Below are 50143 nucleotides of genomic sequence, written 5' to 3' on the forward strand. Positions count from 1 at the left end.
GTTGCCCATCACGAGCGGCTGCAGGATGTGGCCCTCGATCTGCTGCACGAGCAGGACGACACCGAGCACCAGGAGCGCGGCCAGCGGGCCGTTGAAGATCAGAGCGACGAAGACGGCGAGGAAGCCGGTGACGATCGCACCGACGACGGGGATGAAGGCGCCGAGGAACACGATCGCGGCGATCGGGATGACCAGGGGCATTCCGCCGAAGAACAGGCCGACGATGAACGCACCCAGGCCGATGCCGACCGCGTCGACGAAGGCGACGAAGATCTGCACCCGGATGAAGCTCGTCAGGGTGATCCAGCCGGCGACGCCCGCACCGTCGACGGTCGCCCGGGCCTTGCGCGGGAACAGCCGGACCGTCCAACGCCAGACGTTCTTGCCGTCGATGAGCAGGAAGATCGTGGTGAACAGGATGATGAACAGCGCCTCGAACACGTGCGTGGCGCTCGAGCCGGCGCTCGCGACGCCCGACAGGATCGTGCCGGAGTTGTCCTGCACCCACTTGGTGGCCTCGTCGAGCCAGGTGTTGACGTCTTTCTGTGAGATCCCGAATCCGGAGTTGAGCACGAACGACCGGACGTTGCCGTACTGGGACACCGTCCGGTCCCGCAGCGACGGGTACGAGGCGACGATCTGGTCGATCACGAGCCACACGAGGGCGGCCACCGCGGCGAGCCCGCCGAGCAGGCTGATGATGACAGCGAGCGACTTCGGGACGTGCCAGCGCTGCAGCCGGTTCGAGAGCGGCACGAGCAGGGCGGAGATCACGACGCCGATCAGGAAGGGGATCAGGATCTCGCTGAAGATCGTCATCAGCCAGATGAAGAGGGCGATGACGCCCGCGATGACGAGCACGCGCCACGAGAACGCCCCCGCGATGCGCATGCCGAGTGGTACCGAATCCTCGACCACGGGGTCGGGATGAGTCTTCTTGCCCCATGCCATTCCGCCACTGTAGCCACGCGGAACCGGGCAGGTGCCGGTCCGGGCGTCGGCGGGGATCGGTAGCGTTCCCGTCATGGTCAGGACGACGCTCTCCGCTGCCGAGGCCCGCCGCGTCGCCCTCGCCGCGCAGGGGTTCGGCCGGACACCCTCGGCGGCGGTCCCGTCGCCTTCGACGGCGGTCCCGTCGCCTTCGGGCTCGCCGGCGGTGCTCGTCCCGAACCGGGCGGTGTCGGCCGGCCTCGCCCGACTCGGTGTGCTGCAGATCGACTCCGTCAACGTCTTCGAGCGCAGCCACTACCTGCCGCTCTTCGCCCGGCTGGGTCCGTACGACAAGGGCGCCCTCGACCGGCTGACGCTGACGCAGCGCAGCCCCTGGATCGAGTACTGGGCTCACGAGGCGGCGTTCGTCCCGCGTGATGACCTCCGGCTGTTCCGGTGGCGGATGGACGCCTACCGGCAGCGTGACACGACCAACCCGCTCCGGATCCCCGGCGTGGAACGCACTGCCCGGGTGCGCGACGAGCTCCTGGCCCTGCTCGCCACCGAGGGACCGATGCCCGCGAGTGCGGTCGAACACGAGTCCAACGTCCGACGGGGCCCCTGGTGGGGCTGGAGCGACGTGAAGCACGCGCTCGAGCAGCTCTTCCGCTGGGGTGACGTCGTCAGCGCGGGACGGTCCGGGTTCGAGCGGGTCTACGCCCTGCCGCAGCAGGTGCTGCCGTCGGGGTACTTCGCGACCGCACCCAGCCGGGCCGACGCCGTCCGGGAGCTGGTCCGCCGCTCGGCCCGGGCCGTGGGCGTGGGCACCCGCGCCGACCTCGCCGACCACCACCGACTGCGTGCGGACGACACCGCTGCCGCGATCGCCGACCTGCAGGACGCCGGCGAGCTGGTCCCGGTCACGGTCGAGGGCTGGCGGGACCGGGCGTGGATGCACGTCGACGCCCGGGTGCCGCGTCGGGTCGAGGTCGACGCCGTCCTCAGCCCCTTCGACCCGGTGGTGTGGTTCCGTCCGCGGGCCGAGCGGCTGTTCGGCTTCCACTACCGGATCGAGATCTACACGCCCGCGCCGAAACGGGTGTTCGGGTACTACGTGCTCCCGGTGCTGCAGGACGACGCCCTGGTCGGGCGGGTGGACCTGAAGAGCGATCGGCAGCGCGGCGTCCTGCACGTCCGGACGGCGTGGCACGAGCCCGGAGCCGTGATCGACGTCGAGCGGCTCGCAGCACTGCTCCGGCGGACGGCGGCGTGGCAGGGGCTCGACGGGGTCGAGGTCACCGACCGCGGAACTGCGGCACGCGCACTCGCCGCAGCGCTCGGAGTCACTCCCCGGCCCTGACGGCGCGTGCCGGGGACTCGACGGCGCGTGCCGGGGACTCGACGGCCGGGACCGCTAGAACTGCACCCGCGGCGGCTCGGCGATGGCGGCCGGCTCGGCGGTCTCGAAGAACGGCGCCGGCCCGACGCCCCGACGCTTCGCGATGCTCGAAGCCGGGAACGACTTGACCTTGGTGTTGAGTTCGCGCACGCCACCGTTGTAGTGCCGGCGGGCGGACTGGATCTTGTCCTCGGTGGACACGAGCCGCGACTGCAACTCGAGGAAGGACTGGCTGGACTGCAGCTGCGGGTACCCCTCGGCCACGCGGAACACGCTCTTCAGCGCCTTCTGCATGTGCCCCTCGGCAGTGGAGGCGGCGACGGCGTCGTGCGCAGCGAGTGTCTCGGCCCGGGCGTCGGTGACGGCGGTCAGGACGGACTTCTCGTGCGCCGCATGACCCTGCACGGTGTCGACGATGGTGGGGAGGAGCTCGGCGCGTTCGTGGAGCTGCGCGGCGATCTCGGCCCAGGCCGTGTCGACGCGCTGCTGCAACGCGACGAGGGACTTCTGGCTGGACCAGAACCAGATGCCGATCACCACGAGGACGACGACCACAACGCCGATCACGATGAGCGTCGTGACGAGTCCGGTGTCCATTCGGGCGTACTCCTTTGCGCGTCGGGCCGCAGTTGCGTGCGGACCTCCGCAGCCCGCTGTCGGACCTCAGCGGTCCGGATCGATCTTACCGAGCGCCTCGGAGCGACCTCGCCGCTCGCCGATCTTCACGGCCGATTCCCGAGTGACGCACACCGGGCTCGCGGACCGCGTCCGGAGGGGGCCCCGATCGACGCACGGAAGGGCACGGATGATGCGGAACCGGGGTGTTCCGCCGCGCGGGGTGTTGACCGGAGGGCCCGGATCGCATGGGATGGACAGGATGGACACGGGCGGGGACAACGTGCAGCACCAGGACGTCGGGGGCAACGTCCGTCGTCGACGATCCCGGAGGACTGCCGCCCGGTCGCTCGTCACCATCGTCGGGCTGGTGCTCCTGCCCCTGGTGTCCGTTCCCGCCCTCGCGACGACCACCACGCTCCCCGGCGCCGGGACCGGAGCCGGCATTGGAACGGTGGACGCGCCGCAGCCGTCCCCGACGCAGCCTCCCGTCTACTCCAACCCGGTGCCCGCGCCGGCGCCCGGCCCGGGGGACGCCTCGAGCCCGGTCCCGACGAACACCCCCATCCCACCGTCCGGCGGTACCCCGACCGCGCCGACGATCGTCGACCCGGGGGACATCACGACCGCCCTCGCGCGGTTCGCCGGTCGTGCGACACCGGGCCACCAGGTCCGCGTGGCCGAGCCCGCCGTCCCCTCGGCGTCGGTCTGCCGCGCCACCGCGACGCCCGGCGGGACCTGGTCCTGCGTCGGGACGGTGCGCTCCGGCCCGGCCCAGGTCTTCACCGTCCTGGACATGACGGCGTCCGCGCTGCCGAACGCCGATGCGGCACCGTCGGACGTCATCGTGCCGCCGACCATCGACGCCCGGCGCCCGACCACGGGGACCGTCACCGGCACGGGCCTCCCGGGTGCCACCGTGACCGTCGGCCGGGCCGGCTCCTCCGCCGCGCTCACCGCGGTCGTCACCGCGGCCGGCACCTGGGCGGCTCGATGGGGCACCGGCCCGGGCGCACCGGCCGAGGGCAGCGTCAGTGTCAGTGCCACGCAGACCGCGAGCACCGCGACCGGGTACCGATCGGACCTCCGGAGTGCCGCCTCGGCCGCTCGGACCCTCGTCGTCGACCGGACCGCCCCGGCCGCGCCGCGGATCACCGCGCCGGCCGGATCGGCCCCGGGCAGCACGCAGGGGGTCCGGATCACCGGGACGGCCGAGCCGCGCACCGTCGTCACCGCCTACGTCGACTCGACCGCGGTCTGCCGGGCGTCCGTCGCCGCGGACGGATCGTGGTCCTGCCGCGCAGCCGACAGCCTCCGCGCCGGGTCCCACATGGCCCGTGCGGTGGCCCAGGACGAAGCGGGCAACACCTCGTCCGCGGCGACCGCCGTCGCGTTCCGCGTCTCCCGCGGCGCCTCCGTCGACGCCGCCAGCTCCCCCGGCACCACCCCCGGCAGCGGCGCCGGAGGTGGCGGCGCGCACGGCAGCGGCACCGCCCCGGCCCACGGATCGGGCTCCGACACGGCCGACGGGTCCGGCATCGGCAGGGCCGGAACCGGGTCGAGCGACGACGGTACGTCCGGCAGCGCGCTGCCCGGCGGTGGCGCCGGCGGTTCCGGCAGCCACGGCGGCCGCCCCGACTGGACGGGTCCCGCCGGCGACTGGACCGTCGCCACCGGGTACGACCACGCCGTGCCCACCATCCAGTCCGCGTCCTCGTGGCGCACCCTCGCCGTCGCGGCCGGCGTCGCCGCCGTGTTCCTCCTGCTCGTCGCCGGCCCGGTCCGCGTCCTCGCTGGCGCCCTCCGCGAACGGGCACCCCTGCGGGCCGCCCGGTTCACCGGCCGCAACCGCACCCGCTCCGAACGTCGCCACGGCGACGACGCCGTGGCGAGCTGGGTCACGGTCACCCTCGGGATCGCCGTCGCCGGGGTGCTCACGCTCCTCGGGACCGGCATCGCGCTGGAGGCACGCTACGTCCGTCTCGCGATCGGCGTCGTCGCCGGCGTCGCCGTGCTCAGCGCCGGGGTCGTCCTCGCCACCCGCTGGACCGCGGGCGAAGACCGACACACCGTCACGTACCAGCTGTCCCCCGGCCTGCTCCTCGCAGCGGTCCTGGCGAGCGGACTGACCCGCGCCGCCGACCTCTCCCCCGCCCTCGTCGTCGGGGTCCTCCTCGTCCCGGTCGCCCGCACCGACGTGGGCACCGCCGCCATGCACCTCGGACGGGGCCTCGCCGCGTGTGCGCGGAGTGCCTTCTGGCGCTCGGTGGCACTGCTCGTCCTCGCGGTCGTCGGATGGGTGCTGCACAGCCTCACCCCGGCCTCCGGGTTCGCAGGGTCGCTCGTCTCCGAGTTCGCCAGCACCCTCTGCGTCGGTGGGCTCGGTGCTCTCGTCGTCACGCTGCTGCCGCTCCGGGGGACCGCGGGTGCCGCGCTCGCCTCGGTCTCGCGACCGAGCTACGCGGCCCTCACGGCGGTCGGCGTCGGCCTGGCCGCAGCGGTCTACTCCGGCACGGCCGGCACCCACGTCCCGGTCGCCGCCATGGCCACCGGGGTCGGCGTGGTGCTCGTGGCGGCCGCGGCCGCCTGGGCGTGGCTCCGGTTCGACGGGGCCGGTATCCGGTCTTGAGGCGCCCGGCAACAGTTGCCGGTCACTTTGCCTGTCTGCCTGTCGGTCTGTCGGTCTGTCGGTCTGTCGGTCTGTCTGCCTGACTGGCTGACTGCCGGGAGGCTCGGCACGAGCCCGCCACGGGCCTCCCGTCCCGCCATCGGCGGTGTCCCGGGACCGGGCTCAGTGCGTGGGGGCCGAGCGGGCGAACAGGCCGGGCAGGAGGCCACCGATCTTCGTGCCGACGCAGAGGCTGACGAACGTCGCGAGCGGCGTCGCGAGCGCTCCGGCGTCGAAGGTCGCCACCGCGACCAGGCCGACCGTGCCCGGGACGAGCAACAGGAACGCGGGTCGGAACGACACCGTCGCCGGGATGACCGGCACCATCCGCTCCAGCACGCGCGTCGCGACGAAGAGCAGTGCCGCGGCCAGGCCGGTCGCGACGACGCTGCCGCTGAACGGGGTCAGCCACGAGACGACCGCGTAGGCGGTGACCATCACGACGACCGAGGCCGCGGTGAGGCGCCACCCCGAGCCGAAGACCAGGCTGATGCCGGTCGCCAGGACCACGACGGCGACCCACGACACCCAGAGGGCCGGGACCGCCTCCCAGCCCGCGCGGTCCGTGCCGATGCCGGCGACCTCGCCGACGAGCGCCGCGGACGTCGGGTCGACGCGCAGCCCGGTGACGGCGCTACCGGCCGCGATGCCCGCCGCCATGAAGCCGAGCATGATGAGGCCCTGCATCAGCCGCGCCGAACCGGTGACGATGTCGGCTGCCGTGAGTTCGAGCAGCGCGTTGGTGATGAGCGCTCCCGGCACGAACACCGCGACCGGCGCGCAGACGGCGTAGAGGGGGACGTGGTCGAACCCGGTGCTCGCAGCGACGAGCCCGACGACCGCGGTCGAACAGAAGGCCGCCAGGAACGGGACGACGGCGACGGCCTCCCGGAAGCGCCGGAGCAGCAGCCCGATCACCCCGACCAGCGCCCCGACGACGAGGGCCACGAGCACCGCCCACCACGGGACCCGGAACACGACGGCGAGCCCGGCCGACGTCAGCGCGTTGCCGAGCACCCACGGCAGCGGTGCCGGTGGACGGGTGCCCTGCCGGATGCTGCGGACACGGGCCGGGATCTCGGCCAGCGCGATCGCGCCGCGTTCCAGGCCGAGGACCAGACGGTTCGCGCGGGCCGACTGGCGGAACGACAGTTCGATGCCCTCGGCGTTGACGATGGTGGCGGCGCCGGTCGCGGTCTCGCTGACGATCACGAGCGCCGGCAGCACGCCGATCACCAGACCGTCGCCGACACCGGCGGCGTCGCGGGTCTTCTCGAGCGCGGACCGGACGTCGGTGACGGAGCTGCCGGCGTCCAGCAGCAGGGTGCCGAGCGTGCCGAGGAGCATGCCGATCGGGACGGTCTCGCCGTCGATGACCTCGACGTGGGCCTCGGGGCGCCGGAGGGCGTCCCGGAGGTTCGTCAGCGCACTCCCGATCCCGACCACAGGGTCAGCGTAACGAGTGGTGGCGTTCCGACGGCGCTGCCCGCCCGGTCCTCGTACCCCCGGTGGGACTCGAACCCACAACTCGGCGATGTTGAGTCCCCTACCCGTCCGTGCTCGTACCCCCGGTGGGACTCGAACCCACAACTCGGCGATGTTGAGTCGCCTACCCGTCCGTGCTCGTACCCCCGGTGGGACTCGAACCCACAACTCGGCGATTTTAAGTCGCATGCCTCTACCGATTGGGCCACGGGGGCGCACGACCGTGACGGTCGGGCCGGGACAGCCTACCGACGCCAGAGGGCGGCCACCCATCGGGTGACCGCCCTCTCGACTGCGTGCGTGCGGTCTCTACTCGGTCTTCGCCGACTCGCCGGCAGCGACGGGCTCGGCTTCCTTCGAGACGTCCTCGGCCGGCGTCGCGTACGCGGGACCGGCAGCACCGGCGGGCTGGCCGGCGGCCGGCGACTCCGCTTCCGGAGCGGCCTCGACGGCCGGCTTCGGGCGGGAGGCCCAGGCCTCGAAGGCGGCGCGGGGGGTCTCGCGGTCGTCGAGGGACGCGATGTCGCGGCCCAGGAAGAAGTTGCCGACCCAGTCGCCGACGACACGGATCTTGCGCTCCCACGACGGCATGGCCAGGCCGTGGTAACCACGGTGGGCGCCCCAGGCGAGGAAGCCCTTCATCGCGAACTTGCCGGACTGGAACACGCCGATGCCGAGACCGAGGCCCGCGACTGCGCCGAGGTTCTCGTGCTTGTAGTCGACCGTCGCCTCGCCGCGGATCGTGGCGACGAGGTTCTTGGCCAGCTGCTTGGCCTGACGGACGGCGTGCTGGGCGTTCGGGACGCACATGCCGCCGACGCCACCACCGGTGAGGTCCGGGACGGCTGCGACGTCGCCGCAGGCCCAGGCGTCGGCGATGACGGTGCCCTCGTCGACGATGCGGAGGTCGGGCTGCACGGTGATGCGACCGCGGGGCTCGAGCGGGAAGTCGGTGCCCTTGACCATGGGGTTCGCCATCACGCCGGCGGTCCAGATGATCAGGTCGGACTCGATGACCTCGATCGACTCGTCCTTGGCCTTGAGCTGGCAGACACCGCCCACGGCCGAGGCCAGCTGGGTCTCGAGGTGCACCGTGGCACCGCGTTCGGCGAGGTTCTTGAGGACCCAGTGCGAGGTCTCGAGCGAGACCTCGGGCATGATGCGGCCCATCGCCTCGACCAGGTGGAAGTGCGTGTCCTCGAAGGCGATCTGCGGGTAGCTGCTGAGCAGGTCCGACACGAAGGAGCGGAGCTCGGCGAACACCTCGATGCCGGCGAAGCCACCGCCGACGACGACGACCGTGAGCAGACGCTGACGCTCGGGGCCGGCCGGCAGGTTCGCCGCCTTGGCGAAGTTGGTGAGGATCTTGTCGCGGATCGCGGCGGCCTCTTCGATGGTCTTCAGGCCGATGGCCTCGTCCGCGACACCCGGGATCGGGAACGTGCGGGACACGGCGCCGGCCGTCATGACGATCTGGTCGTAGGACTCTTCCCAGGGCTCGCCGAGCTCGGGGGTGATCGTCGCGGTCTTGTTCGCGTGGTCGACCGCGGTGACCTTCGCGGTGACGACGCGCGTGGACTTGAGGTGGCGGCGGTGCGACACCACGGCGTGACGCGGCTCGATGGAGCCGGCGGCGACCTCGGGCAGGAACGGCTGGTACGTCATGTACGGCAGCGGGTCCACCATGACGACGTCGGCTTCGCCCTTGCGAAGGTGCTTCTCGAGCTTCCAGGCGGTGTAGAAGCCGGCGTAACCGCCGCCGACGACGAGGATCTTGGGCACGGTTCGTGTTCTCCTTGGGGTGGGGTGAGCTGCTGGGAGGCTGGTCAGTTCTCGCCGCCACCCGCCCCGACTCCGGCGTCTGCATCCTCATCATATGCCCGGCACACACACCGGGAGGGCGACCAGTCCGCGCGCTCGAGCGCGAGGTCGCCGATGGGGTTGACGCCGGGGCCGGCGGCGAGGGCGTGACCGACGAGCGCGTGCAGGCACTTGACACGGGTGGGCATGCCGCCCGCGCTGATGCCCGCGATCTCCTCGACGTGCTCGATCGACTCGCGGTCGTCGAGGTACGCCTGGTGTGCGCGGCGGTACTGCTCAGCGGTGTCGGGGTCCTCGAGGAGCGCGGCCAGTTCGGGCATGACCTGGTTCGCCTCGAGGGTGCTCACCGCCGCGGTGGCGGCGGGGTGGCACAGGTAGTACAGCGTCGGGAACGGGGTGCCGTTGCCGAGACGCGGCTTCGTGGACACGACCGTCGGGTTGCCGCAGACGCAGCGCGCCGCGATGCCGATGACGTCACGAGCGGGACGTCCGAGCTGAGCGGACACCACCGCGACGTCGTGGGCGGTCGGCGGGTCGAACGGAGGGGTCGTCACGGGGACGTGAGCCTACCGGACTCCGCGCGCGGCCCCTACTTCGGTGACGAGTCGCTGTCGGTGCTGCCGGTGCGCTCGAGTTCGCTGCGGGTCTCGTCGGACAGACCGGCCTGCATGACGGAGGACAGCAGCGACTGCACCCAGTCCACCTTCGGGGTCTGCACGGTGGAGCTGACCGGGGTGCCGGATTCAGTGGTGGGCGGCGGCGTCGCCGTGGTGCCCTTCTCGGCACCCATCACCAGGTAGCTCTCCTCGCCCGGGTACACGTAGAGCAGACGGTCGCGAGCCTGCGCCTCGATGTACGCCGGGTCGTCCCAGCGGGCCAGGTCGTGCTTCTTCTGCGCCACGTCGGCCTTCTGCGCCGCCACCTGCCGCTGCATGCCGGCGATCTGCTCCTGCTGCTGCACGAGGGTCCGGAGCGACGGCGCCAGGACGACGACGAACAGCACGATGATCGCGAGCATCAGCAGGCTGAAGCCGGAGAAGTGCAGCGAGCGGTACCAGGGCTGCGCGGAGGCGGCTCCCTCGGGCATCGCCACGGGGACGCGGCGGACTCGGGGCTTCTGGCTGGGCACCCGTCGACGATAACGCGGTGCCGGCGGTGCGCCACTCCGGCACGCGCGTGTGCCGGACCCTCTCAGGGACGGCAGCCGGCCGGGAGGCGCGCCCCGGGCCTCCCGTCCGCTCGCCTCCCGTCGGCTCGCCTCCCCGGGCTCCCGCGCCGAGACACCGGCCGTGCCCCTGAGACGCCGCGGAGGCCGCGAGACGCCGCCGGGGTCCGCGGCGTCTCGGGCACGAGGCGGCGTCTCGGGCAGACGGAGGCGTCTCGGCCGGGAGGCGCGACCCGCCTCCCGGGATCGCATCGGCCCGACACGGCGGAACGCCGCCCTCCCGGCGGGAGGACGGCGTTCCGGAGGTGCTGGTTACAGCGAAGCCGAGCGCGGGAACGCCGAGCGGCCGGCGTAGACCGCGGCGTCGCCGAGCTCTTCCTCGATACGGAGGAGCTGGTTGTACTTCGCGACACGGTCCGAACGAGCCGGCGCACCGGTCTTGATCTGGCCGCCGTCGACCGCGACCGCGATGTCCGCGATGGTGGTGTCCTCGGTCTCACCGGAGCGGTGGGACAGGATCGCCGTCATGCCGTGGCGCTGCGCGAGCGAGACCGCGTCGAGGGTCTCGGTCAGCGTGCCGATCTGGTTCACCTTCACCAGGATCGAGTTGCCGGCCTTCTCGTCGATGCCACGCTGCAGGCGCTTCGGGTTCGTGACGTACAGGTCGTCGCCGACGATCTGCAGCTTCGAGCCGAGCTCGGCGGTCAGGTGGGTCCAGCCCTCCCAGTCGTCCTCGGCCAGCGGGTCCTCGATCGTGGCGAGCGGGTAGTCGCGCGTCAGGTCGACGAAGTACTGCGTGAACTCCTGGCTCGAGAGCTGCTTGCCCTCGAACGTGTACTTGCCGTCGTGGAAGAACTCGGTGCTGGCGACGTCGAGGCCCAGCGCGATGTCCTTGCCCGGGGTGAAGCCGGCCTTCTCGATCGCGGCGAGCAGGAAGTCGAGCGCCGCGCGGTTCGAGGCGAGCTCCGGGGCGAAGCCGCCCTCGTCACCGAGGCCGGTCGCCAGGCCCTGCTTCTTCAGCTCACCCTTGAGGGCGTGGTAGGTCTCGACACCCCAGCGGAGCGCTTCCGAGAAGGACTCGGCGCCGTAGGGCACCAGGAAGAACTCCTGGATGTCGACGTTGGTGTCCGCGTGGGCACCGCCGTTGACGACGTTCATGAGCGGGACCGGCAGCGTGTGCGCGTTCGGGCCACCGAGGTAGCGGAACAGCGGCAGGTCGACCGAGTCGGCCGCGGCACGGGCGACGGCGAGCGAGGCGCCGAGGATCGCGTTCGCGCCGAGGCGGGACTTGTTCTCGGTGCCGTCGAGCTCGATGAGCGCGGCGTCGACGAGTCGCTGGTCGGTGGCGTCGAAGCCCTCGAGCGCCGGGCCGATCTCGTCGAGCACGGCTTCGACGGCCTTGAGGACGCCCTTGCCGCCGTAGCGCGAGTCGTCGCCGTCACGCAGTTCGTACGCTTCGAAGGCGCCGGTGGAGGCACCGGAGGGGACGAGCGCGCGCGAGACGACGCCGTCATCCAGGAGGACCTCGACCTCGACCGTCGGGTTGCCTCGGGAATCGAGGACTTCGCGTGCGCCTACGGCATCGATCACTGCCACTTGGTACTCCCTGTCGTTGGGTTGTTGTGGTTCACGGTCGATCCTAGCGACGCCGGTCTCGGACGACGGCGGCCTGTGGATGACCGGTGGGCGTCGATCAGGCGAGCGGCCGGAACGTGACGCCGTCGAGCGTCGTCGTGTCGGCGTCCACCGTGGCGAACGACCCGAAGCCCTGCTCCACCAGGCCGGCGAGCAGGTTCTTCATTTTCTTCGTGCGCTTCTCGAGACGCACCCGGTGGTGCGACCCGAGGGCCTCGGTCTTGAGGGCGGCGAGGCGCACCGGGTCGACGTCCTTGTCGTACACGAGCACGACGGCGTCGTCCGCGTCGGCGTCCGGCAGCGTGACCAGGTCGACGAGCCGTTCGAACCCGAGCGAGAACCCGACCGCTGGCACGTCCTGGCCCAGGAAGCGACCGATCATGCCGTCGTAGCGCCCGCCGCCGCCCAGGCTGTAACCGAAGTCCGGGTGCGCGACCTCGAAGATCGTGCCCGTGTAGTAGCCCATGCCGCGCACGAGCGTCGGGTCGAAGCGCAGGTCCACGCCCGGGAGGGCTGCCCGCAGACGCTCGAGGTCGGCGAACGCGTCGGCGTCCAGCCACGCGGCGCCGCGGACGCTGTCCCAGTCGGCGGACTCGAGCGCGCGGATGGTGTCCGCGAGTCCGGCGCCGTCGAGGTCCAGCGACTCGCCCAGCTCCTTCGCGACGCCGTCCGGCCCGATCTTGTCGAGCTTGTCGACGGTGATGAGGGCCCGGTCGGCCGCGGCCTGCTCCGTGATCCCCCACGAGGCGAGGAGCGCGAGCAGGATGCGGCGGTCGTTGATGCGGATCGAGGTCCCGGCGATGCCCAGGGCGTCGAGTGCCGCCGTGGTCGCGGTGATCAGTTCGATCTCGGCCAGCTGCCCCGGCTCTCCGAGGATGTCGATGTCGCACTGCACGAACTGGCGGTACCGGCCCTTCTGCGGCCGTTCAGCCCGCCAGACCGGCGCGATCTGCACGGCGCGGAAGACGGTGGGCAGCTCGGCGCGGTGCGACGCGTAGAAGCGGGCGAGCGGGACGGTCAGGTCGAACCGGAGGCCGAGGTCGGCGAGGTCCAGGGGTGCTCCGGCCCGCTGGAGGTCGTCGGTGGCCAGGCCGCGCTTCATCACCGCGAACGCGAGCTTCTCGTTGTCGCCACCCAGTCCCGAGTGCAGCCGGGCGGCGTCCTCGAGCACGGGCGTCTCGATCTCGTCGAACCCGTGGCGTGCGTACACACCCCGGATGACCCCGAGCACGTGCTCGCGCCGGGACTTGTCCGCGGGGAGGTGGTCTCGCATGCCCCGGGGGGCCGTCACGGTCGTCGCCATGCCGTCGATTGTCGCAGAGCACGGTGCCCGGTTGCAGCCGAGTGGTGTCCGCTGATATGCTTCATCCAGAACCTCGGCCGATGGGTGCCTGATCCACTCGTCGGTCGTCAGCGGGGGCAAGTGCTGCAATCGCCCACGCGGTTCGAGCGGGATCCCCTGACGACGTTGCTCCCTGGCGACGTCTTCTCCCGCTCGCGGGCGTCCTCCTTTTTCGGGTTAGGAGGACGCCCGCTCCTCGTCACCCTGCTGTGTCTGCGCCTGCGGCTCCTGCCCGGCTGGCACCTCCGGCTCCTGCCCGGACGGTGCCTGCACCTCCGGCTCCTGCCCGGCCAGCGCCTGCTCCGCCTGGCGAGCCGCCGTCTCCAGCAGCGTCACCGCCGCCCGCAGGCTCGCGACCGGATCGACGCCCTGCTCGTGCACCACCGCCACCTCGGCGAGCATGCCCGCTCCCCAGGCCGCGTCGACGCGACTCCCGAACGGCTGCTGCGCGGTCGCACCGGCACCGCCCGTGTCCGACCCACCGACCTGCTCGACGACACTGCCGTCCGTCACGGAGGCCACCGCCGCGTGCAACTCGCCGCGCTCCTCCAGCCGTTCGAACAGCTTCACGGCACGCTCGAGTGGCGGCATCGCCCGCGGCACCCCCGCGTACACGCTGCTGCGTCCGGCCTTCTCCGCGGCCTTCGCGGCGCGCCAGACGCGGACGACGTCCTCGACCGTGTGCGCCTCCTCGTCGCCGAACACGTGCGGGTGGCGGCGCTGCATCTTCTCGCGGACACCGTCGGCGACGTCGTCGAGGTCGAACCGTCCCTCGTGCGCGGCGATCCCGGCGTGCAACACCACCTGGTACAGCACGTCGCCGAGCTCTTCACGCAGTTCGTCGGTGTCGTCGCCGTCGATGGCGTCGACCAGTTCGTAGGTCTCCTCCACGGCGTACCGGGCGAGGCTCGCGTGGGTCTGCTCGCGGTTCCAGACGCATCCGTGCTCCGGGTCGAGCAGGCGGTCCACGACGGCGACGAGTTCGTCAACGGATGTCATGACGCCATGCTGCCACCGTCCGCTCTGCACGGATCGAACACCAGGGTCCGTCCGGTACGGTGGTCGAGGCGTGTCGGGAAGTCTGGTCGACGATCCGTTCCCCGTACCCGATCGCCTCCGGAGACGCATGCCCTCCTTCGTCCGTTCCCCTCGTTTCAGCGCCATCGCGCTGCTGTCCGCCGCCGTCCTCGGCCTGGTCGTCGCGAACACCGCCCTCGGCCCCGGGCTCGAGCGAGGCCTCGACTGGCACACGCCGTGGGGAGCGATCGGCCTGGACCTGTCGATCGCGCACTGGGTCAGCGACGGTCTGCTCGCGGTCTTCTTCCTGCTCGTGGCCGTCGAGCTCAAGCACGAGCTGGTGGTGGGGGAGCTCGCGAACCCGAAGACCGCCGTGGTCCCCGCGATCGCGGCCGTCGGCGGCGTGCTCGTCCCCGCGCTGGTCTACCTGCTCGTCACGTCCGGCACGCAGTACACGCACGGCTGGCCGATCCCGACCGCGACGGACATCGCGTTCGCGCTCGGGGTCCTGGCGATGTTCGGCCGCGGACTGCCCTCGACGATCCGGGTGTTCCTCCTCGCCCTCGCCGTCCTCGACGACCTCATCGCGATCGTCATCATCGCCGTCGTCTTCGCGCACGGCACCGACTTCCTGGCACTCGGCGGTGCCGCGGTCCTGCTCGTGCTGTTCGCGGTGCTCGGCCGTTGTCTGCGCCCCGGTGGCCGTGCGCAGCCGTTCCTCATCGTCGCGATGGTCCTGATCGGCCTGGTCACCTGGTGGCTCGTGTACCACTCCGGCGTGCACGCCACGATCGCCGGAGTGGCGCTGGGGCTCGTCCTGCCCCGACGTCCGGGTGGCACCCTGCACGAGCACGTCGAGCCGTGGTCGAACGCGATCGTCCTGCCCGTGTTCGCGTTCGTCTCCGCCGCGGTGGTCATCCCCGCCGTCGGGATCGCCGAGCTCTCGCCGACCTTCTGGGGTGTCGTCCTCGCGCTGCCGGTCGGCAAGGTCATCGGCATCACGCTCTTCGGCACGATCGCCGGTCGGGTCTTCCGCGGCCCCGGCCGGTCGGCGCTGTCGTTCGGCTCGGTGATGACCGTCGGGGTGCTCGGCGGCATCGGGTTCACCGTGTCGCTGCTCATGAACGAGCTGGCGTTCGCCGCGAACCAGGAGATCGTCGACGAGGGCGTCCTCGCCGTGCTCGTCGGGTCCGGGATCGCGATGGTCGCCTCCGCGATCGTCGTCTCGGTCCGCGCCCGCCGCTACCGCCAGCGTCGCGAGCTCTCCGAAGCCGAAGCCACCGAGTAGCAGGACCGCTGTCGGACGGGAGGCCCGTGGCGGATCCACCACGGGCCTCCCGTCCGACAGGGGGACCGACGGCCGAACGATCAGACGAGTCAGACGGTCGACGCCTCTTCGCGCGCCGGCGCCCCGTAGACGGCGGTGAGGATGCTCTCCACCCAGCCGATGAGGGCGTCGTCCGGCAGGGTCTCGCCGTGCGGCTTCGGCACCGGGATGCTCGCGGCGTCCTGCTGCGGGAACCAGCGCGCTCCCGGGAACATCCGCTTCAGGCGCACCTGCGCGGAGTCCGCCAGTTCCTTGCCGGCGACCCGCAGGTTGGAGCCCATCACGACGACGTCGGACAGGCCGACCTGCTGCGCCATCCGGCGGAGACGGGAGACCTCGATGAGGGTGAGGACGGCCTGCGGCGGTGTGCCGTAGCGGTCGGTGAGCTCGTCGAGGACCATGTCGATCGCCTCGGCCTGGGCGGCCGGAGCCGACGCAGCCGAGAGCTTCTGGTACGCCTCGAGGCGCAGGCGCTCGGACTCGACGTAGTCGTCCGGGATGTGTGCGTCGACCGGGATCTCGAGCCGGAGCTCGGTCTGCCCCTCGGCGACGTCACCGCGGAACTGCGACACCGCCTCGCCGATCATCCGCAGGTACAGGTCGAAGCCGACACCCGCGATGTGCCCGGACTGTTCGCCGCCGAGCAGGTTGCCGGCACCGCGGATCTCGAGGTCCTTCATCGCGACCTGCATGCCCGCGCCGAGCTCGTTGTTCGCCGCGATGGTCTCGAGCCGGTCCTGGGCGGTGTCGGACAGCGGCTTGTCGGCGTCGTAGAGGAAGTACGCGTACCCGCGCTCGCGCCCACGACCGACACGGCCGCGGAGCTGGTGCAACTGCGACAAGCCGTACTTGTCGGCCTTGTCGATGATGAGCGTGTTCGCGTTCGCGATGTCCAGGCCGGTCTCGATGATCGTCGTCGACACCAGGACGTCGAAGCGGCGCTCCCAGAAGTCGACCATGACCTGCTCGAGGGCCTGCTCGCCCATCTGCCCGTGCGCGACGGCGATGCGGGCATCCGGCAGGATCTCGGCGAGGTGCGACGCGACCGACTGGATGTCCTTCACGCGGTTGTGCACGTAGAACACCTGCCCCTCCCGGAGCATCTCGCGCTTGATCGCCGCAGCGATCTGCAGGTCCGACTGCGGACCGACGAACGTCAGGATCGGGTGGCGGTCCTCCGGCGGCGTCGCGAGCGTCGACATCTCGCGGATGCCGGTCACGGCCATCTCGAGCGAGCGCGGGATCGGCGTGGCGGACATCGCCAGCACGTCCACGTTCGTCTTGAGCTTCTTGAGCTGGTCCTTGTGCTCGACGCCGAACCGTTGCTCCTCGTCGATGATGACGAGGCCGACGTCCTTGAACTGCACGTTCTGCGACAGGATCCGGTGGGTCCCGATCACGATGTCCACCGTGCCGTCGGCCAGACCCGCGAGCGTCTCCTTGGACTCCTTCTCGGTCTGGAACCGGCTGAGCGCGCGGAGGTTGACCGGGAACCCGGCGAAGCGCTCCTGGAACGTCTCCATGTGCTGGCGGACGAGCAGCGTCGTGGGCACGAGGACGGCGACCTGCTTGCCGTCCTGCACGGCCTTGAACGCGGCCCGGATCGCGACCTCGGTCTTGCCGTAGCCGACGTCACCGGAGAGCAGCCGGTCCATCGGGATCGGGCTCTCCATGTCGCGCTTGATCTCGTCGATGGTCGTCAGCTGGTCGGCGGTCTCCGCGAACGGGAACGCCTCTTCCAGCTCGCGCTGCCAAGGGGTGTCCGGGCCGAACGCGTGCCCCTTCGACGCCATGCGCGCCGAGTACAGCTTCACGAGGTCGACCGCGATGTCCCGGACGGCCTTGCGTGCCTTCGACTTCGCCGCGGACCAGTCCGAACCGCCCATCTTGGACAGGGTCGGGTTCTCGCCGCCGACGTACCGGGAGAGCTGGTCGAGCTGGTCCGTCGGCACGAAGAGCTTGTCACCGGGGTAGTTGCGCTTCGACGGTGCGTACTCGAGCACCAGGTACTCGCGCTGCTGCTTCACGGCGTTGCGGCCGCCGGAGCTGATCTCTCGGCTGACGAGCTCGACGAACTTGCCGATGCCGTGCGTCGCGTGCACGACGACGTCGCCCGGCTTGAGCTGCAGCGGGTCGACGACGTTCTTGCGGCGGCTCGCGAGCTTCTTCACGGTTCGGGCGCCCTGCTGGACGCTGCGGCCGTAGAACTCGGCCTCGCTGAACAGCGCGATCCGCGGGTCGGCGACGGAGAACCCGTGCTCGACGCTGGCGGTCGTCACGATCGCGACACCCGGCTGCGGCGGCCCGACCAGCGCTTCGGCCCGTGCCGCGACACCGGCCTCCGCCAGGACCTGGACCGCCCGCTCGACGAGCCCCTGGCCCTGCGCGGTCACCACGACGGCCCACTGGTCGTCGGTGAGCGCCTTGACGTGCGCGACGGCACCGTCTGCGCTGCCCGCGAAGCTCGGGACCGAGTCGCCTGGGACGCGGATGTACTCCCCCGCCTCGGCGACGGCGTCGGAGTCGGTGATCGGTTCGTCGGCACCGGAGTCGAACGGCGACACCGTCCACCAGGTCCGCTGGCCTCGGGTGTTCTTGAGCTGCTGGACCGTCATGAAGTTGCCGGAGTCGAGGTCGATCGGCGCCTGGGCACCCGCGACCGCGGCGCTCCAGGCTGCCTGCAGGAACTCCTGGTTGGTCTCGGCCAGGCTGTGCGCACGCCCGCTGACCCGCTCGGGCGAGAACACCGCGATCGTCGCCGCGTCGGGCAGGTAGTGCGTGACCGGCACGAGCTTCCGGACGAGTGCGGGTGCGAGGGACTCCATGCCCTCCACCGGGATCCCCTCGGACACCTTCGCGAGCATCTGGGACAGGTTGGGGAACTCGTGCAGCATCTCGCGTGCCCGCTGCCGGACGTCCTCGCTCAGCAGCAGTTCGCGGGAGGCGGTGAGCTCGACCGAGCCGAGGTCGTCCTCCGTCGAACGCTGGTCGGCCACCGAGAAGGCCTTGACACCGTCGATCTCGTCGCCGAAGAAGTCGACGCGCACCGGGTGGTCGGCGGTCGGCGGGAAGACGTCGAGGATGCCACCGCGGACGGCGAACTCGCCACGGCGGGTGACGAGGTCGACGCGGGCGTACGCCAGGTCGACGAGCTGCGACGCGAGTCGGCTGAGGTCGTTGCCCCGCGACCCGGTGTGCAGGACGACCGGGGCGAGTTCGGTGAGGTTGTCGGCGATCGGCTGCAGCGCGGCCCGGACGCTGGCGACGACGACGGTCGTGCGACGCTCGTCGGTGGGTGTGTCCTGCCAGCGCTGCAGTGCGCGGAGCGTGGCGATGCGGGTGCCGACGGTCTGCGGGCTGGGGCTGAGACGCTCGTGCGGCAGGGTCTCCCACGCCGGGAACTCGAGCACGTCGGCATCCGGGATCGTGCAGCTCAGGGCGTCACGGACCGCTTCGGCTTCACGGCCGGTGGCGGTGATGACGAAGGCGCACTGCGGACCGGTCCGGGCGGCCAGGAGCGCGGCGAACAGCGGCACGCGGAGCCCGTCGACGACCGAGAAGTCGGCGTCGCGAGGAGCGGCACGGAGCGCACGATCGAAGGAGGAGGCGCGCGAGAGCGCAGGGATGAGGCCCGAGATCGTCACTCACACGATGGTACCGGCGGCCCCCGACAGCGGTGGCCCCGTGCGCGACGGGCGAACAGGAGGCGCCTGGCGGAGTCTGGACGGGCCTCCCGGCCGGTCCGGGGTCAGGAGCTGCCGGGCTCCAGGTCGTCCGGCGGGGGCGTCGGCTCGCTCGCGCGAGCCTGCTCGGCCGCACGTCGGCCGAGCAGGCGCGCCGTCCAGGCGAGCGTGAGGCCCACGACCGCGACGACGATGACCGCGCCCATCGCGAGCGGGTTCGACGCGAGCACGACCGCGGTCGTCATGCCGGGGCGTGGAAGCGCTGCTGGGCCGCCAGCAGCCCGTCGGTCACGATCGCCTCGACCGCGTCGGCGGCGTCGGCCAACAGGTTCGGCAGCAGTTTCTTCTCGGCCGCGGAGAAGTCACGCAGCACGTAGTCGGCCGGGTCCTGGCGTCCGGGCGGACGGCCGATGCCGACCCGCACCCGGGCGAACTCGTTGGTGTTCGTCGCCTTGATGACGTCACGGATGCCGTTGTGCCCGCCGTGTCCGCCGTTGCCCTTGAGCCGCACGGTGTCGAACGGCAGGTCGAGCTCGTCGTGGACCAGGATCAGGTCCGTCGGCGGCACACTGTAGAACCCGAGGACGGCCGAGACCGGTCCCCCGGAGGTGTTCATGAACGACCCGGGTTTCGCGAGGACGAGCTTCGGGCCTCCCGGCACCAGGCGCCCCTCGGCGACCTGGTTCGGGGTCTTGTGCTTCTTGAACGTGGCGCCCATCCGGGCGGCCAGTTCGTCGAGGACCATCTGGCCGACGTTGTGGCGGTTGCCCGAGTAGTCGGGCCCGGGGTTCCCGAGCCCGACCACCACGAACGTGGTGCCCGTCATGAGCACGTCGCCATCAGCGTCGACCAGATGCCTGCGAAGGGGTGTTACTCGGAGACCGGCTCGGAGCCGCCCTCGGCACCGGCTTCGGCGCCGGCCTCGGCCGAGGCCTCGTCTGCGGCGTCGTCGTCTGCGGTGCCACGCGGGGTGACGATCGCGACGACCAGCGCCTCGGCGTCGGTCTCGAGCTCGGCACCCTCGGGGAGTTCGAGCTGGGCGGCGTGGATCTGCACGCCGTCCTCGAGGCCCTCGACGTTGACGGTGACGTGCTCGGGGATGTCCGTCGCGAGGACGAGCAGCGAGACGGTGTTGAGGTCCTGCACGTGGATGGTGCCCGAGAAGGACTCGCCCTCGATGACCACGGGGACGTCGACGGTGACCTTCTCGCCACGGCGCAGGACGACGAGGTCGATGTGCTCGATGATCTGGCGCACCGGGTCACGCTGGACGTCCTTGACGAGGGCGAGCTGGGCCGCACCCTCGATGTCGAGGTCGACGACCGCGTTGGCGGTACGGACGAGCAGCATCGTCTCGTGGCCCGGCAGGCTGATGTGCTGCGGCTCGGTACCGTGGCCGTAGACGACGGCGGGGATCTTGTCGGCAGCGCGGAGCTTGCGGGCCGCACCCTTGCCGAACTTGGTGCGGACTTCCGCCGCGAGCTTGGTGTAGTCAGCCATGATGCCTCCTGGTGTCGGGGACGACGCCGGAGTGCCGGCATCGGGGGGTCTGTGGTGTTGCAACTCGAACGCGTGCACGCGTGAGGAACGGTCCCAGAGTCTGGCCGGGTCTCCCACTGCGTCGATCACGGCCGCGCGTACGCGGCCCTCGCCGAAGTCCTGCGCAAGCCTACCAGTACCAGCCCGGGCGTGTCGCACCGTCCGAGCGCCCGGGCCGGCGGCAGCTCCCCCCACGTGCAGCTGCCGACGGCCCGACGCGTCCCGCGGCGAGCAGCGGAGGTCAGCGGACGCCCGCCGGCGCCTTCGGAGCGAGCCGGCGGATCGTCTCCTCCACCCGCCTGTCCACGGTCGCCTGGTCCCGGGAACCCTCCGCGAGCACCGCTGCGTCGGACGCCGTCACCCGGAGCAGCCGCCGCCACTCCGCGTCGTACAGGGCTTGCCGGTAGCCGGTGGACTCCTGGCAGGCCACGTCCTGCTCCGCGAGCCGGACTTCGGCGCGTGGAACGTCCTCGTCGTCCAGGTCCGTCACCCGGTCGACGGCGGGCATCGACGCGGTCGGCAACCCCGACGGGTCGGCCGGCAGACCCCCGGCCACCGGACCGACGGCGGCGTCCGCGAGGCAGGACCGCCAATCGGCAGCCGCGGCGACGACGGACGGGTCCGACCGCGCCGCCACTGCTGCCAGGTAGGTGAGCCGCTTCGCGACCTGCGCGGCCGCGTCCTTCGACCCGTCGTCCCCTGTGCCGAGCGTCGACCGCGCCTCCCGGATGCACCGTTCGGAGGTCCCCGGAGGGAGGGCGTCGAACACCGCGTTGCGCTCCGTGGAGGAGCCCCACCGCCGGAAGCCCTCGTTGTTCGCGCCGGCGAGGGACGGACCGCGGTACCCCCGCGCGGAGGCCTCGTCGGCGGTCAGCGGTCGGGTCTCGGCGAGGGACGGCGACGTGTTGCCCCTGGCGGCGGTCTCCTGCGCGGCGTCCTCGGCGCGGAGGCCCGTGATCGTCGCCCACGGGGGCGGATCGTCGATCCCGGCAGCTCGGAGGCACGGCTGTTCGACGAGGTTCTCGGCGTACGAGGCTGGTCCCCACGCGAGCACGTACCCGTCGAGGGGCATCGTCCACGCGGCGACGTCCTTCGTGGTCGTCGGTCGAACAGCATGGTCGACGGGCTCCGGCAGGCCGTGCAGGACGGCTCCGCCGAGACCGGCCACGACGAGGACGAGGGTCCCGGTCTTCGCGGCCCGTTCGGTGATGCGCATGGTTCCCCCTAGGCGCGGACGAGGCCGCGTTCGTGTGCGGTGATGACGACCTGGATCCGGTTCCGCAGCCCGAGCTTGGTGAGCACCGACCGGACGTGGGTCTTGACCGTGGCCTCGCTGAGGAACACGGACGCGGCGATCTCCTGGTTGCTGAGCCCCTTGGCCACGAGCAGGAACACCTCGCGCTCACGAGCCGTGAGCGCGTCGAGGACCTCGTCCCGCCGCTCGGACTCGACGAGGGTGCCCTGGGCGCGGAGGAGGTCGAGCGCCTCGGTCTCCGTGGGTGCCGGTCGTCCCTCGTGCACGTCACGGATCGTGGCCGTGACGACCTCGGGTAACGCGTCCTTCGTCAGGAACGCCGCCGCTCCGGCACGCAGCGCGGCGAGGACCGCGTCGTCGCGCCGGATCGTCGTGAGGGCGACGACCCGCGGCCGGTCGTCACCCTGCTCGGCGAGGCGCACCATCGTCTCGATGCCGTTGAGGACCGGCATCCGGAGGTCGAGGAGCAGCACGTCCGGCCGCTCTGTCGCGCAGAGCGCGAGCGCCTCGGCGCCGTCGGCTGCCGTCCCGACGCACGTCATGTCGTCCTGGGCATCGACGAGCATCCGCATGCCCGAGGCGAACAGCCGCTGGTCGTCGACGACGGCGACGCGGATCGCCGTCACCGGGACGCTCCCGTGGCGCTCGTCCCGCCGGGTCCGGTCGCGTCGACCGCTCCGGCTCCGACGACCACCGGGAGGCCCGTGCTCGCGTCCGTCCCGAACGGTACCGTCGATCCGCCGACCGTCGGCAACCACGCGGTCACGACGTACTCGTGTTCCTCGTCCCCGACCCCGGCGCGCAGCCAACCGTCGACCAGCCGTGCGCGCTCCCGCATCCCCGACACCCCGGACCCCGGGCCGTCGAGCGCGACGAGCGGACTGCTGCCGGTGGAGGTCACGACGACCCCGAGCCCCGGCCCGCGCCAGTCCAGCACCACCCGCACGGCCGCCGTCCGGCCCTGGTGCTTCAGCACGTTCGTCAGGCTCTCCTGCACGATCCGGTGCACCGCTCCCCCGGCTTCGGCCCCGATCGGCCGTGGGTCCCCGTACTGCTCGAACACGGCCTGCATGCCGAGCTCCCGCATGTCCTCGACCAGGTGCGGGACGTCTGCCAGGCCGTGTCGGGCCTCCTGGCCCGTGCCCTGGATCCGCTCGACGAGGGCGCGGACGTCCCCGAGGGCGGTGCGGCTCACCTCGGCGATGTCCTGCAGCGCCGTGGCGGCTGGTCCGTCCCGGAGCGTGAGCGCCGCGGCACCCTGCGCCTGCGAGACGACCACGGCGAGGGAGTGCGCCAAGGAGTCGTGCACGTCCCGCGCGATGCGGGCACGCTCCTGCTCGGCGCGGAGCTCGGCGCTGGCGACCTCGGTCTCCTGCTCGGCCTCGACGACGCGGACCCGGGCGAGCCCGACGCGCCAGGTCGCACCGACCGCCACGCCGATGGCCCACGCGATGCCGCTCGCACCGGCGATCGCGAGGGCGAGGAACGCCAGGTCGGACCGTGTCCCGGAGAGCGAACCGGTCCACGCGCCCCAGACGTCCTGGTTGGCGACGGTGGGGACGACCATCGCCCAGGCCGCTGCGGAACTCGCGAGGCCGAGCGCCGGGATCGCGAGCCAGCGGAGCAGTCCGGACCGACCGGCACCGATGATGCCGACGACGATCGCGATGGCGAGGTACTCGGGCCAGGTCGTGCTCGTCGGACGGTCGAGCAGCCGGAGCGCCTGCAGGACGGGGACGACGACGACCAAGCCGAGGCTCGTCGACGGCATCCAACTCGCGAGGCCGATGGTGACCGCGAAGGCCGACACCACGAGGACGTGCCCGATCAGGTCCGCGCGACCGGCCTCGGCGACGATCCACAGTGCGAGGTACACCGCACCGGCCACCGGCGCCACGAGGTGCCGGGCCCACCGGCGGAGGAAGAGGAGCATGGCGCCGAGCGTAGGGCGGGGGTCACGGCCGGAGCGAGCGGAGACAGCCGCTTTCATCCGAGTGGATGAGTGGACCGGTCAGGAGCCCGCGCGGCGGTGCCGACGGGCGGCGACGAGGGCCTCCCGGGCGCGGTCGCTCGCGGCCTCGGCGTCGTCGCGCTCCTGGCCGAGCCGGTCGGCCTCTGCGTCGAGGTCGGCTCGCTCCTGGTCGAGGGCACTGAGCTGCCGCTCGAGGTCGCGCCGACGGCGGTCGAGGTCGGTGCGGCGGTCCTCGACGTCCTCGAGGGCGGACTCCGCCTGGTCGAGGGCGGCATCGGCGTCGCGGGAGGCACGCCGTGCTGCCGCCTCGGCCTGGCGCGCAGCGCGGCGGTCGGCTGCGGGGTCGCGCTGGTCCTCGTCGGCGGCCGGGCTCTTCCGGGCGTCCGGGGCGTCCGGCTCCTCGGAGGTGTCCGGTTCGCCAGGGGCGTCCGTCTCGTCGGGCTTCTCCGCTTCGCCAGGGGTCTGCGGTTCGTCGGCGGTCTGCGGTTCGTCAGGGGTCGCCGGGACGTCCTCTGCGGGACCGGACTCGCGGGACCGGCGTGCACCGCGCCTCCCGGCCGTGATCGGGATCGGTGGGGCATCACTGCCGGACCAGGCGTCGGGGACGGCGTCCGGGACGGCGAGCGCATCCGTCAGGTCGACGTCCTCGAAGCCGACGCTCTCGAGGGGCCGGAGGAGGAGTCCCGACCGGATGGCCGCGCCGGCGTGCGGGTCGGCCATGCCCGCCTCGATGGTCGCCCGGACCTGGTCGAGCACCGCGGGCGTCGCCGGGTGACCGGCCGCCGCCGCGCGGTCGGCTCCGGTGTCGGCGAGCGCCGCCACGACCTCGGACCGCTGCTTCCGAAGCGTCGCGATCTGCTGCGGATCGGCGGAGGCCTGGGCCTGTCGGAGGGCAGGGCCGAGGTCGACGGCGTCGTCGAGCGCGTTCTCGGAGGCGAGCAGGTCGACGATCCACGCGGCCGGTGTGGGCTTCCTGAGCTTCCCGATCGCGGCCGCGAGCTCCCGGTCGTCCGTGCGGACAGCTCGTTGGCGGGTCGTCCGGTCGGCCACGAAGTCACCCGGGGCGGTGCGCAGCAACTCGCGGGCGATGTCGGCGAGCGCTGCGGAGTCCACGCCACCACTCTGCCCGTCGCCCACGGTGGGACGCCCGGGAACGGCTCACCAGTCGTGGACGGTGCCGTCGGCCAGTCGGTTGAAGGGCAGGTAGGCCTGCTCGTACGGGTACTTCCCGGCCTCGTCGACGTCGAGCGAGACGCCGATGCCGGGCTCGTCACCCGGGTGCAGGAACCCGTCCGTGAAGGTGAACGTCTGTCGGAACACCCGGTTCGTGCGGTCCCCGTGCTGCATGTACTCCTGGATGCCGAAGTTGTGGATCGCGAGCCCGAGGTGCATCTGGGCGGCCATGCCCACCGGGGAGATGTCGGTCGGCCCGTGGAACCCGGACTTCACCTGGTACATCGCGGCGTAGTCCATCGTCTTCCGCAGCGGCGTGATGCCGCCCATGTGCGTCACGGCACCGCGGACGTAGTCGATGAGCTGGTCGCGGATGAGGTCCTTGAAGTCCCAGACGGTGTTGAAGACCTCGCCGATCGCGAGCGGCGTCGTGGTGTGCTGCCGGACGAGCCGCAGCGCCTCCTGGTTCTCGGCGGGTGTGCAGTCCTCGAGCCAGAACAGGTCGTACGGCTCGAGGGACTTCCCGAGCTTCGCTGCCTGGATCGGGGTCATCCGGTGGTGCCCGTCGTGCAGGAGCGGCAGTTCCGGGCCGAACTCGTTGCGGACGGCCTCGAACACGGTCGGCAGGTGCCGGAGGTAGGCGCGGGTGTCCCAGTCCTCCATCGCCGGGAACGAGCCGCGCTGTGCCGGCTCGAAGTCGTAGCGGACGCCGGTGTTGCCCTCGGTCGTCCGGTTCGAGGCGATGCCGTAGATCGACTCCAACCCGGGCACGCCGGTCTGGACGCGGATCGACCGGTAGCCCTCGGCCTGGTGCTCGCGGATCGAGTCGAACAGCTCCGGGAGCTCCTTGCCGGAGGCGTGCCCGTACGCCATCAGCCCCGTGCGGGACGCCCCGCCGAGCAGCTGGTAGAGCGGCATTCCGGCGACCTTGGCCTTGATGTCCCAGAGCGCCATGTCGACGGCGGCGATCGCGGCCATCGTCACCGGGCCGCGGCGCCAGTACGACGAGCGGTAGAGGAACTGCCAGGCGTCCTCGATGCGGCTGGCGTCTCGGCCGATCAGCAGCGGCACGACGTGCTCGGACAGGTACGCGGCGACGGCGAGTTCGCGGCCGTTCAGGGTGGCGTCGCCGAGGCCGATGACGCCGTCGGCGGTGGTGAGCTTGAGGGTGACGAAGTTGCGGTCCGGGCTGGTGACGATGACCTCGGCGCGGTCGAGCAGCTGGCCGCGGTCCGTGCTCGCCCAGGTGTCCGGCCTGGAGGCTGGGCCTCCGCCGTCAGGTCGGGCATCGGTCGCACCGGGGGTCGGGTTCGCGGGATCGGTCACGGCGTTGTTCCTCCTCGAGGTGGGCGCGGCGGCCCTCCGCGGCGGTGCGGGTGCGTCCGACGTCCACGTGTCGAGCCTGGCACCGGCGGCGGCCGCCTGTCCACGGTCGGCGACCCGGCTCAGGCGTGACGGACGGCGGGTGTCAGGTGTCTGATGATGCTCGGACGTCGTCGAGCAGTGGTATCGATCCGGTGTTCCTGGTCATCCCGTCCACCCGGGGGTGACGAGGCCGGTCTCGTAGGCGAAGACCACGAGTTGGGCGCGGTCGCGAGCGCCGAGCTTGATCATCGCGCGGGAGACGTGGGTCTTCGTCGTGGCCGGGCTGACGAAGAGGCGCTCGGCGATCTCGGCGTTCGTGAGTCCGCTCGCGACCAGGCGCATGACCTGGCGTTCGCGGTCGGTCAGGGCGTCGAGCTCGGGAGCGAGCGCCACCGGCTTCGCGTGCGCTGCGTACGCCTCGACCAGGGAACGGGTGGGTCCGGGCGACAGCAACGACTCCCCCGCGACCACGGTGCGGATCGCCCGGAGGAGTTCGGCGGGCTCGGTGTCCTTGACGAGGAACCCGGCAGCACCACCGCGGATCGCCTCGAACACGGTGTCGTCCTCCTCGAAGGTCGTGAGGACCACCACGTGCACCGCGGCGAGCGCCGGGTCCGCGGAGATCCGCCGCGTCGCCGTGAGGCCGTCGGTCCCCGGCATGCGGATGTCCATGAGCACGACGTCGGGCAGCTCCCTCGCGGCGACCGTGACGGCACCGTCACCGTCCGACGCTTCACCGACGACCTGCATCCCGGGCTCGGCGGAGACGAGTGCGCGGAGCCCGGCCCGGATGAGGCTCTGGTCGTCCACCAACACCACCCGGATCGGGTCGGGCGTGGTGGTGGTCGAGGGCGTGGTCATCCGTCGCTCTCCTTCTGCACGGTCACGGTGCGTGCGGGTTCGCCGATGGGCAGGCGCGCGCGGACCGACCAACCGTCGTCACGTGTCGGTCCGACGGCGAGGGTGCCGCCGACGGCCGCAGCCCGCTCGTGCATCCCGACGAGGCCGTTGCCCTGACGGCTGCCGCTGCTGCGGTCCACCCGCTCGGCGTCGCTGTCCGGGCCCGCCGCACGAGCGAGGGCAGACGACGGGCGGTGCCCACGGTGCGCCTCCTCGGTCCGCGGAGCACCGGCGACGGTCGAGACGGACGACGGGACGTCGGTCACCGTGATGTCGACGACCTCGGCACCGACGTCGACCACGACCGTGGCGCGGTGGTCGGCGGCGTGCTTCATGACGTTCGTGACCGACTCCTGCACGATGCGGAACGCGTTGCGCGAGACGACGCCGGCGACGGCGTCCACCGGGCCCTCGAGGTGCAGCTCCACGTCCACTCCGGCTGCGCGGGCGCGGTCCACCAGGTCGGGGACGCGGTCGAGGCCGGCGACCGGGGCCCGGTCGGAGGTGCCGGACGGCGCGTCGACGGCTCGCAGCACGCCGAGGATCGTCCGGAGTTCCACGAGCGCCTGCTTGCTGGAGTCGCGGATGTTCAGCAACGACTCCCGCGTCTGCTCGGGCAGTTCCGCCCCGAGGTGCAGGGCCACCCCCGCCTGCAGGTTGATGAGCGACATGCTGTGGGCGACCGAGTCGTGGAGTTCCCGGGCGATGCGGACCCGCTCGGCACCGGCGCGCTGCTGCTCCACCGCGAGTCGGGCACGACGGACGTCGGCGGCGCGAGCCACGCGTACCCGGACGAGCTCGGTGACGGCGATGGTGACCGTCAGCCACGCCAGGCAGAGCGTCATCGTGGTGACGGTCGGGAAGGGCGCGCGACCGGTCAGGGTGTCCGCCGAGGGCAGGACGACCGTCGCGACCGCGGCCGCGATGTAGGTGGGGACCCGGTGGCCGCGGAACCAGGCGTTCGCGAGCGCCATGGTCAGCGCCGCGACGAACGGTCCACGCGGACTGACGACCAGGGCGTAGCCGATCGTCGTGCCGAGGGTCAGGGCCAGGACCACGACCGGCCACCGCCACCGGAAGGGCAGGACGACGATCCCGCCCACGAGCAGCACCCATGCCAGGGGCCCGAGGAACACCGGGTCGACGCCGTCACCCAGGCGTTGTGTCCACGGTGGGCCACCACCACCGACGGCACCGGGACCGGGACCGACCCCGGCTGCCCACCGGGTGGCGACGACGGTCCCGAGGATCTGCACGAGCGCCACCGGCAACACCCGTCCCACGCGGGCGAACCGGTGTCCACCCACCGGGCGGGTGTCGGAGCGCGTGTCGGTGGTCATGCAGCGAGCCTACGGTCGGCCCTCGCTCAGGACATCGCGCACCGGGAGGGCCTGTGGACTACGCCCGACGGAGTACTCACCTGTGGAGGAACGGGCGCGGGTGGGCCGGCGGGAGCAGGTCGGAGTGGGCTCTCCTGGCGGACGCGGGTGGCGCCCCCCGGCCGACAGCCTTGTCATGTCGCGACCGCGGCACCACAACCGACCTCGGAGGTCCCCATGCTCACCACACTCGCTGCCACCGCTCCGTACTGGCACGGCGGGATGCCGTCCCACGGATTCCCCGTGTTCCCGGTGATCCTGCTCCTGCTCGTCATCGGGGCTCTCGTCTTCGGAGTCCTGCGCCGTGGTGCCGGACGGGCGATCGCCGACGCACGATCGGTGCTCGCCGACCGCTTCGCCCGCGGCGAGATCGACGCCGAGGAGTACCGCGCCCGTCGATCGGAACTCAACAGGAAGTAGGCCCGACACCCGTTCAGGCCGTCCTGCGCGGGATGCTCAGGGCAGGACGGCGAGGATCGCCGCCACCGTCTCGTCCACCGATCCGCTGATCGGGACCGCGGCCGAGGCCTCGTCCGGACCGGGACGCTCGAGCGTGGCGAACTGCGAGTCGAGCAACGAGTTCGGCATGTACTCGTGGTGCCGGTGGCTCTGCCGCTCGGCGATGAGCTCACGCGAGCCGTCGAGGAACGCGATGAACAGGTCCGGGGCGTCCTCGCGCAGGCGGTCGCGGTAAGCGCGCTTCAACGCCGAGTTCGCCATGACGCACCGGGAGCCCGACTGCTGCACGTCGGCGATGCGTGCGGAGCAGGCGTCGAGCCAGGGGCGTCGGTCCTCGTCGGTGAGGGGGATGCCGGCGTGCATCTTGTCCTTGTTCGCCTGCGGGTGCAGCCCGTCCGCGTCGACGAACTCCGCCGCCTGCCCCCGATCGACGAGTGCACGAGTCAGCGCCTCACCCACCGTCGACTTGCCGGATCCGGAGACCCCCATCACGAGCACGGGCTGGAGGACGGTCGCATCGGCCATTCCTCCACACTACGAACAGGGGGTCTCGTGATCCACAGCATGCGGAAGACCTGGGTGAGCACACGTGGCCCTGCATAGGTTGGCCATGGCCGTCCAGACACGAAGGAGTCGACGTGGCAGAGAACAACGACAAGGCGAACATCGGGGTCATCGGCCTCGCGGTGATGGGCTCGAACCTGGCGCGGAACCTCGCGTCGCGCGAAGGCAACACCGTCGCGGTCTACAACCGCACCTACGCCCGCACCGAAGAGCTCATGAACGAGCACGGCGACATGGGCTTCATCGCGTCCGAGGACATCGACGGGTTCGTGGCGTCACTGTCGAAGCCGCGCACCGCGATCATCATGGTCCAGGCCGGCAAGGGCACTGACGCGGTGATCTCGCAACTCGCCGACCGGTTCGAGGAGGGCGACATCATCGTCGACGGCGGCAACGCCAACTTCCACGACACCATCCGCCGCGAGCACGACCTGAAGGAGAAGGGCCTCAACTTCGTCGGCACCGGCATCTCCGGCGGTGAAGAAGGCGCGCTGCACGGGCCGTCGATCATGCCCGGCGGCTCGGACGAGGCGTGGGAGACCCTCGGGCCGATCCTCAAGTCGATCGCCGCCGTGGCTGAGGGTGAACCCTGCGTCACGCACGTCGGCACCGACGGCGCGGGCCACTTCGTGAAGATGGTCCACAACGGCATCGAGTACGCCGACATGCAGCTCATCGCCGAGTCGTACGACCTGCTCCGCCGCGTCGGTGGCTACAGCGTCGACCAGCTCGTGCAGGTGTTCGACGAGTGGAACAAGGGCGACCTCGAGTCCTACCTGATCGAGATCACCGGAGAGGTCCTCAAGCAGCAGGACGCCGACACCGGCAAGCCGCTGGTGGACGTCATCCGTGATGCCGCCGGTTCGAAGGGCACGGGTGTGTGGACCGTGCAGAACGCGGTCGGCCTCGGCATCCCGGTGTCCGGCATCGGCGAAGCCGTGTTCGCCCGCGCGGTGTCCTCACGCGCGACGCAGCGCGCTGCGGTGCAGGAGTCGGTGCGGGAGCGCCCGTCGATCGCCGAGGTGCCCGACACCTTCGCCGATGACGTCCGCGCCGCGCTCTACGCCTCGAAGGTGGTGGCCTACGCGCAGGGGTTCGACCTCATCATCGCCGGGGCGAAGGAGTACGACTGGGACATCGCGCTCGGGGACATGGCGAAGATCTGGCGCGGCGGCTGCATCATCCGCGCCCAGTTCCTCAACCGCATCGTCGAGGCGTACGACAAGGACCCGGAGCTCGCGTCCCTGCTCGTCGACCCGTACTTCGCGAACGCCGTCGCCGAGGGCGAAGCCGCCTGGCGTCGCATCGTCGGCATCGCGGCTGCATCCGGGATCCCGGCACCCGGGTTCTCGTCGGCGCTGTCGTACTTCGACTCGTTGGCGTCGGAGCGCCTGCCCGCCGCCCTGATCCAGGGGCAGCGTGACTTCTTCGGAGCGCACACCTACCAGCGCACGGACAAGGACGGCACGTTCCACACGCTGTGGTCCGAGGACGGCCGCCCCGAGGTCGAGCAGGAGCCTTCGACGCACTGATCGCACCCGCTGCAGCCCGAGGGCCTCGTCGTCGACGGGGCCCTCGGTGCGTCCGGGGCAGCGCGGACCCGGCCCGCTCCTGGCCGAGCCGTGGTCGGCCGGCGGTGTCCAGCGAGCCGTGTTCGCCGTGTTCGCCGCGCCATGTGCGACTCAGGCGACGATGCGCTCGCGGGCCAGCCGGGCGAGCAACTCGTCCAGGCGGTCGCCGCGGCCGACCAGACGGTCGGACCCCGGGGCCGCACGGACGAAGAACGTCGCGACCGCCGTGGTGTCGTCCGGTCGGACGTAGTGCAGGACGATCGCCGGCGCGGTGCGTCGCCCGGCACCGGGGACCAGGACGTCCTCGACCCCGACGTGCACGACGCGGCTCCACCGGATGACGAGCAACCGGGTGGCGCGGCGTCCGTCGAGTTCCCACAGGGACGCCTCGGTCGCCCCGAACGCCCAGGTCACGTGCTGCGCGAGCGTGACCTCGGGGCGTGCAGCTTCCAGCGCGCCGCGCAGCTCCGGTGTGGCGGAGGCCGGCACCAGCCAGACGGTCGGGTCCACGCGCCGGACGGCCACTGCGAGCAGGTCGTCCGCTCGTCGCCGGGCGATGGCCCGCGCGCGGAGGACGGCGATGACGATGACCGTCACCCCGATCGCGACGGCGGCGACCTCGGCGATGCCGAACGCCGTCAGGTCCGCGTCCGGATCGGCGTTCACGACGATGATGCGCGCGGTCACCAGGGCTGCCCAGAGTCCGACGATCGCCCACCGCAAGGCCAGGAGCCGACGGTACGGCGACCAGCGCTCCCGGTCGCCGCGGGCACGACCAGGACCCGGAACACGGATCGGTCGCCTCGGCACGGTGACGATCCTGCCACGGCGACGGACTCCGTCGGCACGTCCATGGGTGAACGCTCCCCCAACCGGTGTCCGCACCCGGATCGCCCGTTCCCAGCGGCGCTGACCTAGCATCCGAGGGTGACCGAGCCTGACCCGCGCCTCCTCCCGCACCGTCGCTGGGCCGCCGCGCTCGTCGGGGTGATCGCCATGCTCGCATTCCTGGCCGTCGCGGAGCTCGGCGCGCTGCTGCTCGGCGGTGCCGGCAGTCCGCTCGTCGCCGTCGGTTCGGCGGTCATCGACCTCGCGCCCCGGGCCGCGAAGGACCTCATGGTGTCGCTGTTCGGCACCGGCGACAAGGTGGCACTGTTCGCATTGATGACGGTCATCCTGGTCGTCGTCACCGCCGGCGCCGGGGTCCTCGAGCGTCGCCGACCGCCGTACGGCGCCCTGGTCTTCGCCGCCGGCGGAGTGCTCGCCCTGCTCGCCGTCACCACCCGTTCCGGCAGCGGCACCTTCGACGGCGCACCCACCGTCCTCGGGGTGGCCGCGTCGATCATCGCCCTCCGACTCCTGCTGCAGCGCCTCCGCCGGTGGGAGGACGCCCGCGCCGTCCCGACCGCCGGTGCCGACCGCGCCGGCGGGGTCCAGCGTCGCTCGTTCATCGGCTGGGCGGTGACCACCGCAGCGGTCACGGCGGTGGTGGGGAGCGCCTCCCGGCTGGGGTCGGCGTCCCTGCAGGCCGCAGCCGCGGTCCGCCGAGCCGTGCGGTTGCCGACCCCGGCGACCACGGCGCCACCGGTGCCGAGCGGCGCGAGCCTCGACGTGACGGGCATCACGCCCTACGTCACGCCGAACGCCGACTTCTACCGGATCGACACCGCCCTCCGCGTGCCGTCGATCGACCCCGCCGACTGGTCGCTGAAGATCCACGGCGAGGTCGAGGAAGCGGTCGAGATCACCTGGGCAGAGTTGCTCGCCCTCCCCCTCGAAGAGCACATGGCCACGCTGAGTTGCGTCTCGAACGAGGTCGGCGGCGACCTGATCGGCAACGCGCTCTGGCTCGGCTACCCGATCCGGTCGCTTCTCGCCCGTGCCCGGCCGAAGCCGGGAGCCGACATGGTCCTCTCGCGGAGCATCGACGGGTTCACCGCCGGCACGCCGCTCGACGTGCTGCAGGACGCCGGGACGCAGGCGCTCGTCGCCGTCGGCATGAACGGATCGCCGCTGCCCGCCGAGCACGGGTTCCCGGCGCGACTCGTCGTCCCGGGACTGTTCGGGTACGTCTCGGCGACCAAGTGGGTGACCGAGCTCGAGGTGACGCGGTTCGCGAAGGCGCAGGGCTACTGGACGCCCCGCGGGTGGTCCGAGCGCGGGCCGGTGAAGCTCGAGTCGCGGATCGACACACCCGCCGACGGCACCTCCGTGAAGGTCGGTGACCGGGTCCCGATCGCCGGCGTCGCCTGGCAGCCGCACATCGGCGTGAAGGCCGTGCAGGTGAAGGTCGGGTCCGCCGGGTGGCAGGACGCCGAGCTCGCCGACTCCGTCTCGTCCGACACCTGGCGGCAGTGGGTCTACCGGTGGACGGCGGTCGCCGGGCAGCATGAGGTGCAGGTCCGCGCGGTCAGCGCCGAGGGCGAGGTGCAGACGAGCGTGCAGCGTCCGCCGGCACCGAACGGTGCGAGCGGCTGGCACGGGGTCACCATCTCCGCGTCCTGACGGGAGGCGCGGGTCCCCGCCGACGGGTCCGTACCGCCGTCGAGACGCCCCCGTCTCCTTCCGGCGGCGCAGGAGTCGCGCGACGCCGTCGACTTCGGCGGCGTCGCGGGGGTTCGGCGCCCTCTCGGGGGTACGGCGGCGTCTCGGGAAGTCGGCGGCGTTCCGGCCCGCAGTCGTCAGGCGGCGGGGAGGGTCGCGACCACGCAAGTGCCGTCGACCTCGTCGTCGCGGGCGAGTTCGGCCGCGAAGCCGGCCGCACGGAAGAGGCCCGCGGACACCGGCGCCTGCGCTCCCGACACCTCGATGACGACGGCGCCGCCGGGCCGCAGCCACGAAGCCGCACCGGCAGCGATCCGCCGGTGCACGTCGAGGCCGTCCGCGCCGCCGTCGAGGGCGACCCGGTGTTCGTGGTCCCGGGCCTCCGGCGGCATGGTGCCGATGGCGTCGGTCGGCACGTAGGGGGCGTTCACGGTGAGCACGTCGACCTGGCCGTGGAACCGGGTCGGCAGCGGTGCGAAGAGGTCACCCGTCACGACGATCCCCCGGTCGCCGAGGTTCTCCGCTGCCACGTCGGTGGCGTCCGGGTCGATGTCGGACGCGACGAGGTCGAGCGCGCCGATCCGTTCCAGCAGCGCCATGCCGATCGCGCCGGCACCGCAGCAGAGGTCGACGACGCGGTCGTACCGGTGCAGGCGTCGGGCGGCTTCGGTGACGACGACCCGGGTCCGAGCCCGCGGCACGAACACCCCGGGTGTCACGCGGACCCGGTGCCCGTCGAACGCCGCCCAGCCCAGGACGTACTCGAGCGGCTCCCCCGCGAGGCGCCGCTGCAGCAGCCCGCGGAGCCGGGTCGGGTCGCCGTCGCCGGCAGCGAGCAGCAGGTCGGCCTCGTCCTCGGCGAAGACGCTCCCCGCCGCGCGGAGTCGGGCGGCGAGGGCGTCCCGCGGAGTCAGTGCCACGGCTGCGTCGGAGGACTCAGGCGGCGCCGTCGAACATCGACGTCACCGAGCCGTCGTCGAAGACCTCGTGGATGGCGCGGGCGATGAGCGGTGCGATCGGCAGGACCTCGAGCTTGTCCCAACGCTTCTCGTGCGGGACCGGCAGCGTGTCCGTGACGACGACGCGGTCGATGAACTCGCTCTGCAGCAGCTCGGTCGCCGGGTCGGAGAACACCGCATGGGTGGCTGCGACGACGACGCCCTTGGCCCCGCTGGCCTTGAGGGCCTCGGCCGCCTTGGCGATGGTGCGGCCGGTGTCGATCAGGTCGTCGACGAGCAGGCACCAGCGACCGGAGACGTCACCGACGATCTCGTGCACGGAGACCTGGTTCGGGACGAGCGGGTCGCGACGCTTGTGGATGATCGCCAGCGGCGCCCCGAGCTTCTCCGACCAGATGTCGGCGACGCGCACGCGACCCATGTCGGGCGAGACGACGGTCAGCGTCTCGGGGTCGAGCATCTCGCGGAAGCGCTCGAGGAGCACCGGCATCGCGAACAGGTGGTCGACCGGGCCGTCGAAGAAGCCCTGGATCTGCGGGGCGTGCAGGTCCACGCTCATGATGCGGTGCGCGCCGGCGGCCTTGAACAGGTCGGCGACCAGACGGGCCGAGATCGGCTCGCGGCCACGGCCCTTCTTGTCCTGCCGGGCGTACGGGTAGAACGGCGCGACGACCGTGATGCGCTTGGCGGAAGCACGCTTCAGGGCGTCGACCATGATGAGCTGCTCCATGAGCCACTCGTTGATCGGCGCGGTGTGCGACTGGATGACGAAGGCGTCGCAGCCGCGGACCGACTCGTCGAAGCGGGCGTAGAGCTCACCGTTGGCGAAGGTCCGGGCGTCGGTCGGGACGAGGTCGACACCGAGCTCTTCCGCGATCGACTTCGACAGTTCCGGGTGCGCTCGCCCTGCGACCAGGACGAGTCGCTTCTGGCCGGTTGTCTTGATTCCGGACACGTGTGGTGCTCACTCCCTGACCCCGTGGAGGGGCCGATCTGACCCGCCGGGGCCGATGTCCTGGGCTCCGGTCGGGGCCCACCGCTGACGGCCGCGGGGACCGTCGAAGGTGTCATTCGCCTCGCGCACGCCGAGCGGACTCGGCCGCCGGGGTACCGGGTCGGTTCTCCTCGACCCATCCCTCGGTGTTGCGCTGTGGGGCGTAGCTGATCGCGAGCGACCCGGCCGGCACGTCCTTGCGGACGGTCGTGCCTGCACCGGTGTACGCCCCGTCACCAATCCTAACCGGGGCGACGAACACGTTGTGCGACCCGGTCCGGACGTCGGAGCCGATGACGGTGCGGTGCTTGTGGACGCCGTCGTAGTTCGCCGTGATGGTGTTCGCGCCGATGTTGGAGTCCTCGCCGACCTCGGTGTCGCCGATGTAGGACAGGTGCGGCACCTTGCTGCCGCGGCCGATCACGGCGTTCTTCGTCTCGACGAAGGTCCCGATCTTGCCCCGCTCGCCCAGGATCGTGCCGGGCCGCAGGTAGGCGAAGGGTCCGACCGAGGCGCCCTCCCCGATGACCGCGAGGGTGGCGTCGACCCGGTTCACGGTGGCGCCCGCCCCGACCTCGGTGTCCCGCAGCGTGGTGCCAGGCCCGACGACGGCGCCGGTGGCGATCGCCGTCGCACCGAGGAGCTGGGTGTCGGGCAGCAGTTCGGCATCGGGTTCGATCGTGACGTCGAGGTCGATCCACGTCGAGGCGGGGTCCTGCACGCTGACCCCGGCCAGCTGGTGCCGGCGGACGATCCGGGCGTTGAGCTCCCGCGCCGCGTCGGACAGCTGCGCGCGGTCGTTGACGCCGGCGACGAGCCACGGGTCGGTCAGCGTGACGACGTCCACCCGGCCACCGCGGGCGGCGATGAGTGCCGGGACGTCGGTGATGTACTTCTCACCCTGGGCGTTCTCGGTCGTCAGGGACGGCAGCACGGCGCGCAGCTCGGTGACGTCGAAGGCGTAGATGCCGGCGTTGGCCTCGGTGATCTGCAGCTGCTCCGGTGTGGCGTCCTTGTGCTCGACGACCCCGGCGAACGACCCGTCGGCATCGCGCACGATCCGCCCGAGTCCGGTCGGATCGGGAGCGATCGCACTGACGAAGGTGGCGCCGTGGCCACCACCGCCGTGGGCGTTGACGAGGGTGCGCAGGCTCTGCGCGTCGAGCAACGGGACGTCGCCGGAGAGCACCACGACGACACCGTCGAAGTCGGCGGGGAGCGCGTCCACCGCGACCTCGACCGCACGCCCGGTCCCCGGGACGTCGTCCTGGTCCACCAGGAGGGCGTCGGGGGCTCGCTCGGTGATCTCGGCAGCGACGCGGTCGCGCTCGTGCCGCACCACGACAGCGACGTGCTCCGGAGACAGCGACTCCGCGGTCCGGAGCACGTGGGCGATGAGGGGCAGGCCGGCGAGCCGGTGCAGCACCTTGGGGAGCGAGGACTTCATGCGTGTGCCCTGCCCGGCGGCGAGGACGACGACGGCGATCCGCTGGTCGGTCATGCGTCCCATCCTGGCGCACTGCCCCGGCCGCGGCCGACCGTCGCGCCGATGTGTGGGCAACTGCGCGGAGAACCGCATCGGTGCAGGGGAAGCCGCACCGAGCCGCCGAGCCACGCACCGGCTGTCGCGGCCGGACCACGGGAGGCCCGGTGCCGGCCCGTCGGACCGGCACCGGGCCTCCAGGCCGGCACCACCGTCAGGCGGTCAAGTCCGTCAGCTCGACCTTGATCCAGCCGGGCTCGCGGCGGTCGAACGCCTCGTAGGCCTCGATGGCGGAGCCGATGCCCTCGTGCTCGGTGATGAGCGCCGTCGGGTCGAACTGCCCGGCCGCGACCATGTCGATGAGCGGCGGCGTGACCGAGTGGTGGTCGCAGTTGCCCATGCGGATGGTGAGGTTCTTGTTCATCGCCTCGCCGATCGGGTAGGACTGCGCGGTCGGGCCATAGACGCCGATGATCCCGATCCGGCCGTACTTGGCCACCGAGGCGACCGCCCACTGCGCGACCTGCGACGGCCCGTCGCCGGGCTTCCACTGCTGCTGGTCGCCGAACCCGTCGGGTGAGGCGTCCGGAGCGACCTGCTGCACCTCGGCGTCGAACGCGGCAGCCTGCTCGTCCGACACGGCGGCCGGGCCGTGCTTCGGGCGTTCCGCGTCCACGCCGACCGCGTCGATGACCGCGTCGGCACCGATGCCGTTGGTGAGGTCCATGATCGCCTGGACCGGGTCCTCCCGGTTGTAGTCGACGACCTCGCAGTGCTGCGCGAGTGCCGCGGCAAGCCGGGTCTCGTGCCCGTCGACCACGATGACGCGGCCGGCGCCCTGCTTGTAGGCGGACGCGGCCGCGAACTGGCCGACGATGCCCGCCCCGAACACCACGACGACGTCGCCGCGGCGGACGCCGGCGAGCTCGGCGCCGAACCAGCCGGTCGGGAAGATGTCCGAGAGCAGGATCGCCTGCTCGTCGCTGACGTTCTCCGGCAGCGGGTGCATGGTGTTCTGCGCCCACGGCACGCGGACGTACTCGGCCTGCAGTCCGTCGACGGGGCCGGTGGACTGCGGGCCGCCGAAGAAGCTCGTGCCCGCCTGCGGTCCGTTCGGGTTCGCGACGTCGCACTGCGCGGTCTGGCCCATGCGGCAGTACCGGCAGGCGCCGCAGGAGATGGTCGAGTTGATGACGACGCGGTCGCCCGGGCTGAAGCCGCGGACGGCTTCGCCGACCTGGGAGACGACGCCGACGGCCTCGTGCCCGAGGATCGTGCCCTCGACCATCGGGGCCATGGTGCCGCGCACGAAGTGCAGGTCGGTGCCGCAGATCGCGGAACGGGTGATGTGCACGATCGCGTCGTGCGGGTCCTGGATGGTGGGCTCCGGAACCTCGTCGAGCCGGATGTCGCCGATGCCGTGCCAGACAACTGCCTTCATGGGTTCCTCCTCGTGGGTCGTCCGGGCGGACGCTACGCGCGGGGGTCTCCGCGGCGACGGAGGGCGGAGCGGCATGCGGACAGGCGGGCGGGCGTACTGGCCGGGCGGGCGCTGGGCGTCGACGCGCGCGGGCGCGGGGCGTCGAGAGGCCGCAATGTGTCGCTCTGGGCGCCCGAGAGAGACGGATCGCGACACCTCGGCGGAACTGAGCGGGGTGTCGCGCGACCGCGGCAGCCCCCGGACGGGAGGCACGCCCCGCGTCCGGCACCGCGCCTCCCGCCCGCCGGCCGCCGCGACACTCCCGGCTGCCCGACGCCGAGAGGCCGCAATGTGTCGCTGTGGGCGCCCGAGAGAGACGGATCGCGACCCCTCGGCGGAAGTGAACGGGGTGTCGCGCGACCGTGGCAGCCCCCGGACGGGAGGCACGCCCCGCGTCCGGCACCGCGCCTCCCGCCCGCCGGCCACCGTGACACCCCCGGCTGCCCCACGTCGAGAGGCCACGATGCGTCGCTCTGGGCGCGCGAGAGGGACGGATCGCGACACCTCGGCGGAAGTGAGCGGGGTGTCGTGACCGCTCGGCCGCGGGGAGGCAGAGCGCGGCGCAGCCGCAGAGGGGCGCGGGGAGGCGCGGCGCGGCGCGGCCGCAAGGGGGCGGGGCGGCAGGTCCCGCGCGTCAGGCGGCGGGCGCTGCGGACTCGTCGCGGACGAAGGCCATGAGCACGAGTCCGGCGATGAGCACCACGACGACGCCGAGGATCCCGTACCGCGTCGAGCCGCCGATCGTCACCGCGACCCCGAAGAGCGCCGGCGCGATGAACGACGCCGCCCGCCCGGTGGTGGCGTACAGGCCGAACAGCTCCCCCTCGCGGCCGGGCGTCGCCAGCTTCGCCAGGTACGCCCGGGAGGACGACTGCACCGGCCCGACGAACATGCAGAGCCCGAGACCGAGCACCCAGAACGACGCCTGCGCGGACCCGGCGAAGAGCACCGCGGTGCCGAACACCGACAGGCCGACGAGCGACACCATGATGAGCGGCCGGGACCCGAAGCGGTCGTCGAGCCGTCCGGAGACCACGGTGGAGATGCCGGCGACGACGTTCGCCACGATCGCGAACATGATGACGCCGGACGGACTGAAGCCGAACACCTGCGCGGCGATGATGCCGCCGAAGGTGAACACCGCGCCGACGCCGTCGCGGAACACCGCGCTGGCGAGCAGGAAGGCCAGCACGTTCCGCCGGGTGCGCCAGAGCCGGGCGACGTCGCGGCCGAGGTCGGCGTAGGCGGACCAGATCGACGCGCGGCGGTCGGGGTCGGCGGGCGCCTCCGGGACGACGACGAACAGCGGGATCGAGCTGACGGCGAGCCAGACGGCGGCGATGCCGATCGCGACACGGACGTCCCACTGCCCGGTCGCGACGGTCGCGGGCAACTGCAGGAAGCCACCCTTGCCGGTGACGCCGAAGTCCTGGATGCAGAGCAGCAGCAGCACGATGAGCAGCACGATGCCGCCGAAGTACCCGGCGGCCCAGCCGATCGCGGAGACGCGGCCGGTCTTCGGCCCGGTGGCGACCTGGCCGATCATGGCGTTGTAGCCGACGCAGGCGATCTCGTAGGCGACGGTGCCGATGCCGATGAGGGCCGCCCCGAGCACGAGGTACGGCTGCTCGGGCGCGACGAAGACCATGCCGACGATCGACAGGACGATGCCGATCGTGGCGATGAGCACCGAGCGCTTCCGGTGGCCGGACGTGTCCGCGAGCCGGCCGATCGCCGGCGCGACGAGGGCGACGACGATCCCGGCGATCGTCAGCGCCGTGGAGACGACCGCGGCGTTGTGGGCGAGTTCGCGCTCGACGGCGGCGGCCGCGGCGGACGACGAGTCCTCGGCGGCGACGAGTGCCGGGTCGACGAACGCCCGGCTGGCCAGGTACGTGCTGAACACGAACGTCGTGACGACGGCGTTGAAGGCGGCGGAGCCCCAGTCCCAGAGCGCCCACGACACCAGCGCTCGACGCCGGAGCGGGGTCGGCGGTGCCTCGGCGGTCATCGGCGTACCGGTCATGGCGGAACCGTAGCGCCTCCGGGCGTCCGGCAGGCGCGCCTCAGCGCCGCAGCGTCTGCTTGGGGTACTCGCCGAACCGCTCCGCGTAGGACGCCGAGAACCGTCCGAGGTGCGCGAAACCCCAGCGGGTGGCGACCTGCCCGACCGAGACCGTCCTGGGGTCGAGCGCGAGCAGCTCCTCGTGCACCCGGTCCAGCCGCACCTGCCGCAGGTAGCTCAGCGGCGACACCCCGAAGGTGCGCCGGAACGCCTCCTGCACGCTGCGGACGCTGAGCCCCGCGACCTGCGCCAGCTCGGTGATCGTGATCGGGTCGTCGGCATGCGCGTGGATGTGCTCGACGGCGGCTCGGAGCTTCGCCTGCCGCGGGTGCAGCAGTTCCGCGGGCAGCTGGTCGAGCTGCGGCGGGACGACCCGCAGGAAGGCGTCGACGGTCTGCCGCTTCGCCTCGTGCCAGACCAGGGAGCCGGTCCCGCCCTCCCGCAGTGCGCGGGCCAGGGCACCGAGGGAGTCCCGCCAGTGCCGCACGATCAGGCTGTCCGCGGGCCGCAGGTGGTCGAAGCGCATCTCACGCGTGCCCACGTCGAAGCGTTCGGCGGCGACCTCCCGGACGAACCCACGGTCGAGGTGGACGAGCTGCTGGTCGTAGTCGGTGGCCACGAAGACGACGTCGCGGTGCGCCGGGAAGAGCATCGGCACTCCGACACGCAGGGCGACCCGGTCACGGAGGACGTCCGGCGTGCCGGAGCCCGCGGTGAGCCAGCTCATCACCAGGTCGTCTCCGGGTGCCGACGCGCCGCGGAGGAAGCCGTTCATGGTGGACCGGCGCATCGACACCTCGGAGTCGCCGATCGCCGTGTAGCGGTAGGAGTACTCCCCCTCGGTCCGTCGTGACAGCCACTGCTTGCCGGAGTAGATGCCGGCGAGGTCGCGGACGGCGGCGTCGGGGTCGGAGCCGGCCACCTCGAACCGCACCGGCACCGCGGTGTCGGCGGGCGCCTCCCGTCCGGCCGGCTCCCGGGTCTCCCGGGGTTCCGGAGCGAGCGACTCGCTCACGTCGTCACCACGCTGTGCTCGAGACCAGCGGTATCTGGATACCCTTGCGGCGAGCACGCCGGTCCCCACTCCGGTGTGCCGCGACGCACGGAGGAGGGCATCCGGTGAGTGACCTCGACGTCATGGGTGCCCTGACCCGTCTGGAGCATGCCTCGGCCGCGTTGCGGAACCGCCTTCGCGACCGCACCGGTGTCTCCGGCACGGACCTGTCGGTCCTGCAGTACGTCTGGCGAGCGAGGAGCGGCGACCGCTCGGTCCGGGTGAAGGACCTGACGTCGCACCTCGGCCTCACGGGGCCCGCGGTGACGGGCGTGATCGACCGGCTGGAACGTCAGGGGATCCTGCAGCGCGTCCCGAACCCGGAGGACGGTCGGAGCCGGTTCATCGAGCTGACGCCCGGCCAGGAGCAGGTGTTCGCAGCGGCGCTGGACGACACCAACGAGCAGTTGCACGAACTCCTGTCCTCCTTCTCGGAACGAGAGCGCCGACGCCTCGTCCGCATCGTCGACCGCATCGTCGGGGCGCTCGACGGCGGGGTGCCGCCCACGTCGTAAGGCAGGTTATGGGCCAGTCGGTTCGCACCCGGGCGAATTGTCCATGCAACGCGGATGGGTAACTTCTCGACCTACTTGCCCGGGCGTGGCTCCGAACGCGGCCGTACCGTCGGACACGATCAGGACCCCTCGCACGGGGGTCACCGCCGACGGGAAGGGACACCATGGGCCTGTACGAGACCGAGCCGGGCGTCGATCCGGTGCGCATCACCACCATCCGCCGTCTGCGCCGTCGCTGGAAGCACGGCGAGCAGCCCACGGAGGACCAGGGGCTGTTCGACGACCTCTTCGTGGCGACGACGAAGCAGCGCTGACGCAGCGACGTCGACACCTCGACGGGAGGCCCGTGGCGGGATCGCCACGGGCCTCCCGTCACGTCCGGGGCCGCTCGGGCGCGGGTTACGGTGACCCTGTGCCCGGACGACGAACCCTCGACTCCGAGTACGGCGACGACGCCGTGCTCGTCGTCCGACGCGACCTGCGCCGCCGCCCGGCCCGGTCGGTACCGTGGCGCCGGGTGCTGGTGGGCGTGGTCCTCGCGGCCCTGCTCGGTGGTGCGGCCGTGGCGACGGTCGGCACGCTCGTCTCGCAGCGCACGGCGGAGGGGTTCGCCGTCGCGGACGCGACCGACGACACCGCCGCCGTCGCCCGCGCGGTCGTGGAACCGGCGCTGCTCGACGCCGTGGCCGACCCGGGGGCGTCCGCAGCCGACCGCCGTGCCGCCGCCGACCGGCTGGACCGCGCCGTGCGGGCCGTGACCGCCGCGACCGGTGCAGTCCGCGTGAAGCTCTGGGCCGCGGACGGCACCGTCCTGTGGTCCGACGAACCCCGCCTGGTCGGGCAGCGGTTCGCACTGTCCGAGGACGACCTGGAGGCGCTCGAGTCCGACCGCTCCGACGCCGAGGTGTCCGACCTGACCGCGCCGGAGAACCGGTACGAGCGGGGGCAGGGGCCGCTCCTCGAGGCCTACCAGGCGGTGCACGTGCCCTCCGGCGACGCGCTGCTGCTCGAGGTGTACTACCCGTACGACGCCGTCCTCGGCAGCGCGGCCTCGCTCCGTTCGGCGTTCGCCACGCTGGCGTTCGGCACCGTCGGCGTCGGCATCGCACTGCTGCTGCCCGTCGTGCTGTGGCTGCTGCTGCGGCTGCGCTCCGGCCAACACGACCGGGAGCGGTTGCTCGTCCGGGCCCTCGACGCCGAGACCGCCGAGCGCCGGCGTCTCGCCGCCGACCTGCACGACGGTCCGGTGCAGGACATCGCCGGACTCGCGCTCGGCCTCGGTGCCGCCGCCCGGAGCATGCCCGGACCCGGTGCCACGGTGCTCGAGGAGTCCGCGACGACGCTGCGGTCCGCGGTGTCGGCCCTGCGGTCGTCGATGTCCGCGATCCAACCGGCGGCCCCGGACCGCGACGGGCTCGGCGCAGCGCTCGACGACGCGACCGCCCGCGGTCGCGCGGCCGGCCTGGCGGTGCGACTCGACGTGCCCGCGACCGTCCCGGCCGCTCCCCCGGCGTTGCTCGCCGCCGTGCGCTTCGTCCGCGAGGCCGTCGCGAACGCCGTCCGGCACGCGCGTGCGACCACCGTCCGGGTGCGTGTCGACCGACGGGACGACGAGCTCGTCGTCCGCGTGTCCGACGACGGGGTCGGCTTCGACGCGGAGGCCGTGCTCCGGTCACGACGCAGCGGTCACCTCGGCACCACCCTGCTCCGCCAGATCGCCGAGGACGCCGGGGGCTCGCTGCTGCTCCGGACCGCCCCGGGCGCCGGCACCACCTGGGAGCTCGCGGTCCCCGCCGGGACGGAGTCCGGATGGTGAGGGTGCTGATCGTCGACGACCACGCCCTGGTCCGGGGTGGTCTCCGTGCGGTGCTCGACACGACCGACGACTGCGAGGTGGTCGGTGAGGCCGCGACCGGTGAGGACGCCGTCGACCAGGCGCTCGCGCTCCGTCCCGACGTGGTGGTGATGGACCTGTCGATGCCCGGTGCCGGCGGCGTGGTCGCGACCGCGAGCCTGCGCGTGGGTCTGCCGTCCGCCCGGGTGCTCGTGCTGACGACCTTCGCCGACGACGCGCGGGTCCGGGCTGCGCTGGCTGCGGGGGCGACCGGGTACCTGCTCAAGGACGCCACCCCGGACGACGTCGTACGGGCGGTGCGGGCGACCGCTCGCGACGAGGTGCCGATCGACCCACGGGTCGCCCGGAGTCTGCTGCCCGCGGCGGAAGCGGTGTCCGATCCGCAGGCCGCACCCGCCACGTCCGGGCCCGTGCTGCCGCCACGCGAGCGTGAGGTCCTCGTCCGCCTGGCCCGCGGCCTGTCGAACCGGCAGATCGCGTCCGAGCTGGGGATCGCCGAACGGACGGTGAAGGTGCACGTCGGCAGCGTCTTCCGACGACTCCAGGTGGCGGACCGCACGACCGCGGCGCTCTGGGCGCGGGACCACGGGTACTAGTACCAAGGTCCGATGGTGCCCGCGTGGTGGAACGGCGACGATCGTGCCGAGGGGTCGAACCGCCCCGCACATCGAACCGGTCCGGAGTCTCGAACCGCCCCGCACAGGAGGCACACCATGCCCACCACTACCGATCACCCGACCGGCCGTACCGGCCGCACCCGCGGGACGGCCACGCTCCTCGCGGCGGCTCTCGCCGCCGCCACCGTCGCCGCGGTCGCCCTCGTCGGGGTCGCCCCGGCACAGGCGTCCGGCAAGACCTCGACCGGCGGCGACTACGCCGTCACGGTCAACGGCACCACCACGAACCCCGCCGTCGGCAAGGACTACAAGCTCCGGGACACCGCCGTCTCGGGCACCATCGCGGTCCGCGGCAAGCACAACGGCTTCGACATCCGGCTCGCCGACCTCGGGGTGTACGACTACACGCTGACCGGTGCGCCCGACTCGCAGCGGATGGTCACGAAGCCGACGGTCGTGTTCGCGTCGAAGGTGCCCTCGCTCACCGCCGCGCAGCTCGCCGGCACCCGGCTGTCGTCACTCGAGGTCCGAGACGACACCCTCGTCGCGATCTTCAGCACCGGCGCCGGCAAGTTCAAGATCCAGGCGAAGGACGGCGCGCAGGGCGGGATCTTCCAGATGGAGACCGAGTTCGCCGGTCCCGTCACCTTCACCCACACGCTCGGTGCCGGACTGTTCTACTTCGTCAACCCGTACACCGGCAAGGTCAACTTCGGCGACGGCACCGCCGCCGTGACCGCCGGCAGCGACGCGCACCAGATGCTGCTCGGCAAGGACAGCCCGCAGGTCGCCACGAAGACCTCGCAGACGGCGACGACCACCACCTGGACGGTGCAGCCCGGCGGCCGTCTCGGTGGGGTGCTCGGCGAGGACGCCGTCGAACTCAGCGCCGGCGCGACGAACTGCACGAGCGACTGCCAGGCGCAGAACCAGATCCGCGGCTCCCTGCCGGTGCCGCCGGACCCGGTGGATCCCACGCCCATCGCGTCGCGCTGAGCGTCGCGCACCAGCGCACACCAGGACGGACGGGAGGCCCGTGGCGGGATCGCCGCGGGCCTCCCGTCCGTCGTGGTGCGACCCGGGTACGGCGCCCTGTCCGCCGAACGGGGGCTGCATGCGGACCGCCCGTGCTGGGTAGCGTCGGGAGGGCGGTCGGACCCGACGACCGCGCAGCGTCGTCTCACCAGCGGCGCGAACGAGGGCGACGACGCCCGCACCGACGAAGAGGGGCACGATGTCCACCAGCACCACCGGACCGGGAACACTGAACGTCGCCACGATCGTGGCCGAGGGCGCACGACGGCACCCCGGCAAGACCGCCGTCCTCACCGCGATGCCGGACGGCGTCCACGAACTGACCTACGGCGAGCTCTGGGAGCGGGTCCGCGCGACCGCCGGTGGCCTCCGCGCCCGCGGAGTCGAGCGCGGCGACCGGGTCGCGGTGATGCTGCCGAACGTGCCCGAGTTCCTGGTGGCGTACTTCGCCGTCCTCGCGATGGGCGCCGTCGTCGTCCCGATCCACCTGCTGTTCAAGCGCGAGGAGATCACCCACGTCCTCGGCCGCTCCGGCGCCCGCGTGCTCGTCGCCGCCGGCTCGGTGCTCGGCGAGGCCGGCCCCGCGGCCGCCGAGACCGGTGCACTCGTCGTCGGCGTCGGGGCCGGCGACGACGTCCTCTCGCTGACCGCGCTGGCGTCGGAGGGCGAGCCGCTCGACGCCGTCGTCGCGACGAACCCGCTCGACCCCGCCACCATCCTGTTCACCAGCGGCACGACCGGGCAGCCCAAGGGTGCCGTCGGGTCGCACTTCGCCCTCGTCGAGCAGGTCAACGTCTGCATCATCGACGTGTTCGACCTGCGCGAGGAGGACGTCGTCTTCGGCGGCCTCCCGCTGTTCCACACGTTCGGGCAGACGGTCGTGATGAACACCACGCTCCGCCGCGGAGCGACGATCGTGCTGCTCCCCCGCTTCGACGCGGCCACCGCGCTGCAGCTGTGCACCGACCAGCAGGTGACCGCGTTCCTCGGCGTCCCGACGATGTTCATCGCGCTCCTCGGGGCAGCCGAGCAGCACGACGCCCGACCGCCGTTCCGCTGGTGCGTCTCCGGCGGCGCCGCCCTGCCCGCCGCCGTGCTGGAACGCTTCGAGTCGACCTTCCGGGCGCCGATCCAGGAGGGTTACGGCATGACCGAGACCTCTCCGGTCATCTCGGTGAACCCACGCGGCGTCCCGAGCCGGGCCGGCAGCGTCGGTCCCGCCGTGTGGGGTGTCGACGTCGTCGTGGCGGACGCCGAGGTCGAGGGACGCATCGTGCCGGTGCCGGTCGGTGAACCGGGCGAGATCGTGGTCCGGGGGCACAACCTGTTCCTCGGCTACCTCGACGACCCCGAGTCCACCGAGGCCGCGATGGCCGACGGGTACCTGCGCACCGGCGACATCGGCGTCCTGAGCGACGACGGGTACGTCAGCATCGTCGACCGCAAGAAGGACCTCATCCTGCGGAACGGGTACAACGTCTACCCGTCCGAGATCGAGGCGGTGCTGCACCGGCACGAGGACGTCGCCTCGGCCGCGGTGTTCGGCGTCGACCACCCGGTGCACGGGCAGGAGGTGCACGCGGCCGTGGTCCTCCGCGACGGCGCGGCGGGGTCCGACGCGCTCGACGCGTTCGTGCGCGACCGCGTCGCCTCGTTCAAGTACCCGCGGGTCTACCACGTGGTCGACGTGCTGCCGATCGGTCCGAGCGGGAAGGTGCTGCGTCGGGAGCTCACGCGGCAGTACGGGGACTGACGGCGCGACCCGGCGGACGGGGCGGACGACGGACGGGAGGCCCGTCACCAGCTGGTGACGGGCCTCCCGTCCGTTCCGTCGCCGCCCTGCGGTCGGACCGTCAGCGCGGGATGACGGAGAACAGGAACTTCCGCCGCACCATGTACCAGCTGAGCAGGATGAGCGCGGTGTGGACGGCGGTGCCGATCCAGACGTTGCCGTAGTCGAGGGGCAGTGACGCGATCACCAGCGCGAAGAACACCTGCCACACGAAGACGTAGAGACTGGCCTGCCCGAGCGGGATCCACAGCCACCCGATGACCGCGTTCACCGGCTTCCAGAACACGGTGAGGATCGCGTACGAGACGATCGCGAAGAAGGCGATGTCGATCAGGCGACCCCACTGCAGGTCCACACGCTGGTACGCGGTGTTGTAGAGGTCCTGGTACATGGTCGCGGGGAACGGTGCCGGGGTGAACGCGAACCGGTCGCCCGCCCACACGTAGACCAGGAACGCCGCGTACCCGCAGACCAGCACGCCGATGAGCACCTTGCCGAGCCGTCCGGTCAGCGCCCGGGTGATCTGGCGTCGGTAGTAGCCGAGCACCAGGCCGTGGGTGAACACCACCTGCCAGGTCAGCAGCGGGAACACCGCGTCGAACTGCGCGTTGAGCGGCTTGAACTCGGGGTGCACCGCCTGGAAGACGTAGAGCGCCCAACTGACGACGAGCAGCGCCCACCAGTACCCGCGGCGGATCACCCACATGAACACCGGGATGAACAGGCTGAGCACCACGAACAGACCCATGATGTTGAACGGCCACGGGCCCATCTCGAGCAGCAGGAACTGCCGGATCGCGTACCAGGGCGGCGGGTACGCCAACAGCTGCATCGCGTTCGGGTACAGGTCGTAGACGCGTCCCTCTGCCTGCACCCCGTCGAGGCCGGTGCCGCGGTCGGTGAACGTCGTGATCGCGTCGGTGTCGAGCAGCGGGACGAAGCTCAACGCGAAGACGATGAGGATCACCACGAGCGTGACGACGTACTGCTTGCGGGCACGCTTCCAGGCGCCGACCGCGGACGCCCACTCGCCGAAGCGGGCGACGCCCAGGGGGTAGACCATGCCGAGCACCATGCCGGAGAGGAACACGAACATCTCGGCGCCGGTGATCGCGCCGACCGCGTGCAGCGTCAGGTACGAGTACGGGCCGGAGACCTCGATGTGCGTGATCACCACCGCCAGGATGATGAAGCCGCGGAACAGGTCCAGGCGCAGGTCACGCCCCGGTTTGCCGTCGTCTGGGTACCGCCAGCTCGGCACGAACCGTCCGACCAGACCGCTCAGGACGAACACGAGCGCGAGCCCTGCCGCCAGCCAGACGATCCACGCCATCTGGTCGCCGCCGGTGTCGAGCTGCTGGTTCGTCGCGGCAGCGCCCTGCTGCGGGGTCACCCGGTCGGTGACCGGGCCGAAGACGAACTGGTCGGCGCCCTGCAGGTCCGTGCGGAACGAACCCGCGGTGCCCGGGGCCTTCGCGAAGCGCCAGTCGGCCACACGGTTGCCGGCCTCCGGTTCACGGCGGTTCGCCTCGATGAACGTGACCCCGCGGATCTCGGGGGTCTTCCGCACCTCGGCGATGACCTGCCGCCACCAGCCCTGCTTCACCTGCAGCTCGCCGGCACCGCCGAGTGAGTGGTCGTAGAGCGCGCCGGTGTCCAGCAGCATCGGGCGATCACGTTCGACGGCGAACCGGTCGACGAACGAGCCGGGCTGCTGCCGGTCGTAGCCCCAGCGCTCGGCGAAGCGCTGCGCGACCTCGTCGGACGCCGGCACGTCGTTGCTCGTCAGCGGGACGTCGCGACCCGCTGCCTCGGTGGCCTTGCCCTTGCCGAAGTAGAACATGGACAGGCCGACCCAGTCGACGGACGACGCCCCGGGCCAGTACGGCTCGTAGGGGTCGTCGGCCGCGGTGATCTGGCCGTCACCGTTCGTGTCGAGCTTCTCGGTGTCCGTCGCCGACAGGTCCGCCAGGCGGCCGGCCGACGAGCCGAACGGGTAGCCGGCACCGTAGGAGGGCGACCACACCATGCGGGCGTCCGAGTTCCCTGTGTGCACCTGCCGCGCCACGGTCCGGAAGGCCCGCACGAACTGCGTCGGCTGCTGCCCCCACCGCACCCACGTGCCGTTCATCTGCGGGGCGAAGCGGACCAGGAGCTGGGTGTCGTACTGCCGGTGGGCCTGCTCGAACAGGGTGTTCGCGCGTCCGGCGTCGGCCTTGGTCAGTGATCGGAGGGACTGGTCCGGCACCAGGCTGACGACGAGCACGGCGCCCTGCGCGGCGGCCGCCCGGGTGGAGCGGAGGAACTGCTCCTCGGCCCGCCGATCGACCGGGTAGGCGATCTCGACCCCGTACATCGACGGGATCGCGTCGAGCCGGCCCTCGTAGCCGTCGGGGGCGTCGGAGCCCCAGTCGAGGTCGGGGCCGAACCAGGTCTTCCCGGTCGATCGGCGGGCCGAGGAGCAGTTCCTCCGCTCCACCCGGGCG

General features: G+C 72.1%; 41 protein-coding genes and 1 tRNA gene (1 of these 42 running past the window's edge). 12 read left to right on the top strand and 30 right to left on the bottom strand.

Annotated elements, in window-relative coordinates:
• Positions 1-951 carry the 5' portion of an AI-2E family transporter gene (locus DEI89_RS07155; RefSeq protein ID WP_258368813.1) on the bottom strand. The gene continues 306 nt to the left of window position 1, outside the view, so only the first 951 of its 1257 coding nucleotides appear in the window; the start codon lies at positions 949-951; its stop codon lies beyond the left edge, outside the window.
• Positions 952-1024: 73 nt separating this feature from the next.
• Between DEI89_RS07155 and DEI89_RS07160 the strand changes: the two genes are divergently transcribed.
• Positions 1025-2290: a winged helix-turn-helix domain-containing protein gene (locus DEI89_RS07160; RefSeq protein WP_110903346.1), complete on the top strand. Its 1266-nt coding sequence runs from the start codon at positions 1025-1027 to the stop codon at positions 2288-2290.
• A gap of 54 nt (positions 2291-2344) precedes the next feature.
• On the opposite strand, the gene DEI89_RS07165 is transcribed toward DEI89_RS07160, so the two are convergent.
• Positions 2345-2926, bottom strand: a complete 582-nt coding sequence (locus DEI89_RS07165) for a LemA family protein (RefSeq protein ID WP_110903347.1) — start codon at positions 2924-2926, stop codon at positions 2345-2347.
• A 271-nt stretch (positions 2927-3197) separates the two neighbouring features.
• Between DEI89_RS07165 and DEI89_RS07170 the strand changes: the two genes are divergently transcribed.
• Entirely contained in the window at positions 3198-5573 is a 2376-nt protein-coding gene (locus DEI89_RS07170; protein WP_181421541.1) for an Ig-like domain-containing protein, read from the top strand.
• A gap of 162 nt (positions 5574-5735) precedes the next feature.
• Here the strand turns inward: DEI89_RS07170 and DEI89_RS07175 are convergent, their stop codons facing one another.
• The 8 genes from DEI89_RS07175 to DEI89_RS07210 all read right to left on the bottom strand — a co-directional run bounded on the left by DEI89_RS07175 (position 5736) and on the right by DEI89_RS07210 (position 14059).
• Positions 5736-7058: a threonine/serine exporter family protein gene (locus DEI89_RS07175; protein ID WP_181421542.1), complete on the bottom strand. Its 1323-nt coding sequence runs from the start codon at positions 7056-7058 to the stop codon at positions 5736-5738.
• Positions 7059-7238: 180 nt separating this feature from the next.
• A tRNA-Leu gene (locus DEI89_RS07180) sits at positions 7239-7312 on the bottom strand.
• 94 nt (positions 7313-7406) lie between these two features.
• Positions 7407-8879, bottom strand: coding sequence for an NAD(P)/FAD-dependent oxidoreductase (locus DEI89_RS07185; RefSeq protein ID WP_110903349.1), 1473 nt, complete (start codon positions 8877-8879; stop codon positions 7407-7409).
• Between the two features lie 44 nt (positions 8880-8923).
• Positions 8924-9472 (bottom strand): DUF501 domain-containing protein, encoded by a 549-nt coding sequence (locus DEI89_RS07190; protein WP_110903350.1) that lies wholly within the window; start codon positions 9470-9472, stop codon positions 8924-8926.
• A 35-nt stretch (positions 9473-9507) separates the two neighbouring features.
• Positions 9508-10047, bottom strand: coding sequence for a septum formation initiator family protein (locus tag DEI89_RS07195; protein ID WP_258366137.1), 540 nt, complete (start codon positions 10045-10047; stop codon positions 9508-9510).
• Positions 10048-10395: 348 nt separating this feature from the next.
• Positions 10396-11679, bottom strand: a complete 1284-nt coding sequence (eno, locus tag DEI89_RS07200; RefSeq protein WP_110903351.1) for a phosphopyruvate hydratase — start codon at positions 11677-11679, stop codon at positions 10396-10398.
• Positions 11680-11776: 97 nt separating this feature from the next.
• The gene (gene hisS / locus DEI89_RS07205) at positions 11777-13021 is read right to left on the bottom strand and encodes a histidine--tRNA ligase (protein ID WP_110903352.1); all 1245 of its coding nucleotides are present in this window, start codon (positions 13019-13021) and stop codon (positions 11777-11779) included.
• Positions 13022-13237: 216 nt separating this feature from the next.
• Positions 13238-14059: a MazG family protein gene (locus DEI89_RS07210; protein ID WP_181421543.1), complete on the bottom strand. Its 822-nt coding sequence runs from the start codon at positions 14057-14059 to the stop codon at positions 13238-13240.
• 127 nt (positions 14060-14186) lie between these two features.
• Between DEI89_RS07210 and nhaA the strand changes: the two genes are divergently transcribed.
• Positions 14187-15365: a Na+/H+ antiporter NhaA gene (gene nhaA, locus DEI89_RS07215; protein ID WP_110903354.1), complete on the top strand. Its 1179-nt coding sequence runs from the start codon at positions 14187-14189 to the stop codon at positions 15363-15365.
• 89 nt (positions 15366-15454) lie between these two features.
• Here nhaA and mfd read toward each other — a convergent pair whose 3' ends face one another.
• The 11 genes from mfd to DEI89_RS07270 form a co-directional block, all read right to left on the bottom strand.
• Positions 15455-19048: a transcription-repair coupling factor gene (gene mfd / locus DEI89_RS07220; RefSeq protein WP_110903355.1), complete on the bottom strand. Its 3594-nt coding sequence runs from the start codon at positions 19046-19048 to the stop codon at positions 15455-15457.
• 104 nt (positions 19049-19152) lie between these two features.
• Entirely contained in the window at positions 19153-19332 is a 180-nt protein-coding gene (locus DEI89_RS07225; RefSeq protein ID WP_110903356.1) for a hypothetical protein, read from the bottom strand.
• Positions 19329-19913, bottom strand: coding sequence for an aminoacyl-tRNA hydrolase (pth, locus tag DEI89_RS07230; protein ID WP_110903403.1), 585 nt, complete (start codon positions 19911-19913; stop codon positions 19329-19331). The genes DEI89_RS07225 and pth overlap by 4 nt, the downstream gene beginning before the upstream one ends.
• Before the next feature lie 44 nt (positions 19914-19957).
• Complete coding sequence (locus DEI89_RS07235; RefSeq protein ID WP_110903357.1) at positions 19958-20587, bottom strand: 50S ribosomal protein L25/general stress protein Ctc; 630 nt, start codon at positions 20585-20587, stop codon at positions 19958-19960.
• 280 nt (positions 20588-20867) lie between these two features.
• Entirely contained in the window at positions 20868-21842 is a 975-nt protein-coding gene (locus DEI89_RS07240; RefSeq protein WP_110903358.1) for a hypothetical protein, read from the bottom strand.
• Between the two features lie 8 nt (positions 21843-21850).
• A complete protein-coding gene (locus DEI89_RS07245; RefSeq protein ID WP_110903359.1) occupies positions 21851-22507 on the bottom strand; it encodes a response regulator transcription factor in 657 nt (218 codons plus the stop codon).
• Positions 22504-23814 (bottom strand): sensor histidine kinase, encoded by a 1311-nt coding sequence (locus tag DEI89_RS07250; protein WP_181421544.1) that lies wholly within the window; start codon positions 23812-23814, stop codon positions 22504-22506. The genes DEI89_RS07245 and DEI89_RS07250 overlap by 4 nt, the downstream gene beginning before the upstream one ends.
• A gap of 78 nt (positions 23815-23892) precedes the next feature.
• The gene (locus DEI89_RS07255; protein ID WP_146236703.1) at positions 23893-24966 is read right to left on the bottom strand and encodes a hypothetical protein; all 1074 of its coding nucleotides are present in this window, start codon (positions 24964-24966) and stop codon (positions 23893-23895) included.
• Between the two features lie 45 nt (positions 24967-25011).
• On the bottom strand, positions 25012-26247 hold the full coding sequence (gene manD / locus DEI89_RS07260; RefSeq protein ID WP_110903404.1) for a D-mannonate dehydratase ManD: 1236 nt from the start codon (positions 26245-26247) through the stop codon (positions 25012-25014).
• 306 nt (positions 26248-26553) lie between these two features.
• Positions 26554-27252 (bottom strand): response regulator transcription factor, encoded by a 699-nt coding sequence (locus DEI89_RS07265; RefSeq protein WP_110903362.1) that lies wholly within the window; start codon positions 27250-27252, stop codon positions 26554-26556.
• Positions 27249-28631, bottom strand: a complete 1383-nt coding sequence (locus DEI89_RS07270; protein ID WP_110903363.1) for a sensor histidine kinase — start codon at positions 28629-28631, stop codon at positions 27249-27251. Before DEI89_RS07270 ends, DEI89_RS07265 begins: the two co-directional genes overlap by 4 nt.
• 216 nt (positions 28632-28847) lie before the next feature.
• On the opposite strand from DEI89_RS07270, the gene DEI89_RS07275 reads away from it, so the two are divergent.
• Complete coding sequence (locus DEI89_RS07275; protein WP_258366138.1) at positions 28848-29090, top strand: SHOCT domain-containing protein; 243 nt, start codon at positions 28848-28850, stop codon at positions 29088-29090.
• Between the two features lie 36 nt (positions 29091-29126).
• Here the strand turns inward: DEI89_RS07275 and DEI89_RS07280 are convergent, their stop codons facing one another.
• Positions 29127-29654, bottom strand: coding sequence for a gluconokinase (locus DEI89_RS07280; RefSeq protein ID WP_110903364.1), 528 nt, complete (start codon positions 29652-29654; stop codon positions 29127-29129).
• 113 nt (positions 29655-29767) lie between these two features.
• Between DEI89_RS07280 and gndA the strand changes: the two genes are divergently transcribed.
• On the top strand, positions 29768-31225 hold the full coding sequence (gndA, locus tag DEI89_RS07285; RefSeq protein WP_110903365.1) for an NADP-dependent phosphogluconate dehydrogenase: 1458 nt from the start codon (positions 29768-29770) through the stop codon (positions 31223-31225).
• 150 nt (positions 31226-31375) lie between these two features.
• On the opposite strand, the gene DEI89_RS07290 is transcribed toward gndA, so the two are convergent.
• Positions 31376-32074 (bottom strand): hypothetical protein, encoded by a 699-nt coding sequence (locus DEI89_RS07290; RefSeq protein ID WP_111079250.1) that lies wholly within the window; start codon positions 32072-32074, stop codon positions 31376-31378.
• A 117-nt stretch (positions 32075-32191) separates the two neighbouring features.
• Between DEI89_RS07290 and DEI89_RS07295 the strand changes: the two genes are divergently transcribed.
• On the top strand, positions 32192-33769 hold the full coding sequence (locus tag DEI89_RS07295; RefSeq protein WP_309146512.1) for a molybdopterin-dependent oxidoreductase: 1578 nt from the start codon (positions 32192-32194) through the stop codon (positions 33767-33769).
• Positions 33770-33945: 176 nt separating this feature from the next.
• Here the strand turns inward: DEI89_RS07295 and DEI89_RS07300 are convergent, their stop codons facing one another.
• From DEI89_RS07300 to DEI89_RS07325, 6 genes are all read right to left on the bottom strand, one after another.
• Positions 33946-34728 (bottom strand): putative protein N(5)-glutamine methyltransferase, encoded by a 783-nt coding sequence (locus DEI89_RS07300; RefSeq protein ID WP_258366141.1) that lies wholly within the window; start codon positions 34726-34728, stop codon positions 33946-33948.
• Between the two features lie 16 nt (positions 34729-34744).
• Positions 34745-35722 (bottom strand): ribose-phosphate diphosphokinase, encoded by a 978-nt coding sequence (locus DEI89_RS07305; protein WP_110903367.1) that lies wholly within the window; start codon positions 35720-35722, stop codon positions 34745-34747.
• Between the two features lie 112 nt (positions 35723-35834).
• The gene (gene glmU, locus DEI89_RS07310; protein WP_110903368.1) at positions 35835-37262 is read right to left on the bottom strand and encodes a bifunctional UDP-N-acetylglucosamine diphosphorylase/glucosamine-1-phosphate N-acetyltransferase GlmU; all 1428 of its coding nucleotides are present in this window, start codon (positions 37260-37262) and stop codon (positions 35835-35837) included.
• A gap of 196 nt (positions 37263-37458) precedes the next feature.
• Positions 37459-38685: an alcohol dehydrogenase catalytic domain-containing protein gene (locus DEI89_RS07315; RefSeq protein ID WP_110903369.1), complete on the bottom strand. Its 1227-nt coding sequence runs from the start codon at positions 38683-38685 to the stop codon at positions 37459-37461.
• A 673-nt stretch (positions 38686-39358) separates the two neighbouring features.
• Positions 39359-40750, bottom strand: a complete 1392-nt coding sequence (locus tag DEI89_RS07320; protein WP_258366144.1) for an MFS transporter — start codon at positions 40748-40750, stop codon at positions 39359-39361.
• Positions 40751-40790: 40 nt separating this feature from the next.
• Positions 40791-41804: a helix-turn-helix transcriptional regulator gene (locus tag DEI89_RS07325; protein WP_110903370.1), complete on the bottom strand. Its 1014-nt coding sequence runs from the start codon at positions 41802-41804 to the stop codon at positions 40791-40793.
• A 104-nt stretch (positions 41805-41908) separates the two neighbouring features.
• Between DEI89_RS07325 and DEI89_RS07330 the strand changes: the two genes are divergently transcribed.
• From DEI89_RS07330 to DEI89_RS07350, 6 genes are all read left to right on the top strand, one after another.
• On the top strand, positions 41909-42358 hold the full coding sequence (locus tag DEI89_RS07330; RefSeq protein WP_110903371.1) for a MarR family winged helix-turn-helix transcriptional regulator: 450 nt from the start codon (positions 41909-41911) through the stop codon (positions 42356-42358).
• Between the two features lie 164 nt (positions 42359-42522).
• Complete coding sequence (locus DEI89_RS17625; RefSeq protein ID WP_181421545.1) at positions 42523-42672, top strand: hypothetical protein; 150 nt, start codon at positions 42523-42525, stop codon at positions 42670-42672.
• Between the two features lie 98 nt (positions 42673-42770).
• Entirely contained in the window at positions 42771-44174 is a 1404-nt protein-coding gene (locus DEI89_RS07335; protein ID WP_146236704.1) for a sensor histidine kinase, read from the top strand.
• On the top strand, positions 44168-44809 hold the full coding sequence (locus DEI89_RS07340; RefSeq protein WP_110903373.1) for a response regulator transcription factor: 642 nt from the start codon (positions 44168-44170) through the stop codon (positions 44807-44809). The genes DEI89_RS07335 and DEI89_RS07340 overlap by 7 nt, the downstream gene beginning before the upstream one ends.
• Before the next feature lie 117 nt (positions 44810-44926).
• Positions 44927-45826 carry a hypothetical protein gene (locus DEI89_RS17630; protein WP_181421546.1) on the top strand — a complete coding sequence of 300 codons (900 nt, stop codon included), beginning with the start codon at positions 44927-44929 and terminating at the stop codon, positions 45824-45826.
• Between the two features lie 238 nt (positions 45827-46064).
• Positions 46065-47618: an AMP-binding protein gene (locus DEI89_RS07350; protein ID WP_110903374.1), complete on the top strand. Its 1554-nt coding sequence runs from the start codon at positions 46065-46067 to the stop codon at positions 47616-47618.
• A gap of 100 nt (positions 47619-47718) precedes the next feature.
• Here the strand turns inward: DEI89_RS07350 and opgC are convergent.
• Positions 47719-50143 (bottom strand): OpgC domain-containing protein (opgC, locus tag DEI89_RS07355; protein WP_146236705.1); only part of this gene is annotated, 2425 nt, incomplete at its 5' end.

This window comes from Curtobacterium sp. MCBD17_030 (assembly GCF_003224255.1).
Classification (GTDB): Bacteria; Actinomycetota; Actinomycetes; order Actinomycetales; family Microbacteriaceae; genus Curtobacterium.

Excerpts from the sequence above, each read along its gene's own strand:
- glmU (WP_110903368.1), bottom strand. The coding sequence starts at position 37,262 with ATGACCGACCAGCGGATCGCCGTCGTCGTCCTCGCCGCCGGGCAGGGC.
- DEI89_RS07250 (WP_181421544.1), bottom strand. The coding sequence starts at position 23,814 with ATGCTCCTCTTCCTCCGCCGGTGGGCCCGGCACCTCGTGGCGCCGGTG.
- DEI89_RS07235 (WP_110903357.1), bottom strand. The coding sequence starts at position 20,587 with ATGGCTGACTACACCAAGCTCGCGGCGGAAGTCCGCACCAAGTTCGGC.
- hisS (WP_110903352.1), bottom strand. The coding sequence starts at position 13,021 with ATGGCGACGACCGTGACGGCCCCCCGGGGCATGCGAGACCACCTCCCC.
- DEI89_RS07340 (WP_110903373.1), top strand. The coding sequence starts at position 44,168 with ATGGTGAGGGTGCTGATCGTCGACGACCACGCCCTGGTCCGGGGTGGT.
- DEI89_RS07280 (WP_110903364.1), bottom strand. The coding sequence starts at position 29,654 with ATGGCCGATGCGACCGTCCTCCAGCCCGTGCTCGTGATGGGGGTCTCC.
- DEI89_RS07165 (WP_110903347.1), bottom strand. The coding sequence starts at position 2,926 with ATGGACACCGGACTCGTCACGACGCTCATCGTGATCGGCGTTGTGGTC.
- DEI89_RS07275 (WP_258366138.1), top strand. The coding sequence starts at position 28,848 with ATGCTCACCACACTCGCTGCCACCGCTCCGTACTGGCACGGCGGGATG.
- DEI89_RS07320 (WP_258366144.1), bottom strand. The coding sequence starts at position 40,750 with ATGACCGGTACGCCGATGACCGCCGAGGCACCGCCGACCCCGCTCCGG.
- nhaA (WP_110903354.1), top strand. The coding sequence starts at position 14,187 with ATGCCCTCCTTCGTCCGTTCCCCTCGTTTCAGCGCCATCGCGCTGCTG.
- DEI89_RS07225 (WP_110903356.1), bottom strand. The coding sequence starts at position 19,332 with ATGACGACCGCGGTCGTGCTCGCGTCGAACCCGCTCGCGATGGGCGCG.
- DEI89_RS07315 (WP_110903369.1), bottom strand. The coding sequence starts at position 38,685 with ATGAAGGCAGTTGTCTGGCACGGCATCGGCGACATCCGGCTCGACGAG.
- DEI89_RS17630 (WP_181421546.1), top strand. The coding sequence starts at position 44,927 with ATGCCCACCACTACCGATCACCCGACCGGCCGTACCGGCCGCACCCGC.
- pth (WP_110903403.1), bottom strand. The coding sequence starts at position 19,913 with ATGACGGGCACCACGTTCGTGGTGGTCGGGCTCGGGAACCCCGGGCCC.
- DEI89_RS07170 (WP_181421541.1), top strand. The coding sequence starts at position 3,198 with ATGGACAGGATGGACACGGGCGGGGACAACGTGCAGCACCAGGACGTC.
- DEI89_RS07350 (WP_110903374.1), top strand. The coding sequence starts at position 46,065 with ATGTCCACCAGCACCACCGGACCGGGAACACTGAACGTCGCCACGATC.
- DEI89_RS07160 (WP_110903346.1), top strand. The coding sequence starts at position 1,025 with ATGGTCAGGACGACGCTCTCCGCTGCCGAGGCCCGCCGCGTCGCCCTC.
- DEI89_RS07270 (WP_110903363.1), bottom strand. The coding sequence starts at position 28,631 with ATGACCACCGACACGCGCTCCGACACCCGCCCGGTGGGTGGACACCGG.
- DEI89_RS17625 (WP_181421545.1), top strand. The coding sequence starts at position 42,523 with ATGGGCCTGTACGAGACCGAGCCGGGCGTCGATCCGGTGCGCATCACC.
- DEI89_RS07210 (WP_181421543.1), bottom strand. The coding sequence starts at position 14,059 with ATGACATCCGTTGACGAACTCGTCGCCGTCGTGGACCGCCTGCTCGAC.
- DEI89_RS07265 (WP_110903362.1), bottom strand. The coding sequence starts at position 27,252 with ATGACCACGCCCTCGACCACCACCACGCCCGACCCGATCCGGGTGGTG.
- DEI89_RS07240 (WP_110903358.1), bottom strand. The coding sequence starts at position 21,842 with ATGCGCATCACCGAACGGGCCGCGAAGACCGGGACCCTCGTCCTCGTC.